General features: G+C 39.2%; 55 protein-coding genes and 2 tRNA genes (1 of these 57 running past the window's edge). 27 read left to right on the top strand and 30 right to left on the bottom strand.

Features of this window, described 5'->3' with window-relative positions; genetic code table 11:
* The 4 genes in view from ACXJIN_RS00670 to ACXJIN_RS00655 are tightly spaced (at most 10 nt apart) and all read left to right on the top strand, a layout consistent with a single transcriptional unit that may run on beyond the window.
* Positions 1-83 carry the 3' end of a bifunctional enoyl-CoA hydratase/phosphate acetyltransferase gene (locus tag ACXJIN_RS00670; RefSeq protein ID WP_456398630.1) on the top strand. It extends 820 nt beyond the left edge of the window, so 83 of the gene's 903 nt are visible here — the last part of the coding sequence; its start codon lies beyond the left edge, outside the window; its stop codon occupies positions 81-83.
* Positions 84-85: 2 nt separating this feature from the next.
* The gene (gene arcC, locus ACXJIN_RS00665) at positions 86-1,024 is read left to right on the top strand and encodes a carbamate kinase (RefSeq protein ID WP_456398628.1); all 939 of its coding nucleotides are present in this window, start codon (positions 86-88) and stop codon (positions 1,022-1,024) included.
* A gap of 10 nt (positions 1,025-1,034) precedes the next feature.
* Positions 1,035-2,177 (top strand): helix-turn-helix domain-containing protein, encoded by a 1,143-nt coding sequence (locus ACXJIN_RS00660; RefSeq protein ID WP_456398626.1) that lies wholly within the window; start codon positions 1,035-1,037, stop codon positions 2,175-2,177.
* 2 nt (positions 2,178-2,179) lie between these two features.
* Positions 2,180-3,784, top strand: coding sequence for a tetratricopeptide repeat protein (locus tag ACXJIN_RS00655; RefSeq protein ID WP_456398624.1), 1,605 nt, complete (start codon positions 2,180-2,182; stop codon positions 3,782-3,784).
* Here the strand turns inward: ACXJIN_RS00655 and ACXJIN_RS00650 are convergent.
* The 6 genes from ACXJIN_RS00650 to ACXJIN_RS00625 all read right to left on the bottom strand — a co-directional run bounded on the left by ACXJIN_RS00650 (position 3,774) and on the right by ACXJIN_RS00625 (position 8,101).
* Positions 3,774-4,478 (bottom strand): hypothetical protein, encoded by a 705-nt coding sequence (locus tag ACXJIN_RS00650; protein ID WP_456398623.1) that lies wholly within the window; start codon positions 4,476-4,478, stop codon positions 3,774-3,776. The genes ACXJIN_RS00655 and ACXJIN_RS00650 overlap by 11 nt on opposite strands.
* Before the next feature lie 86 nt (positions 4,479-4,564).
* Positions 4,565-5,872, bottom strand: a complete 1,308-nt coding sequence (locus tag ACXJIN_RS00645; protein WP_456398622.1) for a DUF3887 domain-containing protein — start codon at positions 5,870-5,872, stop codon at positions 4,565-4,567.
* 48 nt (positions 5,873-5,920) lie between these two features.
* Positions 5,921-6,241 (bottom strand): YbjQ family protein, encoded by a 321-nt coding sequence (locus tag ACXJIN_RS00640; RefSeq protein ID WP_456398620.1) that lies wholly within the window; start codon positions 6,239-6,241, stop codon positions 5,921-5,923.
* A gap of 33 nt (positions 6,242-6,274) precedes the next feature.
* Complete coding sequence (locus ACXJIN_RS00635) at positions 6,275-7,030, bottom strand: ABC-2 transporter permease family protein (RefSeq protein WP_456398619.1); 756 nt, start codon at positions 7,028-7,030, stop codon at positions 6,275-6,277.
* Positions 7,027-7,734, bottom strand: coding sequence for an ABC transporter ATP-binding protein (locus ACXJIN_RS00630; protein ID WP_456398617.1), 708 nt, complete (start codon positions 7,732-7,734; stop codon positions 7,027-7,029). The genes ACXJIN_RS00635 and ACXJIN_RS00630 overlap by 4 nt, the downstream gene beginning before the upstream one ends.
* Positions 7,715-8,101 carry a GntR family transcriptional regulator gene (locus ACXJIN_RS00625; RefSeq protein WP_456398615.1) on the bottom strand — a complete coding sequence of 129 codons (387 nt, stop codon included), beginning with the start codon at positions 8,099-8,101 and terminating at the stop codon, positions 7,715-7,717. Before ACXJIN_RS00625 ends, ACXJIN_RS00630 begins: the two co-directional genes overlap by 20 nt.
* A gap of 201 nt (positions 8,102-8,302) precedes the next feature.
* On the opposite strand from ACXJIN_RS00625, the gene ACXJIN_RS00620 reads away from it, so the two are divergent.
* Entirely contained in the window at positions 8,303-8,701 is a 399-nt protein-coding gene (locus ACXJIN_RS00620) for a hypothetical protein (protein ID WP_456398614.1), read from the top strand.
* Positions 8,682-10,022: a S8 family peptidase gene (locus ACXJIN_RS00615; protein WP_456398613.1), complete on the top strand. Its 1,341-nt coding sequence runs from the start codon at positions 8,682-8,684 to the stop codon at positions 10,020-10,022. The genes ACXJIN_RS00620 and ACXJIN_RS00615 overlap by 20 nt, the downstream gene beginning before the upstream one ends.
* A gap of 54 nt (positions 10,023-10,076) precedes the next feature.
* On the opposite strand, the gene hpf is transcribed toward ACXJIN_RS00615, so the two are convergent.
* Positions 10,077-10,595 (bottom strand): ribosome hibernation-promoting factor, HPF/YfiA family, encoded by a 519-nt coding sequence (hpf, locus tag ACXJIN_RS00610; protein ID WP_456398612.1) that lies wholly within the window; start codon positions 10,593-10,595, stop codon positions 10,077-10,079.
* 71 nt (positions 10,596-10,666) lie between these two features.
* Between hpf and ACXJIN_RS00605 the strand changes: the two genes are divergently transcribed.
* A tRNA-Ala gene (locus ACXJIN_RS00605) sits at positions 10,667-10,742 on the top strand.
* 26 nt (positions 10,743-10,768) lie between these two features.
* On the opposite strand, the gene fusA is transcribed toward ACXJIN_RS00605, so the two are convergent.
* The 11 genes from fusA to ACXJIN_RS00550 form a co-directional block, all read right to left on the bottom strand.
* The gene (gene fusA, locus ACXJIN_RS00600; RefSeq protein ID WP_456398611.1) at positions 10,769-12,844 is read right to left on the bottom strand and encodes an elongation factor G; all 2,076 of its coding nucleotides are present in this window, start codon (positions 12,842-12,844) and stop codon (positions 10,769-10,771) included.
* Positions 12,841-14,466 carry a hypothetical protein gene (locus tag ACXJIN_RS00595; RefSeq protein WP_456398609.1) on the bottom strand — a complete coding sequence of 542 codons (1,626 nt, stop codon included), beginning with the start codon at positions 14,464-14,466 and terminating at the stop codon, positions 12,841-12,843. The genes fusA and ACXJIN_RS00595 overlap by 4 nt, the downstream gene beginning before the upstream one ends.
* On the bottom strand, positions 14,463-15,767 hold the full coding sequence (locus ACXJIN_RS00590; RefSeq protein WP_456398607.1) for a pyrimidine-nucleoside phosphorylase: 1,305 nt from the start codon (positions 15,765-15,767) through the stop codon (positions 14,463-14,465). Before ACXJIN_RS00590 ends, ACXJIN_RS00595 begins: the two co-directional genes overlap by 4 nt.
* A gap of 12 nt (positions 15,768-15,779) precedes the next feature.
* Positions 15,780-16,583, bottom strand: coding sequence for a purine-nucleoside phosphorylase (locus ACXJIN_RS00585; protein WP_456398605.1), 804 nt, complete (start codon positions 16,581-16,583; stop codon positions 15,780-15,782).
* A gap of 8 nt (positions 16,584-16,591) precedes the next feature.
* Positions 16,592-17,416, bottom strand: a complete 825-nt coding sequence (locus ACXJIN_RS00580) for a purine-nucleoside phosphorylase (RefSeq protein WP_456398603.1) — start codon at positions 17,414-17,416, stop codon at positions 16,592-16,594.
* A gap of 15 nt (positions 17,417-17,431) precedes the next feature.
* Complete coding sequence (mnmL, locus tag ACXJIN_RS00575; protein ID WP_456398601.1) at positions 17,432-18,373, bottom strand: tRNA modification radical SAM protein MnmL/YtqA; 942 nt, start codon at positions 18,371-18,373, stop codon at positions 17,432-17,434.
* Positions 18,374-18,393: 20 nt separating this feature from the next.
* Positions 18,394-19,641, bottom strand: a complete 1,248-nt coding sequence (locus ACXJIN_RS00570; protein WP_456398600.1) for an amidohydrolase family protein — start codon at positions 19,639-19,641, stop codon at positions 18,394-18,396.
* Positions 19,638-20,291: a class II aldolase/adducin family protein gene (locus ACXJIN_RS00565; protein WP_456398598.1), complete on the bottom strand. Its 654-nt coding sequence runs from the start codon at positions 20,289-20,291 to the stop codon at positions 19,638-19,640. The genes ACXJIN_RS00570 and ACXJIN_RS00565 overlap by 4 nt, the downstream gene beginning before the upstream one ends.
* A 5-nt stretch (positions 20,292-20,296) precedes the next feature.
* Positions 20,297-20,629, bottom strand: coding sequence for a hypothetical protein (locus ACXJIN_RS00560; protein ID WP_456398596.1), 333 nt, complete (start codon positions 20,627-20,629; stop codon positions 20,297-20,299).
* A gap of 92 nt (positions 20,630-20,721) precedes the next feature.
* The gene (locus tag ACXJIN_RS00555; RefSeq protein ID WP_456398594.1) at positions 20,722-21,171 is read right to left on the bottom strand and encodes a PAS domain-containing protein; all 450 of its coding nucleotides are present in this window, start codon (positions 21,169-21,171) and stop codon (positions 20,722-20,724) included.
* The gene (locus tag ACXJIN_RS00550) at positions 21,164-22,189 is read right to left on the bottom strand and encodes a DUF438 domain-containing protein (protein ID WP_456398592.1); all 1,026 of its coding nucleotides are present in this window, start codon (positions 22,187-22,189) and stop codon (positions 21,164-21,166) included. Before ACXJIN_RS00550 ends, ACXJIN_RS00555 begins: the two co-directional genes overlap by 8 nt.
* 195 nt (positions 22,190-22,384) lie before the next feature.
* Here ACXJIN_RS00550 and ACXJIN_RS00545 point away from each other — a divergent pair, with 195 nt between their 5' ends.
* The 5 genes from ACXJIN_RS00545 to ACXJIN_RS00525 all read left to right on the top strand — a co-directional run bounded on the left by ACXJIN_RS00545 (position 22,385) and on the right by ACXJIN_RS00525 (position 27,040).
* Positions 22,385-23,725, top strand: a complete 1,341-nt coding sequence (locus ACXJIN_RS00545; RefSeq protein ID WP_456398590.1) for a transglutaminase-like domain-containing protein — start codon at positions 22,385-22,387, stop codon at positions 23,723-23,725.
* A 111-nt stretch (positions 23,726-23,836) separates the two neighbouring features.
* On the top strand, positions 23,837-24,667 hold the full coding sequence (locus tag ACXJIN_RS00540; RefSeq protein WP_456398588.1) for a Rossmann-like and DUF2520 domain-containing protein: 831 nt from the start codon (positions 23,837-23,839) through the stop codon (positions 24,665-24,667).
* The gene (gene panB / locus ACXJIN_RS00535; RefSeq protein ID WP_456398586.1) at positions 24,633-25,427 is read left to right on the top strand and encodes a 3-methyl-2-oxobutanoate hydroxymethyltransferase; all 795 of its coding nucleotides are present in this window, start codon (positions 24,633-24,635) and stop codon (positions 25,425-25,427) included. Before ACXJIN_RS00540 ends, panB begins: the two co-directional genes overlap by 35 nt.
* Positions 25,424-26,332 (top strand): mechanosensitive ion channel family protein, encoded by a 909-nt coding sequence (locus ACXJIN_RS00530; protein WP_456398584.1) that lies wholly within the window; start codon positions 25,424-25,426, stop codon positions 26,330-26,332. Before panB ends, ACXJIN_RS00530 begins: the two co-directional genes overlap by 4 nt.
* A complete protein-coding gene (locus ACXJIN_RS00525; RefSeq protein WP_456398582.1) occupies positions 26,333-27,040 on the top strand; it encodes a biotin--[acetyl-CoA-carboxylase] ligase in 708 nt (235 codons plus the stop codon).
* 9 nt (positions 27,041-27,049) lie between these two features.
* On the opposite strand, the gene rpe is transcribed toward ACXJIN_RS00525, so the two are convergent.
* The 5 genes from rpe to ACXJIN_RS00500 are packed head-to-tail and all read right to left on the bottom strand — an operon-like array spanning position 27,050 to position 31,511.
* The gene (gene rpe, locus ACXJIN_RS00520; RefSeq protein WP_456398661.1) at positions 27,050-27,691 is read right to left on the bottom strand and encodes a ribulose-phosphate 3-epimerase; all 642 of its coding nucleotides are present in this window, start codon (positions 27,689-27,691) and stop codon (positions 27,050-27,052) included.
* A gap of 5 nt (positions 27,692-27,696) precedes the next feature.
* Complete coding sequence (gene rsgA, locus ACXJIN_RS00515; RefSeq protein WP_456398580.1) at positions 27,697-28,563, bottom strand: ribosome small subunit-dependent GTPase A; 867 nt, start codon at positions 28,561-28,563, stop codon at positions 27,697-27,699.
* The gene (gene rlmN, locus ACXJIN_RS00510) at positions 28,560-29,576 is read right to left on the bottom strand and encodes a dual-specificity RNA methyltransferase RlmN (protein ID WP_456398578.1); all 1,017 of its coding nucleotides are present in this window, start codon (positions 29,574-29,576) and stop codon (positions 28,560-28,562) included. The genes rsgA and rlmN overlap by 4 nt, the downstream gene beginning before the upstream one ends.
* 7 nt (positions 29,577-29,583) lie before the next feature.
* Entirely contained in the window at positions 29,584-30,816 is a 1,233-nt protein-coding gene (locus ACXJIN_RS00505; protein WP_456398576.1) for a transcription antitermination factor NusB, read from the bottom strand.
* Positions 30,813-31,511, bottom strand: a complete 699-nt coding sequence (locus ACXJIN_RS00500; RefSeq protein WP_456398574.1) for a zinc metallopeptidase — start codon at positions 31,509-31,511, stop codon at positions 30,813-30,815. The genes ACXJIN_RS00505 and ACXJIN_RS00500 overlap by 4 nt, the downstream gene beginning before the upstream one ends.
* 363 nt (positions 31,512-31,874) lie before the next feature.
* Between ACXJIN_RS00500 and ACXJIN_RS00495 the strand changes: the two genes are divergently transcribed.
* From ACXJIN_RS00495 to ACXJIN_RS00455, 9 genes are all read left to right on the top strand, one after another.
* Positions 31,875-32,144 carry a TM1266 family iron-only hydrogenase system putative regulator gene (locus ACXJIN_RS00495; RefSeq protein ID WP_456398573.1) on the top strand — a complete coding sequence of 90 codons (270 nt, stop codon included), beginning with the start codon at positions 31,875-31,877 and terminating at the stop codon, positions 32,142-32,144.
* A gap of 17 nt (positions 32,145-32,161) precedes the next feature.
* Entirely contained in the window at positions 32,162-33,664 is a 1,503-nt protein-coding gene (gene hydG, locus ACXJIN_RS00490; RefSeq protein WP_456398571.1) for a [FeFe] hydrogenase H-cluster radical SAM maturase HydG, read from the top strand.
* The gene (locus ACXJIN_RS00485; protein WP_456398569.1) at positions 33,639-33,896 is read left to right on the top strand and encodes a hypothetical protein; all 258 of its coding nucleotides are present in this window, start codon (positions 33,639-33,641) and stop codon (positions 33,894-33,896) included. The genes hydG and ACXJIN_RS00485 overlap by 26 nt, the downstream gene beginning before the upstream one ends.
* Complete coding sequence (gene hydE, locus ACXJIN_RS00480) at positions 33,847-34,977, top strand: [FeFe] hydrogenase H-cluster radical SAM maturase HydE (RefSeq protein ID WP_456398567.1); 1,131 nt, start codon at positions 33,847-33,849, stop codon at positions 34,975-34,977. The genes ACXJIN_RS00485 and hydE overlap by 50 nt, the downstream gene beginning before the upstream one ends.
* Positions 34,955-36,196 (top strand): [FeFe] hydrogenase H-cluster maturation GTPase HydF, encoded by a 1,242-nt coding sequence (gene hydF, locus ACXJIN_RS00475; protein ID WP_456398566.1) that lies wholly within the window; start codon positions 34,955-34,957, stop codon positions 36,194-36,196. Before hydE ends, hydF begins: the two co-directional genes overlap by 23 nt.
* Positions 36,171-37,583 carry an aspartate ammonia-lyase gene (locus ACXJIN_RS00470; protein ID WP_456398564.1) on the top strand — a complete coding sequence of 471 codons (1,413 nt, stop codon included), beginning with the start codon at positions 36,171-36,173 and terminating at the stop codon, positions 37,581-37,583. The genes hydF and ACXJIN_RS00470 overlap by 26 nt, the downstream gene beginning before the upstream one ends.
* A 128-nt stretch (positions 37,584-37,711) precedes the next feature.
* Positions 37,712-39,121: an NAD(P)/FAD-dependent oxidoreductase gene (locus ACXJIN_RS00465; RefSeq protein WP_456398562.1), complete on the top strand. Its 1,410-nt coding sequence runs from the start codon at positions 37,712-37,714 to the stop codon at positions 39,119-39,121.
* Complete coding sequence (locus tag ACXJIN_RS00460) at positions 39,118-40,341, top strand: NAD(P)/FAD-dependent oxidoreductase (protein ID WP_456398560.1); 1,224 nt, start codon at positions 39,118-39,120, stop codon at positions 40,339-40,341. The genes ACXJIN_RS00465 and ACXJIN_RS00460 overlap by 4 nt, the downstream gene beginning before the upstream one ends.
* Positions 40,338-40,748, top strand: coding sequence for a DUF1667 domain-containing protein (locus ACXJIN_RS00455; protein WP_456398559.1), 411 nt, complete (start codon positions 40,338-40,340; stop codon positions 40,746-40,748). Before ACXJIN_RS00460 ends, ACXJIN_RS00455 begins: the two co-directional genes overlap by 4 nt.
* Positions 40,749-41,117: 369 nt before the next feature.
* On the opposite strand, the gene ACXJIN_RS00450 is transcribed toward ACXJIN_RS00455, so the two are convergent.
* A tRNA-Arg gene (locus ACXJIN_RS00450) sits at positions 41,118-41,189 on the bottom strand.
* 121 nt (positions 41,190-41,310) lie between these two features.
* Between ACXJIN_RS00450 and argS the strand changes: the two genes are divergently transcribed.
* From argS to lptB, 6 genes are read left to right on the top strand one after another with little or no spacing between them, the layout of a single operon-like run.
* The gene (gene argS / locus ACXJIN_RS00445) at positions 41,311-42,942 is read left to right on the top strand and encodes an arginine--tRNA ligase (protein ID WP_456398558.1); all 1,632 of its coding nucleotides are present in this window, start codon (positions 41,311-41,313) and stop codon (positions 42,940-42,942) included.
* 18 nt (positions 42,943-42,960) lie between these two features.
* Positions 42,961-45,234 (top strand): BamA/OMP85 family outer membrane protein, encoded by a 2,274-nt coding sequence (locus ACXJIN_RS00440; protein ID WP_456398556.1) that lies wholly within the window; start codon positions 42,961-42,963, stop codon positions 45,232-45,234.
* A gap of 18 nt (positions 45,235-45,252) precedes the next feature.
* Positions 45,253-46,119 carry a 16S rRNA (cytosine(1402)-N(4))-methyltransferase RsmH gene (gene rsmH / locus ACXJIN_RS00435; RefSeq protein WP_456398555.1) on the top strand — a complete coding sequence of 289 codons (867 nt, stop codon included), beginning with the start codon at positions 45,253-45,255 and terminating at the stop codon, positions 46,117-46,119.
* A 1-nt stretch (position 46,120) separates the two neighbouring features.
* The gene (locus tag ACXJIN_RS00430; RefSeq protein ID WP_456398553.1) at positions 46,121-46,453 is read left to right on the top strand and encodes a hypothetical protein; all 333 of its coding nucleotides are present in this window, start codon (positions 46,121-46,123) and stop codon (positions 46,451-46,453) included.
* A complete protein-coding gene (locus tag ACXJIN_RS00425) occupies positions 46,450-48,273 on the top strand; it encodes a penicillin-binding transpeptidase domain-containing protein (protein ID WP_456398551.1) in 1,824 nt (607 codons plus the stop codon). Before ACXJIN_RS00430 ends, ACXJIN_RS00425 begins: the two co-directional genes overlap by 4 nt.
* A gap of 13 nt (positions 48,274-48,286) precedes the next feature.
* Entirely contained in the window at positions 48,287-48,997 is a 711-nt protein-coding gene (lptB, locus tag ACXJIN_RS00420; RefSeq protein ID WP_456398549.1) for an LPS export ABC transporter ATP-binding protein, read from the top strand.
* On the opposite strand, the gene uvrC is transcribed toward lptB, so the two are convergent.
* The 6 genes from uvrC to ACXJIN_RS00390 form a co-directional block, all read right to left on the bottom strand.
* Positions 48,982-50,697: an excinuclease ABC subunit UvrC gene (uvrC, locus tag ACXJIN_RS00415; RefSeq protein ID WP_456398659.1), complete on the bottom strand. Its 1,716-nt coding sequence runs from the start codon at positions 50,695-50,697 to the stop codon at positions 48,982-48,984. The two genes, lptB and uvrC, sit on opposite strands and share 16 nt — an antisense overlap.
* Positions 50,687-53,620, bottom strand: coding sequence for an ABC transporter permease (locus ACXJIN_RS00410; protein ID WP_456398547.1), 2,934 nt, complete (start codon positions 53,618-53,620; stop codon positions 50,687-50,689). The genes uvrC and ACXJIN_RS00410 overlap by 11 nt, the downstream gene beginning before the upstream one ends.
* Positions 53,621-53,645: 25 nt before the next feature.
* Positions 53,646-54,527 (bottom strand): L-serine ammonia-lyase, iron-sulfur-dependent, subunit alpha, encoded by an 882-nt coding sequence (gene sdaAA, locus ACXJIN_RS00405; protein WP_456398545.1) that lies wholly within the window; start codon positions 54,525-54,527, stop codon positions 53,646-53,648.
* A gap of 5 nt (positions 54,528-54,532) precedes the next feature.
* Positions 54,533-55,204, bottom strand: coding sequence for an L-serine ammonia-lyase, iron-sulfur-dependent subunit beta (gene sdaAB / locus ACXJIN_RS00400; RefSeq protein ID WP_456398543.1), 672 nt, complete (start codon positions 55,202-55,204; stop codon positions 54,533-54,535).
* Positions 55,205-55,425: 221 nt separating this feature from the next.
* A complete protein-coding gene (gene lysA, locus ACXJIN_RS00395; RefSeq protein ID WP_456398541.1) occupies positions 55,426-56,595 on the bottom strand; it encodes a diaminopimelate decarboxylase in 1,170 nt (389 codons plus the stop codon).
* Between the two features lie 83 nt (positions 56,596-56,678).
* Positions 56,679-57,671 (bottom strand): FAD-binding oxidoreductase (locus ACXJIN_RS00390; RefSeq protein WP_456398540.1); only part of this gene is annotated, 993 nt, incomplete at its 5' end.

Here is a 57,671-nt window from a genome sequence, read left to right as displayed (position 1 = left end):
TGATCGTCTCGAGAGCAGATGAAGCAAAAGCCAAGCTTGCTTCAATCGCATTTGGAGCACTATCTGCGAAAAAGGAGGGATAAACATGAAAAGTGCCGTAATAGCAATAGGAGGAAATGCCATTCAAGGCCCAAAGGAAAAACCAACTGCAGAGGTTATGAGGAAAAATCTGGAAACGACGGCTTCATATCTTGTAGAGGCGTTGGATGGTATGAACGTCGTTATCACTCATGGAAATGGTCCACAGGTTGGAAACCTACTTGTTCAACAGGATCTGGCAAAAGAAAAGCTTCCACCTCTCCCACTTGATTTAAATGACGCTTACACGCAGGGAATGCTTGGATATTTAATAGTTCAAGCTCTTGAAAATCAGCTGGCAAAGAAAAAAATTGAAAGAAAATCCGTGGCTTTGGTAACACAGGTTGTTGTGGATAAAGAAGATCCTGCTTTCAAAAATCCCACAAAGCCAGTTGGTCCTTTTTATTCTGCCGAAGAGGCCGAAAAATTGGCTCGAGAAAAAGGATGGAAGATAAAAGAAGACGCCGGTAGAGGGTACAGAAGAGTTGTTCCATCTCCTCAGCCATTGGATGTTGTGGAAAAAGATCTCGTAAAACAGCTCATCGAACAAGGTGTCATAACGGTTACCGTTGGTGGTGGAGGAATACCCGTTGTAAGAAAAGAAGATGGTACAATTGAAGGAGTGGAAGCCGTCATTGACAAAGATAGAGCTTCATCTTTGTTAGCGAGAATATTGGATGTTGATATCTTCGTGATATTAACCGGTGTTGAAAAGGTTTACGTCAATTTCGGTAAACCAAATCAAAAGGCACTTGACAGAGTAACAATTTCGGAGGCATCTAAATTGATGGAAGAAGGCCATTTTCCAGCTGGTTCTATGGGACCAAAGATAGAGTCTGCCATAGCTTTCGTTAAGGCTACCAATCGTCAGTGCGTGATAACTTCTCTCGAGAAGGTAAGTGAAGCCTTAGAGGGTAAGAGTGGAACGTTTATAATACCTGATTAATGGAGGTTACATGATCAACGTGTTGGCTCCTGTTGAGGTTGGTCTGAAGCTTAAAAGATTCAGACCAACCCTTTACAGAAGAATTGAAAATGTTATGTATGCCACATTTTGGGACGTCATCATACTCGACAAGAAAGATGATTTTGACAAAGTCAAGGATTTTTCCAATTTAGGGACTATTTTTATCAATATCGGAAGCGAGCACGTACAAGGAGCGTTTAACGTTCATTCAGACGAAGTAATCAAAGCGTTAGAGTTGATGGAAAAGGTGGTTAAAGAGCGCCAATCGATGAACAAAATAAAGAGGGCCAAAGAGCTCATGCTTGAGCCTGTCATGTTGGATAGGAGAATGGCAAAAGCTTACCGAAAGCTGTCTTTTAATTCACTTTCAAGAATTTCCATAGTCATAGCTGAAGATGGTTTGTTGGAAGAATGGATAGTATGGCCGCTTCTACAAAACGCTGAAATAATGGACTTTTCAATATCTTCTGAAGAAGAAATGATGTTGAGACTATTCGGGAGCAAAAATCATCCATCTCTTTTATCTCGAGATGGTGTCGTATTGTTGATGAACTGTGACTCTTGTTCGGAACATGCCATTTCAAAGATGGCACGTTCATCGGCTCAAGGATTTTTTTCACCCTACCTTTCCGATTCAAGAGAAAATTGCTTGGCACGTATGATATTTCACTTCAAAGACGAAAAGAAAATTCCACCGTTTCTTAAACAACTTGTCGGAGTCTCGATTTCAAGGATACCTTCTTTGCATGAGATAAGCGAATCGTTACCCATGATTTTAAGGGTATTCGTGACAATGTTGGCTCAAGAAACGAAAAGGGTAAACTTTGAAATATCTTACGATCTTGAAGAAAGAATAAAAAGATCAAAGTGGAACGAAAATTGGAAGGATTTTTTGAATTTTTGTAAATCTTTCCTCGCGGGAGAAGAAAAAGTACATACTGACATTGATTCCCTGGAATCGCTTCCTAAGTTAAAAGACTACCTTAAAAATGTGCATGCCGAGGCTGAAAAGGAACTCATAAAGAGAGCCATCAAGATCTATGGTCTGAACAAAGCAAAATTAAGTAAGGTACTCGGCGTGAATCCAAAAACTTTGACCAAAAAATTGAATTTGTACGGATTGGAGAAGTGAATTTGAAAAGAACTGTATTGGTGTACTTACCTTTAGATCCAAAGAAGGCAAAGATTGAAAATTTGCCCGTTAAACTTCCCTTATTAGCTGAAGATTTTGAAAAAGCCGTAAAGGAAAACAAATTAACAACCGAAATAATACTCAGGGGACTAAAGGCACAGGTGGAAACGGGAAAGGATTTAGATTACTATCTTTCTTATTACGTGTATTTGCTGTACGATAGGGCAAGGGACGCGATAAATTCAAGGGATTTTAAAAAGGCCCGTAAATACATTGAGGAAGCTGCTAAGTACAAAAAAGATTACAGATATCCTTTTCATCTCGGAATAATTGAAAGGGAAGAAGGAAACCTTGAGAGGTCTGAGTTACTTTTAAGAAAAGCCATAAGCTTAAACGATGACTTCGTACCGGCACGTTTGGAGTTGGCCAGAACTCTGCTTCAAAAAGAAGAAGTAGACGACGCAATAGAAACTTGTAAAGATATAATTCAAATAGATCCAAAGTTTCCCCTTGCGTACATAGTTATGGGGGATTCTTATTTGAAATTAAACGATCCAAAATCCGCTATGCTGCTTTATCAACAAGCACTTGCCATAGATAAAGACTTACCAGCTGTCCATTGGAGAATTGGAGTGGCTGCCAACTTGCTTCAAAAATTTTCCCTGGCGGAAGAAGAGTTTAGAAAATCAATATCCAAAGGAGAGGGAGGATGGCAAGCAAAATACAATCTTTCTTACACACTTTACAGATTGGGTAAAGTTTTTGAAGCTTTGAAAATTTTAAAAACGCTTTGGGATGAAGGCATCGAAAATTCAGAGGTGTTGACTGAACTCGTGATAATACAAAAACTCCTAGGCCTTTACGAAGAAGCGCTAGATTTCGTTGAAAAAGGCCAAGAAATGGAAATAAAAGAGGAAGGCTTTCTTCTAGCTTCTGTTGATATCTATGCCTTTAACCGTATTTTTGACAACGCCATTGAAATATGTGAAGAGCACAAAGAACTATCATTTGAATCGAGGAAAGAACTCATTTATTTGGAAAAAAAGTGTATGAAAGGAATCCCAAATATCGTGGAATTTCTTGACCAATTCGATTTCAGCAATAGAAAGTTAAAAGAGAGATCTAAAAGCTTACACGAAGGTTCTCTTCCGGCGGAAAAAATATTCACCGAAGAAATTCTCAAAATTTTTCCACTTACGGTGAAAGAATACGGTGAGTGCCCATACTTAAGCGAAAGGATTCTAACACAGAGTGCTCTTTTGCTCACGAATTCAGTAGATGTGATAGCCCTTTTCTTGTTTTTGTACAGAGTTTACCTTTTGAAGAATGTTTTAAAACAAGATGCCAGACACGCTTTGGAAAGTGCGGTCCAATACACGGTGGACATTTCATGGGAAGTTGGAAAAGCGCTTTCGCAGGTGTTAGAAGAAGAACGATATGATCTGGAAGAAGAGGCACCTAAAAAGATAAAAAGCCCATCCGAGGCGGCCGTCTTCTTTGCAATGGCGCTTAACCTCTTAGATGGGCATCCAGATCCAAAAAGTTTTCTTCTTTCTTTGGGGACAACTAAATCTAAGATGGAAATTTTAGAACTCCTTATTTCGTGATCGCGGCTTTCATTTGAAGTGTTTTCACAAGCACATCGTAAAGATTCGAATTAACCAGAAAATAAAGTACATCCTCTCTTTTATAAGCTTCCCGTATCAAAGAAGTGCCTCTTTGTGGTTTGCTAAAAACCTTTTTTTCAGATTTATTGTCCGTTTTAGTTTTACGCTGCGCAAGTATTTGTGGAATATTTTTCCTTCCAAAAATGTTGACGGGTTTCCCAATGAAATTTCTTAAAAAGTCTTGCAGCGGTCCAGATTCTTCAATCGCAGATTTTACCCATCTGTCAATTGAAAGAGCCTGCTTCAACGTAATTACCGATTCAACGGAATCTTCAAAGTTTTTTAACGTTTCAAGGTAAGATTGAGAAATGTCTTTTAATTTTTCTTGAGCATTCGCAATCGCTTCCTTGTTTGAAGAGAGCAAGGCATCGCGTAAAGATGTTAAGGCTTTTAATCGTTCTTCTTGCAAAGAATTCACATTATTCTTTAGCTCTGTCATGCTCTTTGCCAGCGCAGAAGCCTGAGATGTTGTTATTTGCAAGTGATTCATAATCGTTAGTATTCTTATTTGAGTTTCGACTTTAACAGCTGATGACATTCGAATAGATCCTAAAATTCCTTCTTTAGCATTTCCAGCCGCAAATATAGAACCTACCAAAGAAACGGCAATAAGCAAAAACAACAATTTTTTCACCTTAAACCACCTCCATTTTTTGTTGCAAAAATTAGACGCCTCTTCTGTAGAGATGGTTCACTTTCCGTACTTTACACAAAATTTCATTATTGTTCTACCTTTTTAATCCATCGAGAAATATCCTCAACGACTTTTTGTGAAACGTTCTCTGCCTTCTGATAATTCAAAGGTGAAGGAGTCCCGGTAACAAGCGTGAATATATGGCTCAAATTCGGATACAATTTAAAGGTAAAAAGCGGATCTTTGCCAAATGTCTCTTTGAACATCTCAAAATCTTTCATCGATACTTGATAATCTTTTCCGCCTTTGCATATGAGAACCGGTTTGTTAAGGGTTTTTAAAATTTCTATTGGATCGTACTTTTCGAGTTCATAGTAATAACTTGCGGGAGCTCCCATGACAAACTCATCTTGAGGTATTTTATGTTCTTGAAGAAGTTTCATTTTTTCAATTAAACCATTGATTTCCTTTGCACTGCTTGGAGAAAGTTTTGAAATGTACTTCAACTGGTCTTCCATAACTTTTGCCAAAGGCCGTGCTGGCGCTGCGAGCATTATCAGACCTGCAACCGATGTATTTTCTTTTGCTATTTCTGGGAGGAGATACGCACCAAGGCTGTGTCCGAGTAAAAATATCTTGTTCACAAAAGATTTACCCTTTAAGTAATTCACAGCGTAAGAGGCATCTTGAAGGTAAATGTTTTGAACGGTGATATCTTTAGCCTTCATTTCTTTTCCATACACGTAAGATCGTTTATCGTATCTTAAAACCACAAATCCCATAGTTGAAAGAGCATAAGCGATATCTTTAAAAGGCTCATTTTTTCCAATTGTTTCATTCATATTTGATGGCCCTGAGCCACCAATCATGACAATAGCGGTGAAAGGTCCTTTTCTTTTAGGAATCGTGAGTTCTGCGGGCAATTTCCACTTTTTACCTATTTCAACTTTTTCAACTGTGAATTTTGAAGTGTCCACGTAAGGCGGAAGCTTGTATTTTTGAACATTTGCCTTTAAAAACCACAAGCCAGCCATTTTAAAATTGTCATCGAAAACCATTTTCACGTTCAAATATTCGTTTTGAAATTCAGTAGTGGCAATGACTATTACATAACCTTCGCTTTTTTGAGCGTTAATATTCTCTATCTTGACGAATTTTCCGAATTGCATTTCTATGCTATTCCAAATGGCTTCCAACTTCTGAGGAGGTAAAACATCTTTTACCTGTGAGTTGAACATCTTTTGGGCTTCCGAAAAATTTCCAGACGAAAGGTATTCTATAAAAGTCCTTGCTTTTGTAAAGTAAGCATCTGGATAGCTTTGCGCCATTGCTGTAAGAGAAGTAAAGCAAAAGATGATGAAAGTAAACAGTAAAACAAAAAACGCCTTTTTCATAAAAAATCCCTCCTTTACCGCTCCATGAAAGAATTTGTTCTTTTCAAATCAAACTTTTTCAATCCTTACCGCTGTACCGTACGCGACTATTTCGGCCGCGCCTGACATTATCTGGCTGGTTGCAAGTCTTACCATAATTACGGCATCGGCGTTTAAATTTTCCGCTTCATCTGTCATTCTTTCTATTGCAAGCTCTCTCGAACGCGTAAGCAATTCTCTGTATCCCTTGATTTCTCCACCAACTATGGTCTTCAATCCCGCCGCTATGTCTACGCCGACATTTCTTGAAAGCACGGCATTTCCCCTTACCAGTCCAACGTACTCTTTAACCTTGTAACCTGGTATGTTCTCGGTAGTTGAGATTATCATTTTTTCTCATCTCCCTCTCTTCAATTTTTAAAATTAAAGATCTTTGAACTTGAATTGAAAATACCCACAAACAAATATCGCAGTGAATATTCCAAGTACGACAAATGTTGAAAAAATATTCACCCCTTTGCCAAATAACACCTCGTCCTGAGCCATGTAAGAAAATACGTTTAAGAACTTTATCTCCCTTATAAAACTTGTGATGTACAAACCTATGTAAATTGCAATTCCGACAACAAGAGGCTTCATCTGATCTTTAAAGAGCAAAGAAAGATACATTCCTATTTGGTAAAGCAAGAGACCACCTATTATACTGGTGAAAGTCCATGATAGCACTTGAGATAGTTGAAGATGATACCCTGCAAGTTGGGCGGCGACAAAATAGCCAATCCCACCAGAAATAACGATGATGGAAAAGGCGATCCATCCAACTGAATTCTTTGAGATGTATATTTGCCATCTCGTCATTCTTGAGGCAATAAGGTAAATGGTTTTTTTGGAAAATTCCTTGCTAAATGAAGAAAAACTTAAAAGGATCGCGAAGATGGCCACAAGCTGAATGTAACTCTTTCCAAACCATTGGCTAAAGGAATAATAAGTGAAATTCGTTGAAATTTTACCAATGATACTCGCTATTTTGGAAGAGTTTTTTATGTACTGTTGAATTTCCGGAGAATTCAAAGCTCCAATCGCGAAATTTCTTGTAAGCACCACTACCACCGCAGAAGAAATCATTACGACGAGCAACACGATAAATCTTATCTGCAACATTTTCCACTCTTTTTTCATAGCGAATCACCCTTTACCAGACTTAAGAACGCATTGGAAAGTGTGGTTTTCTTCTTCTCCTTCAAATCGTCCAATGTACCGTTATACAAAAGTGCACCTTCTTTGAGAATTATTAAATCATCGCAAACCTCTTCAACCTCTGAGAGGATGTGAGATGAATACACAACAGTTTTGCCTTCTAATACGCTTTCCCTTACAAGGGAGAGAACTTCATAACGCACGATTGGATCAAGTCCCCAAGTTGGCTCATCTAAAACGTACAAATTCACATCTTGAGCAAATGCCAGGGAGACGTACAGCTTTGTTCTATTTCCTTGTGAGAGCTCCCCAACTTTGCCATCTAACTTCAACGAGAAACGTTTTGCCATACTTTCAAATCTTGAAAAAGAAAAATTCGGCGCAAATGAAGCGAAAATATCAATCATCTTTGAGATTTTCAACCATTCATAAAGGTTTTTTCCTTCCGGGACAAATGAAGCGTTCTTCACACCAGCTGGAAATGGAGTTTTACCAAAGACGCTTATACTTCCAGCGGTTGGTTTTATCATCCCCAGCATGCATTTGAGAAGTGTTGTCTTGCCAGCACCATTTGGACCCAATACCGCGAATATCCTTCCTTCTTTAACTTCGAAGTTAACGCCTTTCAAGGCTTTAACGCCATTATGGTAAACCTTCACAAGCGATTCAGCCTTGATTACCATCATCTATCACCTCTTTTACGAGCATAAGCAATCTCCTTTGCAGTTCCTCACCACTTATAGGAAATTTACTCATCTTTTTCAGGATTTTCCTCATTTCTTCTTCAAGCTCGTTTAAACGTTCTTGCGCGGATTCACGTGGAGGCTTGGCGACTTTGTATCCTACACCAGCAATGGAATAAATATATCCTTTTTCTTGAAGGATCATGTAGGCTTTTGCTATGGTATTTGGATTCACGTTTAAGTCTAACGCCATTTTTCTTATTGACGGTAACTCTTCTCCCTCTTTCAAAGCCCCGGATAATATAGAATCTACCATTTCGGTAATTATCTGCTTGTAAACTGGAACATCTGAGTGATAATCTATTTTCATTTGATGCATCACCGACCTATTGAACTAGTACAGTAATACTGTATCAAAAAGTGAAAATATTGTCAAGGATAACTTTGAACTTTTTAATCTTATTCTTTTCCTTTGTTATAATCCAACAGAGATCAAGAAATGCATTAAGGCCGTGAAAAATTTTAGCGAGTTTTTTGGTAACTGCAAGACAGAAATTCAAAGGAGAATAAGATGAAAAAAGAAAAATTCATATTGATGCTTTTCGCCATTTTAATGATGGTAATGATGCTTTCCGGATGCTTTTTGTTTAAAATGAGTAACGATCGTAAAGCTTCTATGGGAATTATTCAGGGAAGGGTGGATGTTTACACTGGAAAAAGTCATTTTATTTCATCACAAAAAGAAAAAACGTTAAAGTTCGCTGTGCCCTTAGAAAAATCAAATGATAGCAAAAACTGGATAAATGATGAGATTGTAGTTGGCCTTAAAGAACAAAAAAATCCATCTGCCGTTTTTGCGAAAAGTGCTATTCCATTTTCTTACGAGGTAAAAGATGAATTGAACACGCCAAATAGGGATATAAACGCGGTTCTTTTAAAAGTTTCAACTAATGTTTCCAAAGCCAGTTGAATTTTTTGAAAAAATGCCAAACGTCAAGTATGTCGAACCAAATTACGTAGTTCATACAATGGGCCCGGATGATCCATATTATTCTTCCCAATGGAATCTCCCGGATATAAGTGTGCCTCAAGCATGGAAAGTGACGAAAGGGGTCAACACTGTCATCGTCGCGGTGTTAGACACCGGCGTATCTTCCACACATCCGGATCTTCAAAACGTTTTGGTCCCTGGATACAATTTCGTTTCAAATAGTACAAACACTGACGACGATTACGGTCACGGAACACACGTGGCCGGCATAATAGATGCTGACACGGATAACGCTCGTGGCATCGCCGGAATAGACTGGGGTGAAAAAAATTCCGTGAAGATCATGCCAATAAAAATCCTCAATTCTTCGGGAATAGGTAACACTATGGACATTGCCAAGGGTATAGTTTACGCTGTTGAACATGGCGCAAAAGTTATAAATATGAGTTTTGGAGGAGAAGATTACTCACGTGTAGAAGAGGAAGCCTGCCAATACGCTCAGGATAATGGTGTAACATTGGTCGCGGCGGCTGGAAATGAAGACTTGAATTCGTTAGATTATCCGGCAGCGTTTCCCACTGTAATAGCCGTCTCCGCCGTTGGGCCAAACAACACGCGTGCGTATTATTCAAATTACGCAAATAACGTGATATGGGCTCCTGGCGGAGATACAGACTTTGGAAAAAGCGGCGAGATAATCAGTACTTATTACTCCACTTCAACGCACGAAAATACCTACGCTTACTTGCAAGGTACTTCAATGGCCGCTCCGCATGTGGCGGCTGTGACTGCATTGATGATTTCGAATGGAATAACGAATCCATCGAACATATTGAATATTTTGAAAAAAACGGCAAAGGCAGTTCCGGCTTCTTCAAATTACGGTGGTTATGGTTTGGTAAACGCTTACAATGCCGTTACTTACAATGGTGGGTGGGAACCCTTGATAATTTGGGCCGAAGATTCAAATGGTTCTGTCGCAACCACGACTTTTATGCAAAACGATGGAAGCTTTGCTTTAAAGCTTTCAGCTGGCACTTATAAAATCTACGCCTGGCAAGACTTCAACGGAGACGATTCCATAGACACGGGAGATTTTTATGGCTACCTTGGTTATCATGGGAACGCAAATGATTCAGTTGAAAGTATAAGCGTCGCAAATGGAAAAACCGTTAAAATTCATCTTTACGTGAGCCCAAAAATAAACGAATCGAGCATTCCATCGATTTCATCAAAACTCACCAATTACAGAAAGCAAATTGTAAAAAGACACTACACCTATCAGAGTAAATCAAAATAAAAAAGAGGGCGATCTTTTGCCCTCTTTTTTCAACTTTTTCGTTTTTTACAATTTTTATTGTGGAACTATTAAACCGTAATTACCATCTTTTCTTCTGTAAAGCACGTTTATTTGATCGCTTTCCGAATTCCTGAACATGAAAAATTCGTGATCAAGAAGATCTAGTTGCATCATGGCTTCTTCTAAACTCATAGGCCTGAGTTCAAATTTTTTAACCTTTACCACTTTTTCGGTTTCTTCTGGCGTATTTTCAGAACTCACTTCTTCCACATTTTTCTCGCGTTTTAATGTTCTAAAGCGCTCTTTGAACCTTTTGAGCCTTCTTTCAAGGTTGTTTATCGCGTTATCTACCGACGCGTAGAAATCTTTTGTGCTTTCTTCAGCCCTAACTATTATGGAACGCATTTTAAGCGTTACTTCAACAGTGTAAAGCTGCCTCATCTTTGAGAAGCGAACCTCAACTTCACCGTCATCATCATTAACCAATCTCTCTAACTTGGTCATTTTTTTTGAAAAGTATTCTTTCATTGCATCGCTGATCTCTAAGTTTCTGGATTTGTACTGTATTTTCAACTTAAATTCCTCCTTTCTTATCTTCTCCCCTTGACCACGCCCCTTTTTTTATGTTAAACTTCATCTTGTATGGGGTCGTGGCGCAGTTGGGAGCGCGCTTCCTTCGCAAGGAAGAGGTCGTGGGTTCGAATCCCATCGACTCCACCATAAAGACAGGCGCACGGCCTGTCTTTTTATTTATTGCTTTCTTCCTCCAATTCCGCTTTTCTTTCCTGAATTATCTTTTCTTGCAAATTTCGAGGAACTTCATCGTAGTGAGAAAATTTCATGGTGAAATATCCCTTTCCACTTGTTATCGAATTGAGTTGTGATGAGAATTCAAGCATCTCCGCCAACGGGACCTCCGCTCTTATGAGCTGGTAACCATTTCCCTGTGGCTCCATTCCTTGAATTCTACCACGCCTCGAATTCAAATCTCCCATAACGTCTCCTGTGTTATCATCCGGTACGAATATTTCAACGCTCATGACAGGTTCAAGCAATGTCGGATTGCCTGCTTGCATTCCAAGTTTGAACGCTTGAATTGCGGCAATCTGGAAGGCTATATCTGAAGAATCGACTTCATGATACGAACCATCGTACAGTATGACTTTTATATCGTCAACCGGATATCCAGCGAGCACTCCGCTTTTCATGGCCTCATGAAGACCCTTTTCAACAGATGGAATGTAATTTTTTGGTATGGCACCACCAAATATTTTATCTTCAAATTCAAAGCCTTTTCCTCTCGGAAGAGGTTCCAGATATATCTTCACGTGTCCGTATTGACCATGCCCTCCACTTTGTTTTTTGTGCTTGTATTCCGCCTGTGATTTTTTGGTTATGGTTTCTCTGTATGCGATCTTCGGTTTGCCTAATTCCACTTCCACGTTGAAGTTCTTCTTGAGTTTTTCTATGATAACGTCTATGTGCATAGTTCCAATACCGGATGCCACTATTTCACCAGTTTCAGGGTTAAAATCCATGTGGAAAGTTGGATCAGATTCGGCCAACCTTGAAAGGCCACTCGTAACTTTGTCTATTTCTCCTTTGTTTTTGGCTTTTACCGACTTCGATATCATTGGTTCTGGAAAATCAAAAACATTACCTTCAACGGTGAAAACATCAGATGGATCACAGAGAAATTCGCCTATTTTACTTTCTTTGAGTTTTGGAATTGAAGCGATATCTCCCACGCTTATTTCTTTGACTTCTTTTTGATTTTTGGCATTTGGAACGTAAAGATGGTTTATTCTTTCCGTTGCTTTAGACGCACCATTGTAAATGGTATCACCTGCTGAAATCTTCCCCCTTAAAACTTTTGCATAAGTAACCTTTCCTATGAAAGGATCGACGACGACCTTAAATACAAGAGCTAAAAATGGCGCATCTGTTTCCGGTTTTATTTCCTTTCCTCCAACTACATTCACAACATCCATTGGGGAAGCTCCAAACTCTTGCAAAGCATCTAAAAATTCGTTAACTCCTATTCCCATAGTGGCTGCCCCAGCAAAAACAGGCACTATATCACCTTGAGAATAACCCTTTGTTAAAGCTTCTTCCAACTCTTCAACGCTTACAGGTTCATCTGCAAAGTATTTTTCCATCAACTCGTCATCCATTTCAACGACGGCTTCCACAAATGAAGTTCTATACTTTTCTACTTCTTCTTTCATATCTTGTGGAATATCTTTCTCCACGGCCTTTCCATTTTCGTATATGTAAGCTTTTTGCTTGATCACGTTTACCACGCCTTTGAAAGACGCGCCACTACCAATTGGAATGGTTAAAGCCACCACAGATTTTCCAGATAAAGTTTTTAACTGTTCAATGGCTTTTGAAAAGTCCGCATGTTCTTTATCCATAGCGTTAATGAATGCGGACATAGGGCGTTTGTAGCCTTGCGCTATTCTCCATGTTTTCTCCGTTTGTACTTCTACACCACTTGAAGCGTCCAGAACGGCGCACACATTTTCTGAGACAAGTGTTGTAGATATAACTTCACCTATAAAATCGGAAAATCCAGGAGTGTCTATGAGTGTGAACGCGTAATCTCCTCTGTTAAATGTGAATACTGACGCATTCACACTGGACTTTTTTTCGATCTCGACGGGATCGAAGTCCATAGTGGTGTTTCCTTGTTCTACACTTCCCATCCTGTCTATGGCTTTATTCAAAAACAGAATGGATTCAGCCAGTGTCGTTTTTCCGCTTCCATTGTGACCTATGAATGCTACGACACGTTTCTTTCTAATATCGGCCACTTTCATGCACCTCCAGTTGTTTTGTCTATTTCAACCCCGAATCCTACCGGGTACAATCCCCTATTATCAAATTCTACGGCTTTTCCATTTACAATCATTGAAATTTCACTTGAGTTGCTTAAAAGCATGGCTTTTGAAAAACCCATATTCACCATCACATCCGCCATTTCGCTGGCACTCATGATTTTGGGACTTTCCATTTTCACCAAATATAGATTTCCATTCTTTAAAGCCATCACAAGTGCGTTTTTGCCTTCACATGACTTTATCTCGTTTGGCCAGAGTTCTTCTTTCTTCGCATCAGCAACTAGCAAACACTTTCCCTGTATGAATTCCTTCCACTTTTCGGTCGAGTTTAATCCTAAAGAAAAGAAAAGGTAAAAATCGTCTCCTAGGTGAACATTCTTCAAAAAGATGGCATAATCCTTTGTCAAAGACAAAATGTACGAATTTTTAGAAACGTGAGGAGCGTATTTCATACCAACAATTCTTCCATTTTCAACTTCAAAATAAATTCTATCTTTTGTATCCCTTGGTATTTGAAGTGCATAATCATCAGTGTAAAGGATGGCATTTCCACTTGAACCGTTTATCTCATCTACACTGAAAGGCACATTTCCAATGTTAACGCTTATAGTTGGGCTTGTTTCGATTATATCAAATTTTCGATCGTTCCAAACCAAAATTGGTCCATTTTGAAATGATGAATACGAAAAAATATTCTTTCCTTCTTTGATGAATTCGTTGTTTGAATTGGAAAAACCAATGGCAGCCAAAGCGGTAGCGCTGATCATGGAAGTTATCAATTCTTTCTTCCCGATGCCTTCTAATGGGTGTACAAGTTTTAGAATTCCAGAAGATGGTGGTATCTTAACAATTCCCATTTTGATGGCGTTCTTTCTAAAAGATGCGTACTCAAGGGACTGGTAAGTTATTCCATTTGGTAATTCCACGTTTTTAGATTTTTGAAGAGGTAAAGATGGATATCCCAATGCGTAAGAGATACTCAAATTTGAAGTGAAAGTTATTCTGAAAGAAACAGAATATTTTCCCCGTTCTTCCACCACCAAAGGGGAGTGGGATGGTACGTAATCTTTCGAAATCAAAACAGGAAAAATGGTCACAGTGGAAACCATTCCACTCCTTTCGATTTTCATGATGTCTCCGGTGGGCTTTTTTGTGAAAAAGACGGTAAAATTCTTTCCGTAAAGCAGCACACCATTTATCGTAAGCGAGGGAGCTTTTTTTACGAGAAAGTATCCTACGGGATCATCTTCAACTTTTAAATTTGTCAATTTCAGCATGGACTTCAAAGAAATATACGGTACATCTGTTCCCGTTGCAACATTTTGCAATTTGTAAAGCGCATCGTAAAGGCCATTATGTGTAGAAGTGTTAAAGGATATAAAGTCTTTTCCATTTGTCACTACGCCACTTCTTCCCTTGTAAGACCATTTCAAGTTGAGTGCGATACTTACATCTGAAAGTTTAACGTACGGTTGCGACCACAAAAAAACCTTTCCCAATCGCATTGCCTTGTTGCCATCAACAAGGTAAAGCGATTTGGAAAAGAAAATTGTAACGAAAAAGCCTGTCAAAAGCAGAAAAGAAAGGAATTTTTTACTCATTGAACAACTCCGTGGACAAGCTTTTCCTCCTTCGGTTTGGTATTTTTGATTTTGTAAGCGCTTAAAATCATATCAGCAGACGATAGAAGATTCTTTTCATCGTTGTAATAAAGCACACAAAGCGTTTCTCCTTTTTTCACTTCGTCGCCTGTTTTCTTTAAAAGCTCTACTCCAACGGAAAGGTCTATCTTGTCTTCTTTTTTCGTTCTTCCAGCACCTAACAGCATTGAGGCTATTCCAACCCTTTCGGCGTCCATGGAGTAAACGTATCCATCTTCTGGCGATTTAACTTCATAAGTCTTTGAAGATATGCCAAGAAGAGAAAGATCATCAACAACGTTTGAATTACCACCTTGAATTTCAACAAGTTCTTTGAACTTCTCGACCGCTTTTCCACTCTTTATAGAATCTCTCAACATTTTTCTGGCGTCGTTCAGAGTTTCGGCTATCTTTCCTATTTTCAACATTTGAGCTCCAAGTTCAACGCACAGCTCTTCGAGATCTTCTGGGCCATCTCCCTTCAGAGTTTCGATGGCTTCCTTAACTTCCAAAGCGTTTCCAACGGTTCTTCCAAGTGGCCTGTCCATATTTGTTAACAACGCCACTGTCTCCCTACCGTGTCTTTTACCTATGTCCACCATTGCCCGTGCGAGATCGGTCGCAGAAGCTATATCTTTCATAAAGGCTCCAGAACCGACTTTTACGTCTAACACTATTCCATCAGCTCCAGCGGCAAGTTTTTTGCTCATGATACTAGAAGCTATAAGAGAAATTTCGTCGATAGTGGCTGTGACATCCCTTAAGGCGTAAATTTTCTTGTCGGCAGGTGCAAGGTTGGCCGTTTGCCCAACCACTGCTATGCCGTGTTCTTTAACGTTTTTCATGAACTCTTCTTCACTCAAAGCCGTTCTAAAACCAGGTATTGCCTCAAGCTTGTCAATAGTACCTCCAGTATGTCCTAATCCCCTTCCAGACATTTTAGCGACCGGCAATCCACATGCTGAAACCATTGGGGCAAGCACAAGTGTCGTTTTATCACCAACGCCACCTGTTGAATGCTTATCCACTTTTATTCCGGGAATTGGTGAGAGGTCAATCGTATCCCCAGAACGAGCCATTATTTCCGTTAAATTGTACCTTTCCGTTTCACTCATGTGTCTAAAGTAAACAGCCATCAAAAAAGCGGCCATCTGGTAATCTGGAACTTCCCCATTTACGAAGCCCATTACCATGAACTCTATTTCTTCTTTTGAAAGCTCAATTCCATTTCTTTTTTTCAATATCACATCGTAAGGCCTCATTTTATCACCTTCTTAACAAGTTTTTTCAATGATGTGTTTTACAAGTGCAACAAAGTGCTTTGATACTTTTCTTCCCGCTTCAAGAACTTCTTCTTCTGAGAGTGGCTGATCCAGTACACCAGCTGCCATGTTCGTAACACAAGAAATCCCAAGCACTTTCATGCCTATGTGATTTGCCACTATTACTTCGTGAATGGTTGACATTCCGATCATGTCAGCGCCTAATTTTCTAAACATCCTTATTTCTGCCGGTGTTTCGTAGCTTGGACCCAAAACCGAAATGTACGTTCCGCTTTCTAAAGGCTCTCCGAATTTCTCTTCAACGGCTTTGTTCGCTTCTTCCAACCAGTCTTTTGAAAAAGCCTGCGACATATCTGGGAATCTCGGACCTTCTGTTTCATCATTTGGACCGCGCAAGGGGTTTCTAAACGAAAAATTTATTATATCCTTTATGAATACCAGTTCTCCTGGTTTGAAGGATGTCCTTATTCCACCAGCCGCATTTGTAACTATTAGCCTCTTTATACCAAGCTTTTTCATCACTTTAATTGGATAGGCAACGTCGGCTGGTTTATAGCCTTCATACGTGTGGAAACGTCCATTCATGAGCAAAACTTTTTTGTCATTCACATAACCGTATATCAGCTCTCCGGCATGTCCTGGGGCGGTGGAATTCAAAAATTCCGGTATTTCCTTGTAAGGAATCTTTACCGCTCCTTCAACTTCCTCGGCAAGTTTTGACAAACCGGAACCAAGTATTACAGCCACATCTGGAACGTCTTTTATCTTTTGTGATATGTATTCAACAGCTTTCATCTTAATCTTCACCTTTCAAGCTTATCTATCACTTTTTCAAAGATCATCGCTATTTTCTTTCCGGTTTTTTCCGCAATTTTTATAACTTCTTCTCCCGTAAGAGGCTCTAAACCTTCTGGAATTGCGCGATCTGTGATAGAAGAAATGCCCAATACTCTCAATCCGCCGTGATTTGCCACAATAACTTCTGGAACAGTTGACATTCCAACCGCATCCGCACCAAAATATCTTGCCATTTTTAATTCGGCTGGCGTTTCAAAATTTGGTCCGCTAAATGCGATGTAAACTCCCTTGTAGTACTCTATGGTTAGTTCTTTAGCCGCTTCTTCAGCAAGTTTTATCAATTCAGGATCGTAAGCATGAGACATATCCGGAAATCTTACTCCCCATTCGTCCACATTTTTTCCTACAAGTGGATTATCACCCATAAAATTTATATGATCGGTTATGATCATTGGATGGCCTGGTTCAAAGGAATGGTTAAGACCTCCTGCAGCGTTCGTGAGAAAAAGGTATTTTACACCGAGCAATTGAAATACCCTTATTGGCATTGTTATTTCTTTCATTGAATAGCCTTCATAATAATGAAAACGTCCATTCATCAGCACAACGTCAACACCATTCCACTTTCCAAATATCATTTCTCCAGCGTGGCCAGGTGCGGTGGAAATTGGAAAATGCGGTATATCAGAATACTTTACTTTAGAAGAAACTTCCACAGCATCTTTTATTCCTCCAAGTCCAGAACCCAAAACCACAGCCACTTTTGGAGTTCTTTCTATCTGTTTTTCCACGAAGTTAACGGCTTCTTTTACATCTTCTACGTAACCCATTGAAATCTCTCCCTTCTAACTTTTTGAAAATTTCTTTCTCCAGCTTGCGCCATTCAAATAATCGAAATCACTACCTTGAACTTTCCCGTTTTTTTTCAGTTCACTTTCAATCCTTTTTTTCGCGCTTGCTGCATCTAACCCAACCGACCATAACGCATTGGAAGGTGGAGTAGAGATCAATCTGTGAACAACTATTTTAGGATCTAAATAACTCAAAAATGTTGCTGCCCTGTGAACATACTCATTTACGGATAAAGGCTTGAGTTTTCCACCTTTGTAGTCAAGCCCCATTTGGGTTCCAGGTGATATGTACAAAGAGTGCATTTTTACACCATTTACTTCAACGGCAGACAGGAGTTTCGCGCATCCTATCACATCGTAAATGGTATCGTAAGGAAAATCTAGTATAACATGCGCTATAACTTCAAAGTCAAAACTTTTAGCGCATCTAACAGCATCCACAAACTCTGCTACTGAATGCCCCCTGTTCACGTTATGAAGGGTGTTCTCATTTACGGATTCCAATCCAAATTCGACGAATATGTCTATATCGTATTCATCTCTTATGTCTTTCAAAAGTTCGGCTATCTCGCATGGAAAAGTATCTGGCCTTGTGGAAATATCTAAAGCCACTACATTTTCTAAAATTGCCGAGCGGTAAACCCTGTTAAGTTCGTTCAAGGGCGCGTAAGTATTCGTAAAAGATTGAAAGTAGGCAATGAATTTTTTCGCTTTGTAACGTTTTTTGGCATGTTCAATTCCGTTTATCATTTGTTCTTCAACACTCATTGCCTTAAAACGATTGGCAAAACCGCTCCCACTTTCTTCACAAAAAGTACAGCCCCCTACGCCAACAGTTCCATCTCTATTCGGACAGGTTTTGAAATATGCTAAAGATATCCTCTGAGTTCGTGCTCCGTATTTTTCCTTTAGATATGGGGCTAGTTCTCTGTACACCAAAATTTACCTCCGAGGCTTTAAAGACGTTCATCAATAGATTCAACGGTCTTTTCAAAACGCTCCATAACGTCATGAAAATCAACGTTTAAAAAACCTTCATCGTACACCCACTCACCGTTTACCATAACTTTTTTTATGGCAGAGGTATCAAAAGAATACACAAGATGAGATTTCATGTACTTCGATGGAGAAAGAGAGATACTTTCTCCATTCACTACTAAAATGTCTGCCAGCATCCCACTTTCTATTTTTCCAACATCAAAGGGCAAAGCCTTCGCCGCGTTTTTTGTTGCCATGGCAAATATCTCTTCCATCTTCATAATCGTTGCATTCTCCGTTGTGGCCCTTTGAATTAAAGCTCCGAATTTCATTTCATCGAATAAATTCAAAGAGTTATTCGAAGCCGCAGAATCGGTTCCAAGGGTAACGTTCACATTTTTTGTAAATGCAATTGGAATCGGTGCAACGCCATTTCCAAGTTTGGCGTTTGAAATTGGATTGTACGAAAGGGTAACTCCTCTCTTTGCAAAGACTTCCAATTCTTTTTCATTTAAGTGCGTGCCGTGAGCAACGATGGTATTTTCATTGAAAGCGCCTATTGAATCGAGAAAGTCTACCGATTCCATTCCAGTGCGTTTTTTGTAGTCTTCTCTTTCCAATGGACTTTCGAGCAAATGATAGGTTAAAAGGGAATTCGTACTACGAGCAAGCTGAACGGCTTCTTTGAAATACTCATTTGAGCACGTGTAAAGTGCGTGTGGTCCAACCCCACCGCGTATCAGTGGATCGTTTGCGTGGGCATTTATGAAATCCTCACATTCTTTTAATTTTTGATCGCCATTGCCATCTACATCTGCTAGGCCGCGTGTTATGACTCCTCGAATTCCCAGATCTTTTGCGGCTTGCTCAACTGCATCTTGAAAAAAGTACATGTCTACGAAAGTCGTTATTCCATTTTTTATCATTTCCATAAAGCTTACCAGACTCCCAATGTAAACGTCATCAGCGGTAAGCTTTGCTTCTCTTGGAAATATGTAAGTTGAAAGCCACTCATACAATTCAACGTCTTCCGCTATGCCTCTGAAAAGGCTCATCGCGGCGTGAGCATGCGTGTTGACCAGTCCGGGAAGTACAAAAGCCCCTTTGAGGTCCTCCTCTTCGCCTTCAACAAAATCAACGAATTTTCCGTTTTCTACGTACAAATCTCTTTTTTCAAAGGTTAAATCTTCTTTTAGTACCCAGCAATTTCTCAACACTTTATTCATTCTTTAAAATCCCTCAACCTTCTGTAATGATTGACATAAGTTTCACTGAGCTTTCTCACATCTTCATCCTTTAAAACTTTTGGAGAATCGGTTATTTCCAATGCTTTTACGTAAAGTTGGGAAGCCTTTTCACACATTACCGATGCGAGAATTGCATCGTCTAAAGTCACTCCAACACCAACCTGTCCGTGGTTTGCCATTATCACGGCGTTTTTCTTTCCAAGATGTTTAACTACTTCCATGGCCAACTCTTGAGTTCCAGGATTTTGATAAGAAGTTACCTCAATCGAGCCCCCCAAAACCATGGCCACATCTTCAACCAGCAAAGGCACCTCCTTCAAAGATGCGGAGGCCACAGAAGCATAAAGACTGTGAGTGTGAACTATTGCTTTTACGTCTTTGCGTGCTTTGTAAATCTCCACGTGCATTTTCAACTCGCTGGAAGGTTCTTGTTTTCCACCAACAACGTTGCCATTCATATCACATATAACTAGATCTTCTTCTCTTAACTCATCGTATGGAATACCGCTTGGCGTGATGAGTATCGTACCATCTTCGAGCAGAACCGAAAGATTACCCCATGTTCCGAAAATCAAACCGGCATCTTGAACGTCTTCACACGCTTGCAAAATTTGTATACTTTCTTTCAAGAGAATCATCGCCTTTCGTTAATGTGAAAATCCTTTTTGGACACCGAATATCCCCTTATCAACTCCACATTTTTGGAAATTTCTTCTATTTTTTCTTTAGTTTTTTTCATGGCTAATTTCATCTCATTTTGAAGAAGCTGGCTGTCATTTTGAAACTTTGAAAGTTCAGCTTCTGGAAAGTGAGCGTTTTCTTTCAACTTGTTTTTGAGCTCGTCAAAAAGTCTGCCTCTTACTTCGTAGAGTTTCTCTAGTTTCTTAAAATCATTCATTTTCAACGCATTCAACATTTCAAGAGTTACATTGTCTAACGATACGATGAGCTCTCTCGGTTCTTGCACAAAAAATCACCTCATATGATTATACCATTTGAAAAATATCACCCCATAACGAAGAACAATAAAAATTGGTTCACCTCTTGGTGAACCAATTTTCAACCATTTTCTCTTTCATGTTCTTCGTCTAACAACATTCTTTCACCTTTTATTTTTTGAATATCTGAAATGTCTTGAACAACTTCCAAAACTCCAAAGTACTCACCTTTTTTATCGTACACCGGGAAGTACCTAATGTACAGGTATTTGTCGTGATAATGAATCCAAAAATCCGCCGATTTTCTTCTTTTGGCTCTAAAATCGTCCAATATCTTTTGAACTACATGGACACTCTTAGGGGGATGACAATTTTGAACTTTTCTTCCCAAGTCCAGTTCCACTCTTGGAAATGCATGTTGTTTTCCCATTGGCATGTTGAAATACGTTACCACATCATTTTTGTCCACAAAAGTTATGTCCAATGGGATATTGTCCAATATGTAAAGTAACGTTTCGGTATCGAGATCCTCAAAAAGTTCTTGAGTGTCTATCTGATTTGGTTCATTCATCTTCTAAAACCTCCTTTGGCAATTCAAAATATCCTAATCTATCTGATTCACGTTGAATGTCTTCCCAATCTTTTTCACTCAAAATGTCGAGTGCAACATTGTAAAGGATTTCTTGTTCTTTTTGCGTGTGTTTAACAAACACCTCAACAAGATAAGTAAATGCTCCTTGAAGCTTATCTACAAATTCATTGTACGGAATGTTTGAAATATCGCTGAGCAATTTTTCAATGTACTTTCTTCTTTCTTTCATCTTTGAATGCTCATCCCACATAATTGCTGGTGGCTCTTCAACACCATACTTTTCAAGAACTGGAAAGAGCGTGTTTTCCTGGCGTACGTCATGATTTTCAGATTCACTTAGGTGTTTCATTATACCATTCAATTTTTCTATGAGATCTTTGGCATCTTCGTAACCATTTCTTTCTTTCAACTCTCTCGATATCCTTAAACCATCCTCAAACCAAAACATCATGGCATCGTGATCTTTTATGAATCTCCACAGCGGATGCGTTTTTTCTATTTTTCTTCTGGAATTCATTAACTGATCTTTGAAAAGTTCTAAATGCACGTCGCAAGCTTTCATGAGATCTTGAATTGAATAACCCTCTCTTGTCAATTCAGATTCCGCTATGGCAATTACAACTGGATTAGCCTGGCTGACAATTTCTTTAAATTTTTCTTTTATCTCATCAACATTTTCACCCTCTTCAAAGAGTGCTTTCATCAAAGCTTTGATCTGTTCTTTAACATTGTTGGCTTCGCTGATTCTTTCTTTAAATCCTTCTCCATTTCCCATTTCGCCGCTTTTAACCCCATTTTCAAGCACAGAGATCAACTCTTCAAAAGTCATACCGTGTTTCTTTGCCATCTTTGCAAGCGTTATCTTTGGTGCCATTAACTGGACTACGATAGCGTTTTTTAAAGATTTAAATTTTGGATTTTTTGCCAAATATTCTGGTGCGCCTGGATAATCAGCCAGGACCTCAGAAAATTTGGTGCTCTTTTTATAAGGTAACATTTTTCTTTCCTCCTAAACTATACTATTTTTGTCTACTTTTATTTTAACATTTAAAAATTCCCATGTCAATGATTTTTGGAAAATATGCGAATTCTCTATCTGAAAATTTAGAAGTATAATTAGAACTGGTAGTGCAAAGCAAATAGATTGCGCATTTTGAAAGACTCCACAAAAAATCCAAGAAGGAGGCAAAATATGGAATTTCTAAACGTTCCACTTCCTCAAAGTGTTTTAAAGCAAGAAGGCAATGGAAATTTTGAAGAAGCTTTGCAAATCGTGAATTCGCTTTTGAAAAAAGACCTTCCAGCAATGCTTAGGAAAAGGCTTGAATACGAACCTGAAAGAATACGAAGGCTTATCGAAGATTATCCTTACAACGAAGAAGAGGCAAAGGAGAAGTTATCTTCCATGGGAATTTCAGAAGATGAGTTTGAAAATCTTTTGAAAACAGGAGATATCGATTACATAATTGTTGAAGGAAAAAAGAAATTTGAAAGGAGATTCTTGGAAAACTTCGCTTTCAAATTCCCCAAATACAAAAAACATGACGACGAACGTGAGGAAATAACCAAGTTGGTGAATGAAAGAATAGACGAATTGCTAAACGGAGATAAACCCAAAAGGTACAGGGTAGGCGCCGAAATAGCCGTAACCCTCACAAAAGATTATAAGGGTGAGAAGTTAAGATGCTGGCTTCCGATTCCCAAAGTGGAAAATCCTTTAGAAAGTTTGGATTTTGTGAAATGTGAAGGCGATGAAGGCAACTGTAAGATCTCTCCCGAAAACTTTCCAAGCAGGACGGTGTACATGGAAGGTTCTGCAAAGGCTGGTACAACTTTCAAGGTGAAATTTGAATACGTCTTGCACGAACAGATCAATCATGTGGATCCTGACAAGGTGAAAGAATCTCACAAACAAGTCGAATTTTTGAAGGAAAAGCCTCCACACATCATCTTCAGCAAATACCTTGTGAATTTAACGAAAGAAATTGTGGGGAATGAAAAGAATCCCTATCTCAAGGCCAGTTCAATTTACGATTGGATGACGAGAAACATAGCGTATTCGTACATGAATCCGTACTCGATCTACGATGGATCACTTGCCGAGTTCGCGGCGGTTAATTTGCGTGGAGATTGTGGCGTGAAAGCATTGCTTTTCATCACGATGTGTAGAATAGCGAATATTCCGGCAAAATGGCAATCTGGATGGTTTATTTCTCAAAAAGGGGCAAGTCCACACGATTGGGCGTATTTTTACGTTGAACCTTACGGATGGCTACCGGCAGATCTTTCTTTTGGCGGTGCAAGAAAGGACAACGAAGAGAGAAGAAAATTTTACTTTGGTAATATGGACGCTTTCAGAATGGTGGCAAATTCGGAGTTCATGGCTCCTTTTTATCCACCAAAAAAGCATGTTCGATCTGATCCCTACGACAACCAAGTGGGAGAATTGGAAACGAAAAGTCAGAACATCTATTACGATGGGTTTAGTTATGAGATAAAAGTTTCTCGATTTGAAAAGCTTGAAGACATATAAATTCGTTTGGACGAATAAAAGCATTTGTACTATTTGTGTACAATTTGAGATTCTAAGCAATATGGTGTATATGTTGAAAAAATGTTATAATTTTGAAACAAGGAGGGATTTATGCGTTTTGACATCGTTGGAGCTGGAAGAGTGGGAAAAAATTTCGCCAAATTTTTGGTAAGTCATGGCCACGAAATTGGTCATGTGGTGAATTCTTCTCTGGAATCTTCAAAAAAAGCTGTGAAGTTTATAGGAGAAGGAGTTCCAGCTTCCATAGAAGAAGTTGGAAAGTGCGATGTTATCTTAATTGGAACGCCAGATGATAAGATAAGAGAAACGTTTTTGAGATTTTACAAGAGGATAAGAGATGTAAAGGCAGTTGGTCACTTCAGTGGAGCCTACTCTTCCTATCTTCTACGTGAGTGCGATTCCCTTGAAATAGGAAGGTTTTCCATTCATCCAAACGCTTCTTTCGCCGAATCGAATTTTTGGAAGAATTTCTCAGATATTTATTTCGTGGTTGAGGGTAATCAAAGTGGAAAGGAACTTGTAACTTCTCTCTTTTCCTCTTTGAATTTAAAGTACGGCGAAATAGATAAAGATAAAAAATTGTTTTATCATTCCGCAGCTGTTTTTGCTTCAAATTTTGTTGTCGCTCTCATGGCAATTTCTAGGGATCTCTATTCCCTTTCCGGTCTTGACGAGAATTTGGCGAATGGAATTTCAACTTATTTGGCCAAGCAAGCGGTAAAAAACGTTGAAAAATTGGGAATAAAAAATGCTATAACGGGTCCGGTGGCAAGGGGAGATACGCGTCTTGTGCACGCAGAAGAAATGGTTTTGCAGGATACTTTACCGGATGTGGGAGCGATTTACAATAAATTTGTGAGGGTACTAAAAGAAAGGGTGATCGAAGATGAACGTGAAAAAATTGATGGCAATGAAGAATAAAGTCCCGATCACCATGGTAACAGCCTACGATTACTTCAGTGCAAAAGCCTGTGAAGAAGTGGGAATGGATATCATACTTGTTGGAGATTCACTGGGAAACGTTGTCCTTGGTTACAATTCCACTTTAAACGTGAAGATGGAAGATATAATTCGTCACCTTTCAGCGGTAAGACGTGGTGCTCCAAATTCTTTCATAGTGGCAGATATGCCATTCATGTCATATCAAGTGTCCGAAGAAGAAGGAATGAGAAACGCCGGTAGGCTCATTCAAGAAGGCGCCAACGCCGTGAAACTTGAAGGTGGAAGGAGAATAGCGCCTCTGGTAAAAAAACTCGTTGATATGGGAATACCGGTGATGGGTCATATTGGACTAACTCCACAATCCGTTAACCAAATAGGGGGCTACTTTGTTCAAGGAAAAGGCAGAAATTACGAGCAGGTAATCGAAGATGCAAGGATTCTGGAAGAAGCGGGGACGTTCTCAATCGTGTTGGAACTTACCACCGAAGAAATGGCCAGAGCTATAAGTGAAAGTATTTCAATTCCAACTATTGGAATAGGAGCTGGACGCTACTGCGATGGTCAGGTGCTCGTTTGGCACGATTTACTGGGAATAAACGATGAAAAGAGGATGAAATTCGTCAAGAGATATGCGAATCTTTCTTCTCAAATAAAAGACGCCCTTAAGCTTTACATAAAGGACGTAAAGGAAAAAAGATTTCCAAGTGAGGAACACGTTTTTAAGGATGATGAAAGATGACAAACTCAGCAACTCCAATTGTGAATAACTTTAGCACTTTCTTCTTTTCGTACGGTGTGAAAATAATAATTTCCATAGCCGTTTTTATCATCACGTACTACTTTGCACACTACACTTTTAAAATATGGCAAGTAACGGCGAAGAAGATGAAAAGGCCTCTAAGATATCCCAATACGACTTACACATTGTTAAAAGTCGCATTTTTTTCCATTGCTGGTCTGATAGTACTTGGGATCTTCAACATAAACCTGTGGCCAATACTGGCAAGTTTAGGAGTTGTAGGTTTGATAGTAGGTCTTGCTTTGCAACAACCGTTGGGTAATTTTTTTAGTGGCGTTATGATATTCATAACGGATGCCGTGAACGAAGGAGAAGCATTGGACATTGGAGGAATAAGTGGCGTAGTTTATGCCATTAAACTGAACCACACAGTTGTGGATACATGGGATGGTAAAAGAATATACATACCGAATACCACTGTTTGGTCTTCGAAAGTCACAAAGTTCTGGCCGAAAATCGCGAGAAGGATTGACATGCAGATAGGTATACCTTACACCGTTACTTCTCAACAACTTGGAGAAGTTTCATCCATTTTGGAAAAGGTCATGGAAGACGAACCGTTAGTTTACAAAGGGAATAATTACTCAAAGGATAAGAATTATGGACCCGTAAGCAACTTTGTTACTTTTAACGAGTTTGGTTCATCTTCCATAAATTTCACGATGCATTTTTGGGTTTTACGTAATGACTATTTTGCAGCTATAGAAAAGGTGGCAATAGACGTTTATCAAGCCTTAAATGAAGCTGGAATAAGTATGCCCTACGATCAATTGGACGTTCACGTAGATGGAAAGCTTGAAGCTGTGAACTTTAAAATGGATGAGAAAGGGGAAGAAAAAAACTAAATGGAGATATACTCCTACGATGAGGTGAGTTCGACAAACGACGTGGCAAAAAAGATGATAAATATTTTGAAGAACGGAGATATCGTGTGGGCGCTTTCACAAACAGCTGGAAGAGGAAAAGGAGAAAGAAAGTGGTATTCGCCCAAAGGCGGATTGTGGTTTTCCGTTGTTTACAAACCACAAAAATTGTGTGAGGATCCAAATATATACACGAAAATGGCATCGGTAGCGGTCGTGAAAATCCTCAAGAGGATGAAAATAAAGAATGTGGGCGTGAAATGGCCTAATGATATTTACCATAACAGAGATAAACTTGGTGGAATTTTAACCGAAATATTCACGAAGTCACATGAAAACGTAGTTATTATAGGGATTGGATTAAACGTCAACAACATGCCTCCAGAAAATGTGGAAAACGCAACTTCGCTTTTTAAAATAACGGGAGTCAATCTGAGCCTTTCTCAGCTTTTGAAAATGATCTCGGCAGAAATGCAAAGATTGTACAATTTCATTACCCTGCGCAAGAGAAATGTCATAACAAATCTCTGGCGAAACAACATGATCGTAAAAAAGGGGCATACCATAAAGGTATCCGACTTTTCAGGAAAAACTTACGAAGCAAAGGTTGTAAAAGTGCTTTCCGATTCTTTAATTGTTGAAAGAAACGGCATCAAGGAAAGAATTCATCCTTCCGAGATCTCCATATGATACATGATATCAAGAAAAAGTTTTCAGGGTTCTCACAGCCTCAGAGGGATTCTCAGAACCAAAAATATAACTTCCCGCGACCAAAATATCTGCTCCGGCTTTTATGATTGGAATGTAAGTTTCAGAGTTAACTCCCCCATCCACTTCTATTTGAAAAGTGAGCCCTCTTTTCTTTCTGTATTCGTCCAATTCCCTTATTTTGTTCAAAGCGTTGGGAATGAATTTTTGCCCTCCGAAGCCGGGATTTACACTCATAATGAGTACCCCGTCGATATCCATAATTATTTCTTTCAAACATTCAACTGGTGTATGTGGATTGAGGGCCACAAAAGCTTTTGTATCCTTTTCTTTTATTCTTTGGATTAACCTGTGAAGATGATAAGTTGCTTCGTAATGAACGGTAACCACGTCTGAGAATTCGCAAAAATCATCCACAAAATCTTCAGGTCTTTCGACCATTAAGTGAGAATCCAAAGGAAGTGATGTTACCTTTTTCAACGCACGCCCGACACCCATTCCGAAGGTCAAATTTGGAACAAAATGTCCATCCATTATGTCAAGGTGAAGGTAATCCGCCACTTCTTCCACTTTTTTCACGTCGGATTCAAAATTCGCAAAGTTTGCGGAAAGTATGGATGGAGATACCATTATGTTTTTCATTGGCGTTCTTCCCCCTCGCTTTCATGCAATATGTTTATATAACTTTCATATCGGCTTTGCGCTATTTCTCCTTTTTTGACCAGTTCTTTTACATGACAACCAGGTTCCGCATCGTGGACACAATCGTCAAAGAGACACCCTAACGAAGCCGCTTTTATCTCTGGAAAGAGTTCTTGAACTTTCAAAGGATCAAGATTTTGGAAATTCATGGTTACAAATCCAGGCGTATCCACAACAAATCCTCCATTTTTCAATTCCATGAGCGAAGCGGATGTCGTTGTGTGCTTTCCCATGTTGGTCGCTTGAGAAACGCTACCGGTTTTCAAATTAGACTTCAATATGGAATTCAGCAAAGAAGATTTTCCCACACCTGAAGGCCCGGCAAAAACAGAGATGTGGTCTTTCAAGTGCTCTTCAAGTTCTTCCACGCCTTTCATGGTGTATGCGCTTGTCAATACGACATCGTAATGTGCGTAAATAGACTCGAATTCCTTTATTTCTTCTTTCGGAGTGATATCTATTTTGTTCAGCGCTAAAACTACGTTGACATCTGAAAGCTCAACACCGGCAATTATTCTATCAATCGTCGACCACGGAACATTTGGCTGTGATCTCGTTAGCACGACAACTACCGTATCAACATTTGAAACACGTGGCCTTTTCAACGTGATAGTTCTTGGAAGAATCGACTCTATACGACCTCTATCGTGGGAGAGTATGTATTCCACTCTGTCTCCCACCATGGGTTTTATGTTGGAAAGCTTAAACCTCCCTCGTAAGGTACACAAGGTGGTTAAGTCCTCATCTTCATCTCTCACAACGGCAAAATTAGAATAAAACCTCGTTATTATTCCCCTTCTCAAAGCGTTCTCCTTCTCAGCTGTCCACAAGCGGCATCTATATCCGACCCTTTTTCCGCCCTTATAACCGCTTCCAGGCCATGCAATTTCAAAAATTCTTCAAATTCTTTGGCTTTACGTGGAGGTGTTCTCTTGAATTCACTTTGAGTATCGTTGTAAGGAATAAGGTTGACGTTACATTTTATATCTTTCACAAGTTCTATAAGCTTTTTGGCATCTTCAATGGAGTCATTGAAACCATCGAAGAGAATATACTCAAAGGTTACCCTTTTCCCCTTTACGGCTTGATAACTCTTAATTGCATTCATCAAAACGCTTAAAGGATATTTTTGGTTTATTGGCATTATCTTAGAACGTTTTTCATCGGTAGGAGCGTGCAAAGAAACCGACAGCACCACATCCAGAGGCTCGTTGGCGAGTTTCTCTATTCCGTCCACAACGCCTGCCGTGGAAATGGAAATCCTTCTTTGGCTTATTTTCAAAGCTTTTGGATCGACCATGACACGTATGGCTCTCATGACTTCATCGTAGTTCAACATTGGCTCTCCCATTCCCATGAAAACCACATTTCCTATTCTCTCTTTTTCGCTTCTTTCCATTCCAAGTATCTGGGCCAATATTTCTCCCGATGTGAGATTCCTTACGAATCCAGATCTACCTGTGGCACAAAATTTGCAACCCAAATTGCAACCCACTTGTGAAGATATGCAAGCGCTTATCCTGTCAGGATATCTCAGCAAAACGGATTCCACCGTGCTTCCGTCCTCATACTTCCATAGAAATTTTACCGTTCCATCTTTCGAGGTAACCTTCGTAACCAATTCCGGAAAGGTTAGCTTGAATTTTCTTGAAAGCTCTTCTCTTAATTTCTTGGACAAGTTCGTCATGACCGCGAAACTTGTGGCTTTCTTTTTATATATCCAGTCAAAAATCTGCGTTGCCCTGTATTTTTCCAATCGTTCATGCTCAAGCTTTGCCTGTAACTCTTTATAATCGTAATCTAAAATATTCTCCATCCTTCGATCACACCTTCACGATTTTGGATATGTAAAACCCTTCCATGTATTCAAGAAGCTGAACGCCAAATCCGTTAAATTCGAAATTGTATTTTCCTTCAAATGGATCGACGATTTTCGCATCATCATGGGAATTTGCAAAAACACTGACAACATCATCCGTTTCCAACCTCGTAACGGTACACACGGAGTATATAAGTGTACCACCTTTTTTGAGTAAATTCCACATCTTTTCCATCATTCGAAGCTGGATGGCTGCCTTTTTCCTCACATCTTCTTCTTTTAGACGAAGAAGTACGTCAGGATGCTTTCCAACCGTTCCAAGCGCGCTGCAAGGCGCATCCAACAGTATTTTGTCGAACGAACTTTTCAGGCGCGAAAGCTCACCTTTTAAAATGTCAACAGACCACAATTCGTTCGGCATCAGATTCATTCGTCTGAAATTGGAGAGCGCTATTTTACGCTTTTCCTCACTTATATCGTTGTAAATAACGTTCGAATTCGGAGAAATCTGGATGATATGCGAAGTCTTGGTTCCAACTCCACCACAGGCATCTAGAATCTTTTCACCTTTCCGGGGCGAAAGTGCCACTGCCACCATTTGGGAAGATTCATCTTGAAAGGTGAACATTCCTTCTTCAAACAACTTACCTTTGAGATCTCTTCCCTTTAAGCACTTCAAACCCCACGGCGAATACTTCATTTCTTCGCATTCTACAATAGATGACAAATTCCTTTTCAAATTTTCTCTGGATACTTTCACGCTTCTCAGAGAAAGTGGATGGGAAAGCGTATTTGCCAGAAAATATTCAAAACCTTCCCCCAGATCTCTTTTCAGCATTTCGTACAGCCAATCGGGAAGAGAAGTTCTCTTTTCCACATTGCCTTTTCTTGCGGCGTTCCTCAAAACGGCGTTCACCAACCCTTTGAATTTCACAGGAGCAAGGTTGGTATACTCGTTGACGGTTGCGTAAGCCGGGATTCGGAGAAATTCTATTTCGTACAATCCCAGCCTGAGTATGTCTTTAACCCTTTTTGGAGTTTTAGACGGCTTCTTAAGAAACTTTTCAAGAGATTTATCTATAGAGGGAAGAAAACGTATCGTTCCATACACGAGTTTACGAACGAGATCTCTGTCCTTTTCGTTCAAACCATCGGTCGTTTTCCACATCTCTTTAGGAAGAAAAGCGCTCTCCACTCCGTTTTCAAAGATCTTAAGGGCTATTCTTCTCGCCTTCACCTGTTATCCACGAACCCTGCTATTAGTAACATTCTAAGGAGCTGTAACGCGGACATTGCAACGGCTGCAACGTAGGTCAGAGCGGCTGCGCTGAGAACTCTCTTTGCCATCGTAACTTCGCTTTCATTCATGACGACAACGTTTTTGAGCATCTTCAACGCCCTGTGCGAAGCATCGAGCTCAACTGGTAAAGTTATAAGGGTAAAAAGCACGAAAAAGCTGAAAAGGATTATTCCAACTTTCAACAAAAATCCGTTGGAAAGTATCAAACCTAAAAAGAAGACAATCCAGGACAAACTTGATCCTATATTTGCCGTTGGAACGACGGCATCCCTTACCACGAGTGGAACGTAATGGTGAGAATGCTGCACGGCGTGTCCCACTTCATGGGCAACAACTCCTAATGATGCGACTGACCTGCTTCTGTAAGTTGCATCGGAAAGTCTTACCACGCGACTCCTGGGATCGTAATGATCTGTGAGTTTACCCGGCACCGATTCAACATTAACGTCAAACAAGCCGTTAGCATCTAACAACATGCGTGCCAACTGGGCACCCGTAAGATTTGTAGAAGATCTTACCATTGAATATTTTCTAAAGGTGGATGAAACTTTTGCTTGTGCCCAGACCGCAAGGATGATGGCTGGTATGAGTAATATCATGGTTGGATCGAAGAAAAAATAAGGAAAAAACATCAATCAAACACCTCCACCATAAAATTCTAACACAGATTTTATTGAAAATATCCTCATATTGTACGTGAATGTTACAAAAATCAATTTTTTCGAGGTCCTGCCAGAACGGATTCGCTTTGACAAGTACTCCAAGTATGAGATTCAATCGCTTATTAACATCGACGCACAAGTCGAAAATATCCTTCGTTTTTGAGACTTGAAAATAAAGAAAGAGTTCAAATCGTTGATTTTCTGTGAAAAAAGGTGTATAATGATTATGAGAAAAAAATCACATATTTAAAATATAAATTTGAGAATAAAATCATTATAATTTTCACACGCTCTGGGATGGAGGGAAAAACCTAACATCGAGGAGGATAAAAAGTGGGGAAACAATTGGGAGAAAAAAGACGTTTGGGCGTTGTTGCGATCATGGTTGGAGATCGTAACAGCGCCTATTTTCATGTGAATCAAATTCTTCATGAGTTTGGTGAAATTGTGGTTGGAAGACTTGGAGTACCTTATCGTGAAAGAAATATCTCCATTATGGCACTTTTAGTAGACGGAAATACAGATGAAATTGGGGCTCTAACAGGTAAACTTGGTCGAATTAAAAGCGTGAATGTTAAAAGCGCTTTTATCAAAATTCAATGAAATTTGAGGTGATTCCCATGATTACGGAAAGTTCCTGGATAAAAAAAGTCGTAAAGGAAGAAGAGTACAAAAAGTACATGAATGGTGAAAAAGATTTCATAAATGACGATGAAATAATGCAAAAGATAGAAGAAAACAAAAATGCAGAACCTTCGAAGATAAGGGATATTATGAAGAAATCTTTGGAGATTCAAACTCTTTCTCCAGATGAAACGGCTGCGCTTTTAAATGTGACAAGTCCACTTTTGTGGGAAGAGATATACGACACGGCTGCAAAGATTAAAAGAAAGGTGTACGATAATCGTGTTGTAACATTTGCTCCGCTTTATTGTAGCAACTACTGTGTGAACAATTGCCTTTACTGTGGCTTCAGGCGCGACAACAAAGAAGAGGTTAGAAGAAGACTTACTTTGGAAGAAGTAAAAAAAGAAGCGGAAGTATTGGCAGGAAAGATAGGACATAAGAGACTTATCGTGGTTTATGGAGAACATCCCCTGTCTGATGCCAGATACATAGCGGATACAATTCAAGCAATTTACAGTGTAAAAGTTAAAACAAAGAATGGTTATGGAAGCATAAGAAGGGTTAACGTCAACGCCGCTCCAATGTCAATAAAGGATCTTTCTACGCTAAAGGAAATTGGCATAGGCACTTATCAGGTTTTTCAGGAAACTTATCATCATGAAACTTACAAAAGGGTTCATCCCTTTGGAACTTTGAAGTCCAACTACCAATGGAGACTTTATTCGATGCATAGAGCCTTTGAAGCCGATGTGGACGACGTGGCAATAGGGGCACTTTTCGGTTTATACGATTGGAAATTTGAAGTGATGGGACTGCTTTACCACGCTATAGAGCTTGAAAAACGTTTCGGTGTAGGGCCACACACTGTTTCCTTTCCTCGTTTGACACCCGCAAAAAATGCCCCTTACATCCAAGAAACGAAGTACAAAGTCTCAGACGAGGATTTTAAAAAATTAATAGCGGTTATACGCCTTTCAATACCTTACACGGGCTTGATCGTAACAGCGAGGGAGCCTGCAAAAATAAGAAACGAAGTGATTCCAATGTGTACTCAAACCGACGCTTCGACGAGAATAGGAATAGGAGCGTATTCCTTATTGGAAAAGGAAAGAGATCAGCGGCTTGATAGGCAACAATTCATGATTGGGGATGATAGAGAACTCGATACGGTTGTAAAAGAGCTTGCTGAAATGGGATACATTACTTCTTTTTGCACAGCTGGTTACAGATGTGGACGCACGGGAAAGAACATAATGGAACTCTTAAAAAGCGGAAAAGAGGGAAGTTTTTGCAAGTTAAACGCCATTCTCACGTTTCAGGAATGGTTGGATGATTTTGCAAGCGAAGAAACAAAAAGAGCAGGCGAAAAAATTATAAAAAGGGAGATGGAAGAAGTTAAAAAGAGTGCAACGCGTGCTTATTCTTCTCAGGTTGTTGAAGAATTGGAAAATTATTATGAGAGGATCAAAAATGGAGAAAGAGATTTGTATTTCTGAATTGAAAAGGCTTTCTCACCTTTACGATATTGAAATTACCGTGGCCAAGAGAGCTGGGCGAAGATGGTCATACGTTGTGAGTGCAGGGGAAGAAAAGCTTCTTCCAAGTCAAATAATAGATCGATTTAAAGGGTATGCTCTTTTTGTGGAAGGAAAAGATTTTAATAATGAGGCGGTGGTGAATGCGTTTAGGAAAATCATTGAAAAGATTAACGCACAGAAAGGTGGCTGAGATTTTAAATGGTAACTTCTCTGAGAAATTGAAAGATATCGCAAAAAAGGCTGTCAATGAAAAGCCATTTTCTAAAAGCGAAATCGTTTACCTCTTGAATCTGGAAAAGGAAACGAATGAAAGGAAAGCAATGTTTGAGCTGGCAGATGCGATTAGAAGGGACACAGTTGGCAGAATAATATCCATAAAGGGAATCATAGAATTTTCCAACTATTGCACGAGAAATTGTGCTTACTGTGGAATAAGGGTAAAGAGTAATGTGAAACGTTACAGAATGGATGTTGAGGAGATAATTGAAACCGCTGTAAGAATTTCAAAATTTGGTGTTGACACCATAGTGCTTCAGTCTGGCGAGGATCCTTATTACACCGCTGACAGGATAGTGAGAGTTGTAAAAGAAATAAAGAAGTTTACTGCTTTACCAATTTCACTTTCAATAGGTGAAAGAAGCGTTGAAGAATTGAAAATGTTTAAAAAGGCAGGAGCTTCTAAGTACCTTTTAAAGCAAGAAAGTGTAAACCGGCGTGTATTCGAGAAGGTTCATGGCTTTGATTACGATGAACGGATAAATCTTTTAAAAGCTCTGGTTTCGTTGGGGTACATAACTGGTGGAGGGAATATAATCGGTTTGCCCGGGCAAAGCATTGAAGATGTAGCCGACGATATTCTATTCATGAAAAAAATAGGTGTTAAAATGGCCGGCATAGGCCCTTTTATTCCGACAAAAGGGACTCCATTGGAAAAGCATCCTTTCGGAAGCGTAGATTTGACTTTAAATACCTATGCATGCACACGCTTGGTTATACCCGATGTGTTCTTACCTTCCACGACTGCCATTGGAAGCGTGAGTGCCGAATTGCAATACAAAGGTTTGGATGTTGGATGCAACGTTATAATGGTTAATTTTACTCCTACAAAGTATCTTGAAAATTACGCCATATACGATAACAAGAGAAACGTGGAGTTCTATCAAACGGTGAAAGATCTTCTAAATTCGGGAAAGAGACTTTCACCAAGAGTATTGAGAGCTTTTAACAAGATAAAAAAGGAGAGAGAAAATGAAAACGCCAGAATCTTATAGAAAACACGTGATATTTCTTGGAAAAAGAAATGCCGGGAAATCTTCGCTTTTCAACGCTTTCATAGGATCTGAAATAGCCATTGTTTCTGACTATGCAGGTACGACAACGGACCCGGTTTACAAATCCATGGAGCTCTCACCAATTGGCCCTGTGGTTTTGATCGATACCGCCGGTCTTGACGATGAAGGATACATCGGAATGCTAAGGGCTTCTAAAACAAAAAACGTTCTTTACAAAGCGGATGTAGTTTGTATAGTTGTCGATTCAAATTGGAGTGCTTTTGAAGATAAAATCGTTGAAGAATTGAAAAAGCGAGAGATACCTTTCGTGGTTGCTTTCACAAAATCAGATTTAAGCTCCAAAGATAAAGTGATGGAATTTGTAAGATCAAAGGGTTACGATTGTTGCGCCGTTTCCAAGTTTGATAAATCATCTATTGACAGATTAAGAGTGCACATAGCGTCGAAAATCAAAAATGACTACGAACCTCCCTTGATCGAAGATCTTGTTGATGGAGGGGATATAGCAGTACTTGTAGTGCCAATAGATCTTGGAGCTCCAAAAGGAAGACTTATAACACCTCAGGTGGAAGCAATAAGAGAATGCCTTGACGCCGAAGCAATTCCAATGATAGTCAAAGAGAGAGAACTTCGTTGGGCATTGGAAAATCTTAAGCGGAAACCCAAAATGGTTGTAACCGATTCTCAAGCAGTGATGAAAGTTGTAGCAGACGTACCTGAAAATGTGCTTATGACGACTTTTTCAATTCTTGAAGCAAGACACAAAGGAGATCTTTTTGAACTTGTGAAAGGGGTGGACGCCGTTTTAGAGCTCAACGATGGAGACAAAGTGCTTATGGAAGAGGCTTGCAATCATAGGAGTTTAGCGGATGATATAGCACGCGTTAAGATACCACGCTGGATGACGAATTTTACCGGAAAGAAATTAAAGTTTTCATTTCACTCGGGTAGAGAATATCCAGACGATGTGAGAAAATACAAGTTGATAGTTCATTGTGGAGGATGCTTAATTACTCGCAATATGATGTTACGAAGAATAGAAGAAGCAAAAAAATTTGGTGTTCCAATAACCAATTACGGTGTTATAATTTCCTACTTACATGGGGTTTTAAAACGCGTTTTGCAACCTTTTCCGAGGGTGCTTAATTTATATGAGGAGATTGAGAAAAAGCATGCAAGAAATGCGCAAAGAATTTGATAGTTTAGGATGTGTTTACGTTCCTCAAAATGTATACTACGGTGCATTTACAGTTCGGGACACTCAAAATTTTCCGCCCTTGAAAAAAGTGCATCCCTATTTAAGAGATGCCATGGCGGATGTGAAATGGGCGTGTGCTGAGACAAATCGTGAACTTGGATTGCTGAAAGAGAAAATGGCTAACGCTATAAAAACGGCGTGCGATGAAATAAAAATGGGAAAATTCGATGAGTATTTCATTGTAGATCCGTTAAGTGGTGGAGCAGGAACGGCTATAAACATGAATTTTAATGAAGTTATAGCGAATCGTGCCACTGAATTAATGGGTGGAAAATTGGGTGAATACGTTGTTCGTCCCTTAGATCATGTAAATCGTTCGCAGTCTACCAACGATGTTTATCCGACCGCCATAAAGGTTGGAGCCATAAGATTACTCAGGGAACTGGTAGAAAAAATAGTAAAGTTGCAGGAAAGCTTACAAGAAAAAGAGCGGGAATTTGCAGATGTCGTTAAAATAGGAAGAACAGAGCTCCAAGAAGCCGTTCCGATGACACTTGGGCAGGAGTTTGGAGCGTGGGCGGAGGCCATATCGAGAGATAGATGGCGTTTGTACAAGGTGGAAGAAAGAATACGTTTTGTAAATCTTGGAGGAACTGCAATTGGAACTGGTATAAATGCCCCAAAGGAATATTCTTTCGAGGTCGTGAGAAATTTATCGCGGCGTGTGGGACTTGGATTGGTGAGGGCTGAAAATCTAATCGAAGCAACTCAAAACATGGATGTCTTTTCTGAAGTGCACGGCCTTTTAAAAACGTTGGCAACTAATATCGTAAAAATATCAAATGACTTAAGGTGGCTTTCAAGTGGTCCAAAGAGCGGTATAGGTGAAGTAAAACTGAAAGCCGTCCAGCCTGGAAGCTCCATAATGCCCGGAAAGGTGAATCCTGTTCTCTTAGAATACGCTGCGCAACTGTCAATGAAGGTGATCTCAAATGATGTGGGAATAAACCTTGCCGTTTCGTCTGGAAACCTTGAGCTTAACGCTTTTGTTCCTCTAATTGGAGATTTGCTTTACGACTCTTTCGATTTGCTCAAGAGAGCCGTTGAAGGTTTGAAAAAATGCGTAGATGATATTCAAGCGGCAAAAAAAAGATGTCTTGAAGAGGTTACCCAAAGTCCCATTCTTGCCACCTCTTTAGTTCCAATCCTTGGGTATGAAAAAGTTTCTCAACTGGTAAAAAAATCTTATGAAAGTGATATTCCTATTAAAGAACTATTGTTGAAAGAAGGAATTTCCACGGAAATCATCGATGAAATTTTGGATCCAATGAAAATGGTAGAGCTTGGTTACTTCGTAGATGAAAATATTTCTAAGAAGGAGAAATGAAGATTTCGATCAACGATAAATTTGAAAAAAGATGAAATATATGGTATACTCATTCTAAAAGTGGATAGAGAATAAGAGAAAGCCACGCACTCTTTTGTGTGGCTTTTTTGTTTTTGGAGGTGGAAAAATTGAAAATAGCCGTGATAGGCAGTGGGATAGTTGGTTCACTCATTGCGAGAGAATTTTCCAAATACGATGTGGAAGTTGAACTTTTTGAAAAATTACCGGATGTTGGATGGGGAGTAACCAAAGCGAATTCTGGCATACTTCACGCCGGTTACGACGATGAACCTGGCACAATGCGTGCAAAATACTGTGCACACGGAAATGAAATGTACGATAAACTTGCCGAAGAATTGCACTTTGAGCTCAAAAGAATTGGTTCATTGGTTGTGGCTTTTAACGACGACGATGTAAGGATATTGGAAGATCTTCTTGAAAGGGGAAAGAAAAATGGTGTTAAGAATTTAAAGATTTTATCAAGAATAGAAGCGCTGGAAGTGGAGCCTAACCTTTCGAGAGAAATAAAAGCCGCGCTTTATGCCCCCTCAGCCGGTATAATCGCACCGTGGGAAGTTGCTCAGGCGGCGGTTGAAAACGCCGTTAAAAATGGAGCCAAACTTCACCTTTCAACAGAAGTACTTAATATATTGGAAAGTGGAAGGCAGTACGTTGTCAAAACATCGAAAGGTGACTTTGTCTTTGATATCGTTGTAAATGCCGCTGGACTATGGGCTGATGAACTCGCAGAAAAAGCTGGAGTAAAGGTAACTCCCCTTCATCCTAGGCGGGGAGAATACATTCTTTTGGATCAACCCTTTTTGGTGAAAACGGTTGTCTTTCCAACACCTTCAAAAGCTGGAAAAGGAATACTTGTTCTTCCAACTGTACACAATACTTTTTTGTTAGGACCAACTTCCGAAGATCTACCTCCAAGTGAAAAGGAAAACACTTCTACAACTTCAGAAGGAATTTCTAAAATAATAGAAAGCGTAAAAAAACTTGTTCCCAGTGTAAACATCTCGAAAACGATAAGAACTTTTGCAGGTTTAAGACCTGAAAATGACATAAAAGATTTTGTTTTGAAAAGAGAAGGAAATGTTATGCACGTAGTCGCGACGCGCTCGCCAGGTTTGACATCTGCTCCAGCAATAGCTGAAGATGTGGTAAAAACCATGTTTGAGGGATTTAAGATAAGAAAAAAGGATAATTTTGATCCTTATCGTGAACCCATAAAAAAAGTTGCCGAGATGAGCGATGAGGAAAGAGAGAGACTTATAGAGATGGATCCAGCTTATGGCCGCGTTGTGTGTAGATGTAACAAAGTAACGGAAGGGGAAATAGTGGAAGCAATAAAGCATGGTGCTAGAACACTTGATGGAATAAAATTTAGAACGACGGCCATGTTTGGTCGCTGTCAGGGATCTTTTTGTACCGTTAAGATCATGAATATCATGAAAAAAGAGCTGGGCACCGATTTTGATGAAATACGTAAAAATTTGCCGAATTCAAAAGTGGTGGACGGTGATGTCAGATGAAAAAAGTCAGGTACGACGTTGTGGTGCTTGGTGGTGGGGCAGCTGGAATGGGAGCAATAAAGGGTGCCTTGTCGCAAAATGTAAAAGTGCTGCTCATTGAAAGGGAAGCTTCAACTGGTGGTGTATTGAATCAATGCATTCATAACGGATTTGGAATTCACGTTTTCAATCAAGAATTGAGTGGCCCAGAATACCATGAAATGTACCTGGAAAAATTAGGGACATTCGATGCCATGTATGAAACAACAGTCCTTAAAGTAGACGAAAAACATAACCTCTTGCACGCTATAAGTAAAAGTGGAGTTTATGAAATAGAGTATGGGGCGTTGGTACTCGCAACAGGGGCGCGTGAAAGACCGTTTGAAGCTTTGAGAATTTCCGGTACCAGGCCCGCCGGAATATTCACAGCCGGATTGGCGCAACATTTTGTGAATTTAGAGAATAAGTTACCAGGCCACAAGGCTGTTATTTTGGGATCGGGTGATATAGGCTTGATAATGGCACGCCGGCTTACGCTTGAAGGTGTGAAAGTTGAAGGCGTGTATGAAATAATGCCTTATCAGGGTGGATTAACGAGAAATATAGTTCAATGTTTGGATGATTTTAACATTCCACTTCATCTTTCAACGAGCGTGGTAAAAGTTCATGGAAGAGAAAGACTGGAAGGAGTTACAGTTGCAAAATTTGAAAATGGTCATCCTGTAGAAGGAAGCGAGAGGTTTATAGAATGTGACACGCTCGTTGCTTCCGTAGGATTGATACCGGAAAACGATCTCGTGAAAGAAATCGTCGAAATAGATTTCAGTGAAGGCGCCGTGGTAGATGATCTTATGAGAACTAATGTGCCAAATATATTTGCTGCTGGAAACAACGTTTGCATTCATGATTTAGTGGATTTCGTAACTATGGAAGGCGAAATGGCTGGAAAAAATGCGGCTCTTGTTTCAAAGGGAGAAAAGCTTCCTGAAAGGAAGGCGATTATAAAAGAGGGAAATAATGTGAGAGTTTTGAGCACCAAATACACAACAGCTAGCCAGGCTTTTAAGTTGTATTTAAGGGTTTCGAAACCGATGGGAACTACCGCACTCTACCTTAATGACGAGAGAATCAAGGTTGTTCCAGTGGCAAAGCCAAGTGAAATGATAGAGCTAACACTTGATCCTTTAAAGTACAAAATGAGAGGAAAAGTTATCCTTTCGGCGCTGGAGGTGGGAAAATGAGTGACTCCAAATTGAGCAAAAACGGAAAAAAAGATTCCAAGATTATTGAAATGACCTGCATAGTCTGTCCAATAGGATGTCACTTGAAAGTGAAAGTTGATAAAGATGGTAAGTTTTTATCCGTCACCGGTAATAGATGTCCAAGGGGTGCTGAGTACGCGAAACAAGAAGTTACAAATCCTCGTAGAGTATTACCAACGAGCGTGAAGGTAAAGAATGGGGAACTTCCTCTCGTTTCAGTAAGAACGGAAAATGCCATTCCAAAACGCTTGATATTTGAGGCTATGAAAGTTATAAAATCAATTGAAGTGGAAGCCCCTGTTAAAAGAGGACAGGTGATAGTTGAAAATCTTCTCGATACCGGTGTGAATTTAATAGCCACGAGAACGGTGAAAAAATTGACATAGCTGAATTAAAGTTTAAAATAGCCAAAAAGAATTCCAAGGTGTGTATAATAGATGATTTTTTTTAAAAATTCGTTTAAAAATATAAACTCCATGATGATGCGCTGGAAGGCACCTGGTTGTTGCCCTCCACGCGGTTGTTTGGTGTAATAAAAAGGGTAAAAGCTTAACCAGGTGTCCTTGAGAATCAAGGACACCTGGTTTTTTATACTAAATCCAATTCAAAGAAGTTCCTTACAGCTTCTTTAAATTGGGTTGAGTATACTTTGAAATATTGACGCACGTGTTGAATAAAAAACTCCCTTTTTCATAAGGGAGTTTTTGTTAGGATTGATAGGGACTCAAACCTGCGAAAACGGTTTTAACGGATACTGCCCCTAGCAGGAATCGAACCTACATTTGCGGATTAGGAATCCGCCGTTCTATCCGTTGAACTATAGGGGCGGTCTGGTAGAATTCTATCACGAAGTGGACAAAATTGTCAACATAACTCTTTATTTATATTTACAAAAACAAGTATTGTTGTATAATAGCGTGAACGATTATTTGAAAGGAGTGGCAATTGTTGTCTCTAAGATCCGAAATTTTAGATAAGCTATCAAAATCGTTTGTAAAGGTGTTCCATACGAAGCCAAACACTTTCACCGTTGAGATTCCGCCAAAAGGATTTGGTGATTATTCATCGAATATTGCGATGGTGAACGCAAAGTTGTTGAAAAAATCTCCAAGAGCCATCGCCCAAGAGCTAATAGATGATTTGAAAAACGATGAATGGTTCGAAAATATTGAAATTGCCGGACCAGGATTTGTGAATTTGAACATTTCATTTAAGATCTTCGCTAACGTTTTAAAAGAAACCGTCAATGGTTTACCTTATCCAAAGATCAGTTCAGACAGCGTACAACTTGAGTATGTGAGCGCTAATCCCACAGGGCCGTTAACCGTTGGACATGGTAGGCAGGCCATAATTGGTGATGTACTTTCACGCGTTTACAAAGCATCAGGTTACAAAGTTACAAGAGAATACTATTTTAATGATGCCGGAAAGCAGATGAAGATGCTTGGCCACTCTTTGTGGATAAGATATAGAGAACTTTACGGAAAGAAAACGGACTTTACTGAAGACGATTACAGGGGAACGTACTTAATAGAAGTTGCGAAGGAGTTCAAAGAAAAATACGGCGATGCCTACGTTGAAGAGTGGAATGAAAAAAATCAAAAGTTCTTCATAGATTTCGCCAGAGACAGGATGTTCGAATGGATAAAGAAAACCTTAAAAGAATTGGGCGTGGATTTTGACGTTTACTTTAGAGAATCCTCACTTTATGAAGATGGCACAACAGACGAAGCAATGAAAATGCTAAAGGATAAAGGCTACGTTTACGAAAAAGACGGAACAACTTGGTTTGCCGTTTCAAAGCTAATTCCCGAAGAAGACGACCGTGTGATCATACGGAAAAATGGAGAACCCACTTACTTTTTTTCAGATATTGCGTACATGCTTAACAAGTACAAGAGAGGCTTTAAGAAGGTTTACTACATTTGGGGCGCGGATCATCATGGTTACGTACCGCGTATGCGAGCTGCCTCTAAAGCTCTTGGTTTTCCAGAGGACTTTTTCAACGTTATAATTCATCAATTTGTAACTCTTAAAAGCGGCGAAGAAGTTGTGAGAATGTCAAAACGCCAGGGGGAATTCACAACTCTTGAAGATTTGACGAAAAAAGTTGGTAGGGATGTAACACGGTACTTTTTTGCCATGTTAGACCCGAATACCCATCTCGTCTTTGATATAAAATTAGCGGAATCAAAAAAAATGGACAATCCTGTTTATTACGTTCAATATGCGCACGCGAGAATATTCAGCCTAATTGAAAAGGCAAAGGAAAAAGGTATTAAGTGGGATAACGCTGCCTTTGAGAAGTTAGGTAACCCGCAAGAAAAAGAGATCGCAAGGGAGATTGCGGAATTTCCAGAAGTTATCACTTCGGTTGTGATCGAAAACAAACCTCAAAAACTTTGCAACTATGCTTACTCGCTGGCTGAAAAATTTCATTCTTACTACAATGCGAATAAAATCGTGGATGAAAATGACAAGGAATTATCGGCCAATAGGATAAAACTTTGTATGGCAGTTGGGAAAACAATAAAAGAAGTCCTTTCTTTATTGGGAATAAACGCTCCCACTTCTATGTGAGGGAAGGAGGAATCCAAATTGAAAAAGTACGTTGTATTTTTTGCTATTTTTACCGCCTTTTTTTCAATAGCCATTGCTGAATCTTTTGCTTTTATAAAGGTAGAAGGAAATTCTCATATTTCAACCGCATTTATCATGTCGAAGCTTGCTAACATAAAAGCCGGAGAGACAGTTGAAAGAGACGAATTGTACAAGGATCTTCAAAACTTGTACAATACTGGCTTTTTCTCGTATATAGAGCCAAAAGTGGTGCCCTCACCTTTAGGTGTTGGACTTGTTGTAAAAGTTGTTGAAAACCCATTTGTTAAAGGCGTGAAATTAAAATTAGACGGCCCAAAATTGGTATCCATAGAAAAGATAAAAAATGCCATAGCTGTGAAGCAAAATGAAGTTTTGAATTTGAATGATTTGAAAAAAACCTTTCAGTCGATCCTTAAACTTTACACCGACAAAGGTTATATTCCAAATATGGTAGGCGTAACCACTAACATCGTTCAAAATCAAAATTCACTCTCACTTCCAAAAAACATCTTGATCATAACCGTTAAAGAGTACGCCATTTGGAATGTGAAGCTTGAAGGGGAGTACGGAAGTTTAACTTCAGACGAAATAGTGAAGAAAACTGGCTTGTTCACAATTAAAGGCTTTGAAAGTCTTAATCCTTTGCTGAAATTTCTAAATGATTTCAAAAAAGCCTATCCAAAGGTATCTGACATTCAGTCTTTTCAAGCGAAATTAGAGGAAATGGGCTACTTTTCCGATCAAACTTCTTTGAATTTTTCACCAACAAAGGTTTCAACTTCTGTTTTCAAGTACCCAGTCATGGATCTGGTCATTCATTCGGTTTTGAAAAAGACGGTGGAATCAGGTCTTCCATATCAAAGTTATTTCATATCAGGTGTAAGCGAAGTTAACCCATTTTCTCTTGCAAAGTATGCGAATCTTTCCGCACCGGGCACAACGGATAATTTTACACAGCTTTCTCAGCTCGCAAAGATACGAGCTTTTTATAAGGAAAAAGGTTACCTTTTCACATCAGCCTATTTAACTTATCACAAATATTTCACCATTGCAAAAGGTGGAGTGCTCGAATACAGAATTCTTCAAAAACGTATAGGAAATGTGAAAATCGTTGGAAATACGAAAACGAAAACTTATCTTATAAAACGGGAAATTCAGTTGAAAAAAGGAGAACCTTTAACAAGCCAGGCTTTGATTCAAACGTACGATAATCTTAAAAATACCGGTTTTTTCAGCGATGTTTTCATTTATCCAAAGATAATATCTGAGAATGCCTCTTCTGTGAATATCGTGATAAAAGTTGTGGAAAGTGGCAAGCCGAGAAAATTCAACATAGCCCTTACCATGAAACAGGCAAAAGAAGGACAGCCTTGGTACACTGGCTTGATGGCAAGTGGGAAATTGAGCCTTTCCAATTGGGCAGGCTTGGGGCAAAGTGTGGATGTTGGATTGAATCTTGGACAAGAAACGAATGCACATTTGAATTACGGCGTCATCTTTCCATTTGATTTACCGATGAACGCAAATGCGAGTTTGTATTATAAAACTTTAAAACCCTTTAAAACGGTAAACGGAAAAAATTTGTATTACAACGAAACGAGGTACGGTATTTCAGCAAGTGTCGGTTACCAACCAAACGTTCACACTTCTTTCAACGTGGGGGGGCATTTAGAGCATTTCAGTAGAACGAAAGGGGCCACACCGGTTGATTTTGGAGCGGCATCAGGAACCAGTAGAGAACTCAGCTTTTCTTTTAACTACGCGAATGTGAACAACGTGCTTTTCCCAATGAGAGGGCTTAAGATGTCTTTAAGTACGAAAATCGCTGGTTTTGGTGGAACGGAAAAGTATCAAACGTACACGGCTATGGTAGCCGGTTACCTTCCACTTTTTAACAATTTTTCAGTTGCGGGACGTATGCTGATAGGCACTTCAAACGGAAATGATTTTCAAGTTGGAGGCCCTATGACCGTTAGGGGATGGCAACCAACAAGTGGTTCACAAGAATTGGTTACAAATCTTTCTTTCAGATACTACATTCCATCATCTAAATTGCCAATCTCTTTGAATGCTTTTTACGATTGGGGAGGCGCAAAGGACAATCTCCTTTACAACGGGAACTTAGATAGCGACTTTATGAATTCCATAGGTGTTGGCGTAGCGGTAGAAGTACCGTTTTTAGGAGTTTTAAGGGTTGATTTTCCAATGAAGGTTGAAAATGGGAAATTCGAATACAGCGGTACATCATTTGGCATTGGAGAAATGTTCTAAAAGGAAACGTGATATAATTTGTTTACAGAACACGTAAGCGTTTTGGCAAAGGAAGTGGCTGAATGGCTCGATAACCTTCAAGAGGGGGGAATATGTGTTGACTGCACTCTTGGAGGGGGTGGCCATAGCTTAGAAATTTTGAAGAGGTATCCAAAAGTTGAGATCATAGGCTTCGATCGAGACGAAATAGCTTTGGAAATCGCGAAAGAAAAGCTTAGAAATTTTAAAGATAGGGTAAGTTTTTTTCATGAAAACTTTTCGGATTTTGCTGAAATACTGTCTCATAAAGGTATATCAAAAGTTGAAGCTGTGATCGCAGATGTTGGGATGTCATCCTTCCAGCTGGATAACAAAGAGCGTGGTTTTTCCTTTGAAAAAAATGGTCCTTTGGATATGAGAATGGGACTAAACGAAAAAAGCGCTTATGAAGTGATAAACAATTACCCTGTTGAAAAGTTGGCAAACATCATATACGTGTACGGAGAAGAGAGGTTTTCAAGAAGGATAGCGAGAGTTATAGGTGAAAGACGTCCTTTAAAAACGACTTTTGAATTGAGAGATGCAATTATTTCCGCGATACCCGTGAAATTAAGAAACAAGTGGAAAAAGAACGTAATGAGGGTATTCCAAGCGATTAGAATAGAAGTCAATGGTGAACTCGATAATTTGAACAAAATGTTAGATTCTTCCAAGAAAAGGTTGAGAAGTGGTGGGAGAATAGCCGTTATTTCTTTTCACTCACTGGAAGATAGAATAGTTAAAAGGAAATTCAAAGAAGAAGAATTCATCGCACTTACAAAAAAACCAGTTCTTCCCTCTGAGGAAGAAAAGAGAATAAATCCTCGAGCAAAAAGTGCAAAATTAAGAGTGGCAGAGAGGGCCTAAAATGTCTTTAAAAGAAGCCAGCATATCAACGAAAAAAACAAGCGCGCGCCAATTGGAAAGCGTGCGAACGCGCACTCTTATCGAGAGTGTAGGATTACTGCGGGCGGTAGTAATTGGGGGAGCCCTCTTTATTTCTTTGAGTTTGCCATTGATGTTTAACATCCAAACGCGAAAGGAAACTTCTGAGATTACGAATATGCGGCTTAAGATGAATGTCGTTAAAACCAAGATCAGAACGGTAAAAGATTCAATATCTCTTTTGATGGAAACACATTTTCCAAATTCAAACCTTATTGAAATCAATGGAAAGAAATTTTACATAAGAAGCAAATGAATGAAAGAATAAAGCTTGTTCTCTTTCTTTTTCTTGTGAGCCTTTCTTTTTACGTGATTCGTGCTGTGATTATTTCTTACACTTTCAAGCCCATTCCAATTTCTCCAGCGGTAAGTTATTTTCCAGCCCCGTATGGAAAGATCGTATCTTGTGATGGAAATCCTTTGCTCTTTAGCAAATTGTCTTACGATGTGTACATGGATATCAAATATGCCAAGGTACTCTCAACCTTAAAAGGGTTGAATTATTCAGATTTAATTCAAGGAGCTTTGAATTTCTTTGGAATAAAACCGGATAAAAGGATTTTAAAGAAGGTAAAAGAAGGTATAGGTGGAATCGAAATTGGCGTGATTTCAAAGAAAAAAATGTTAGAAATTCCTCAAAAATACCGGGACTTTCTTAACATAAAAAGTGTTTACAAAGTGTCTTCACCTCCAACATCAACGAAGATACTTGTAAGAGACCTAACAAAAAAGTTCAGTTCTTTTATCGAACCAAAAAAATCTGGAAAGGTAATTTATGGAAAACTTGGACCGTATAAGCTGTATTCAAAGATTAAAAAGATAGTACCCCCGGTTGGGGGAGATACACTTTTAACCGGTATCGACGCGAGAATTCAGTTCTTTGCATACGAAGAAGCCGAGAAGGCGAAAGAAAGTGATAAGGCAAGTGGCGTTCAGATTTTGATTTCTAATCCCCAAAATGGTGAAATAATAGCCATAGCCTCTACATGGCCATGGGATGCGCCGGTTATGAACGTATTTGAACCTGGCTCAACCGTGAAACCTCTTGTTTTTTCCTATGCCCTTCAAAAAGGGATTGTAAGCACCACAACAACGTTTTCTACTCCTTTTTTCATTCCTTCACCCAAACTTCCGTTGGTGATAAAAGATGCGGAAAATCATCCCTGGCCGATAAATTTAAGGCAAGCGCTGATTTATTCATCAGACGTTGCGGAAATGAACATAGCACGCAGATACATCTCAAAGTACGGTAAAAATGCTTTCTACAATGTTTTTTTAAAATTCGGGTTCGGTTCTAAAACCGGAATCGACCTGCCAAATGAGGTAAAAGGTCTTCTTATGCCGCCAGATAAGTGGTATTCGATAGGCGGCGTGGAAATGTCAATAGGACAGGGAATAGCTGTAACGGCAATACAGCTTATGACAGCACTGAATTCGATTGTGAACGGTGGGTATCTTATAAAACCCCACGTGGTAAACGAAATTCTTTCTCCTTCTGGAACAATCGTGTACAGGTATTCCCCGGATAAAAAGAGGATTTTAGATGAAAATGTTGCGAACGTGATAAAGGATTTTATGGTAGACGTTGTGAGACAAGGAACCGGAAAACTTGCAAAAATAAATGGCGTTGTGGTAGGTGGAAAAACAGGAACGGCTCAGAAACCATTAAATGGCAAAGTTTCACTTGGAGGGCCGTATTTCTCTCTTTTCTATGGATTTTTCCCGGCTTCTCATCCGATTTACTCGATCTTGGTTGTTGTAGATCAACCATCAAATGGAAAGTATTACGGTGGTGATGTTGCCGCACCTATTTTTCATGATATAGGAAAGTACATCATCAGTTTAAGAGGATTTCCGAACCATCTTAGCTCTAAAAGAACTTTCCTTCCGACGGTTTTTCCGGATTTGAAAGGGTTGACTTTAAATGAAAGTCTTCAGCTTCTCAAAGAACTTTCCGTACCGGCAAGTGAAATAACTTTTTACGGAAATGGCATCGTAAAGGGACAATTTCCACAACCTTACACTCCACTTTTGAACGTTAAAAATGTTAAAATTTATCTAGGGCCTTCATTTTAAGTGAGGTGATTTCGTGAGCAGACTTGTATGCTACAAATTAAGAAAAAAATTTGGCAGAAGATTGGCAGTCGATGATATCTCTTTATCAATAGAAAGTGGGGAAATAATAGGCATATTGGGGCCTAACGGTGCCGGAAAAACAACTTTTTTTAACATGATATTGGGACTCGTAATTCCAGATAGCGGAAACATTTTCAAAGATTCCACAGAAATAACGCATCTTCCAGTTTACAAAAGAGCCCTTAGCGGTATAACCTATCTCGCTCAAGAGCCTTCCATATTCGCCGGTTTATCCGTTGAAGACAATTTAAAAGTGGTTCTTGAAAATTCAAGCCATTCCAAAGTTTTCATAAAAAGGAGAATAGATGAACTCCTCTCGAAATTCGGTCTTAAAGATTTGGCAAAGCAAAGAGCCGATTTGCTTTCGGGTGGAGAAAAAAGGCGTTTGGAATTGGCAAGAATGATGACGCTTTCACCAGATTTTCTCTTGTTGGATGAACCGTTTGGCGGAGTTGATCCAATAACGGTTAAAGAAATACAAAACTTCGCACGAACTTTAAAGAACAATGGTCTGGGTGTGATCATAACCGATCATTCTGTGGAAAGAATCGCTGAAGTCGTAGACGAACTTTACGTCATTCACAAAGGGAAATTGTTGGCAAAAGGAGATCCGATAGCTGTTTTAAACGATCCAGAAGTTAAGAAACATTACCTTGGTGATTGAAAATATTCTTTAATCTTCAGAGCGCTTTTTTCTCCTACGATTGATTTCAACTCATCTAACGAAGCGTTTTTTACTCTTTTAACGCTTTTAAAAGCCTTTAGAAGGGCTTTTTTCTTTTTTGGTCCAATTCCTTTTATTGAATCCAACGATGATTGTACCATCTTTTTGTCTCGTAAAAGATAATGGTAGGAAGTTGCAAAACGGTGTGATTCATCTCTGACGGCTATTAATATTTTAAGCCCTTCATCATCTAAGGCAAGGTGCAGATCTTCTCTTTCATCTGGAAAAACTATCCTTTCATCTTCTTTTGCAAGACCTACAACGTTTTTAGTAGCTTTACCGAATGTTTTCAGCGCCTGTACAACCGCGTTTACCTGCCCTTTCCCACCGTCTATGAGCAAGAGATCCGGCAGGGGATGCTTGATGTAGCGTCTTTTTACAACTTGTCGCATGGCTTCAAAATCATCTGGATAAGAAAAATTTGAGAGCCTATACTTCCTGTAAGAATTCTTTTTAGGAAGCCCATTTAAAAAACTCACTACGGATGCCACGGTCAAAGAACCAGCAGTGTGAGAAATATCTATACCTTCTATCAAAAGTGGAATTTTGTCCAAATTTAGAAGTTCTTTTAATCTTTTAAGAGCTGCAATTTTTTTGGATTTTGAATTGAGAATTTCCTTTAAGTTTTTTTCCAGAGTTGATAGAATTGCGTATTCGTACGCTTTTCTTGGCGTTCTTATTTCAGTGTTCAGCGTTTTGGACCAGCTTTTCATTCCTTTGAATTCTTGAAAAACAAGTATGGTTTTGGGAATGTTCTGTCCATTTCCCAAATAATAGTTTTCCAGAAAATCCGTGTAATTTCCTTCAAACTCATATTCCAACTTTGCGAGTAACATTCCCTTTCTAACTTTTAACAAAAGTGCCGTGCCATTTTTCACTTCAAAAGCATCAACGTCTACAGATGATGGCAAATCAACGCTTTGATTTGCGAGAAAATCATTTAACCTCTCGTAAACGCTTTTTAACGCCTGGGCAGATTCAAACAATTGCTTTTGAGCATACGATTCTATCTTTAATTTGAGCCACTTTTTTAAGAATTTAACATCACCTTTAAAAAATTTTTTGGCCATTTTTACACGCTCAGCGTATTCTTCTTTTGTAATTAAACCGGCACAAGGGGCAGAACACCTCTTTATATGATATTCAAAACACGGTTTTTTTATTCTTGAAAGATCAGCTTGACAGGTTCTGAGTTGCACTACAGGTTGTATGATATTCATGAGTTCTCTTAAAAAACTCACGCTTGTAAATGGACCAATGCTATCCTTTGATTTTTTGTGTGTGATTTTCATGTACGGAAAATCCTTGCCAGCGAATTCGATATAAGGGTACACACGTGCATCTTTCAAAAGCACGTTGTAACGGGGTTTAAAAGTGTATATCAAATTGGCTTCCGTTAAAAGTGCTTCTCTTTCGTTGTGAAGAGTTATATGCTCTATCTTATTGGCTTCTTGAACTATTCTTTTTTGTTTATCACTTGCCCTTTTGGAAAAATAGCTAAGTACACGTTTTTTTAGATTTTTTGCTTTTCCAATGTAAATCGGCGTTTCATCTTTTTTAAAGATGTAAACGCCGGGGGATTGTGAAAGCTCTCTTGCAACTTGTAAAAGTGCTGAATTGTCTTGCTTTTTATTCGTAATATCTTAGCACCTCCGCTGGTGGAAGTTTTGAAGCACGTTGAATGGGCAAAACGGTTGCAAAAATTGATATTGCGTAGAAAATCACTCCGAGCCCCAAAAGATGCATCCACGGTACAACCATATCACCCATTTTGAGAGAAGAATAAATCATAGATGAAGTTATCCATCCAGAGAAAAATCCGCTTAAAATTCCAAGAATGACGACGAAATTCGTTTCTATGAAGAAACTTGCAAACACCTTTGATCTTGTAAATCCTATGGCTTTGAGAATACCTATGGTTCTTTTTCTTTCATGTAAAGTCTTTAAAATCAATATGGCGAGTCCAACTATTCCCACGGAGAGCCCGAAATACAGGAATGAATTTATAATGTTTACAAAACTCATTATCATGTTTGCGAAAATGTCTAATATTTGTTTTGAAAAAAGCCCAATGGCAAAGCGAGTTTTTAAAAAGGCAAGGAATTTTTCAAAGTTGTTTTCCTTTTGAGTTTCTGTGTTTCCAGATAATTTCACCAATAAAAATTCGTTACCTTCAACATTCCCAAAAGCATGTTTGACGTTTTTTATACTCGTGTAAAAACCCATCGGAAAAGCCGTTAGACCTTTGTTTTCAAAATCCGCAATCACTCTGAATTTCTTTGGATTTTTTAAAGGTCCACTTAAGAGCAAATTCATTCCTTGACTTGGAGAATTTGAAAAGTTAAACGAAAAATTTCCTTCTTTGGAAATAAAGACATCTTTTCCCACAATGGCTCTCGACAATCCAAATGCCACAACGCTATCGGGATGCGTATTAAGATAATTCCAGAGAGATTTAAGATCTCTTATACCTTTAACGGCGCTCCTGATTTTAAAATGACTCCCCAAGAGCGCTTTTTCACTCAAAGCCACCATTTGGTAAAATTGCCTTTCCGCAACTTTGTTAACTTCATATCTGACCGAAAACATGGAAGCAGTAGCGTAATAACTTATGTATTTCATGTTTTTAAGCTGCTTGGGATTTATTTTTACACTTTTTCCAGAGAGGGGTAATCCCACAGCGTCGTAACCTTGAAAAATGGTTTCTCGCCCATTTTTTACTTGAACGACTTGAGAGTATGGAACTATTGTCATCAAAGATATCACGAATATAACTATCGCGTACATCGCTATGGTCATTCCGGTTTTTCTTTTGTTTTGAGCCGTTTCTGCCATTGCCAGTTTAAAAGATGCCCTTAGTTGTTTGGTGGAGAGCTTGGAAAACAATTTATCAAATATTTCTATATCGTAGGCAAGAATAAAGAGGGCAGCGATAAGAATCGAAAAGCTCTTCAAACCTAGAAACCACATTGAATTGGAACTTGCACTTTCAACGTAGGGAATGTTATTTGAAAAAAATGCAAAAATTACAACAAATAAGGCCGAAAAATTCCCGATGTATCTTTTAAGGCGCCCCTTTTTGAAGAAAGAAGGAAAGAACAATACCGCTGAGACCACACCTGTATAAAAGATAAAGGCATCGGCGGACATGTTGCCAAAAATGCCAAGAAGTACTGAAATTGAAAAAACCGTTATAAGTGCCCACAGATTTCTTTTTCTATTTCCAAACGTGTTATCTGGTATATTCCTAATGGCTTTCACAATGTTAAGTCTTCCTATCTTTACTGCCATGAAAAGCAAAACAAAAAGGGGTATCATTATGCCGAACGTAAAACCGTAAACAAGCGAGGAAAAGTTAAAATGCAAAACGAAGGGAGACGTTTGCATGCTGAAAAGATCGCTTAACTCTTTGCTTGTGCTGGAAAAGAAGCCTGAAAATTCGTTGATCATAAACCAAGCCACTAAAATTCCCACGACAGTTCCAACGGCGGAAGCTATTAAAGAGTATATAAACCCTTCGAAGTAGAGAATAAAGCCTATCTTTTTTCTAGAAAAGCCAATGGCCCTCAAAGTACCAAGACTGCTCTTTCTCTCATCCGCTAGCATAGTGTAAATATTAACGATCAAAAGCGTTCCAGCCGCTATGGCAAAGCTACTTAAAAGAATAAATAATTTTCCTATCTGTTGACTTTTGACACTCTTTATTTGCTGTTCTTTTACATTTTCTATCTTTACCCCGTTTCCAACCGCTTCTTTTATCGTTTTATCAACTTCTTCAGTGTACTTAACACCTTCGAGATAATTTCCTTTGTTTGAGATTAGGAGCTGATCGTAAGCACCAATGCCGAAGAAACGTTTCATTTGAGAAGGAGTTATGAAAATTGGTAACGTAAAACCATTTGTTCCTTGATATCCAAGGATACCGTCTTTTGGAACAATGGCTACAATTTTAAATGATGGTGGAACACCAAAAAGAAGTTGAATTGGATTTGAAAGTGCTTGAATGGTGTCTCCAACTTTGAGTTTCAAATAATCAGCCAATGCTTTTCCAATTACAATTTCATTGCCAGAAAGCTTTAGATTTGGAAATAATTTTCCGTTCCCGAATTTTTTGATCTGTGATGGTTCAACTGCTATAAAAGAAACGGTTGTTATCGCACGTGGATCGAGAGAACGCATCTTTCCATTTTTCGATGCGATCGTTTTTTTCACTGATATTGGCAAAACACCATCCACGTAAGGAGATGAATGAAGAGAATTTATCAACTTATTCAAGGTTTTGCCATCAAAATAAGCTGTTTTTGGTTTTACTATTTCATCAACACTTCCTAAAGTCTGCCTTATGTTAGAAAACATGAAGTATTGGAAAGAATCGTTTATCACAAAAGAACCCACTATAAAAGCTGTACCAGTCAAAGAGCCTGCAACGATGAGTAGCATCGACATTTTTCTACGAAAAGCGTTTCTCATGCTTATTTTAGATAAAGTTAAGTATTTGTAAGCGTAAATGAGAGTTAAAATTATTACAGCCAAAACAAAAAAGATCGATGCAATGTAAAACAAAACTCACACCTCCAACGAATTCTTGCTATGTTTTCATTTTGAATTTCTTTGAAAAAGCGTCTATTATACTTTTGGCCGTAGGCGTGGCGGCCACTCCACCCTTTCCGGTTTCGCGCAAAGATTCTGGTAACATCCTTCCAACTTTGTCCATGGCCTCAATTACTTCATCCAGCGGAACAACACTTTGAACGCCGGCCATTGCCATGTCGGCAAAGAGCAAAGCCAACGCGGACCCAGCCGCATTTCTCTTCACACAGGGAACTTCCACAAAACCTCCAACCGGATCGCAAACAAGCCCCATCAAAGATTTCAAAGAAAGGGCAGCCGCATCCGAAACCTGTTTTGGGCTTCCGCCCATAGCGTGAACCGCTGCTCCGGCGGCCATTGCGGTTCCACTTCCAATTTCAGCTTGACACCCATGTTGAGCCCCAGAGAGTGAAGCGTGAATTGAGATGATCTTTCCGATCGCTCCCGCTACGACAAGAGCAGAAATCAATTTTTCCTCCTCTACACCGTATTTTTTCAAAGTAAGCAAAACTCCTGGAACGACCCCGCTGGCGCCTCCAGTTGGGCACGCAACTATTTTTTTCATAGACGCGTTACTTTCTGCAATTGTTACGGCTATTGTCGCAGCTTGAAAAACTTTTTCGCCACTAAAAGCAAATGGAATGTATTCCATCATTTTTTTAGCGTTGTCTCCTGTTAAGCCCACAAGAGTTTTGAGTGTTTTTCCCTTGTTCTTCTCATAACTTTCTTCCATGACTTTAAAAAGAAATTTCGTTTTGCTCAGCACTTTTTCAGGAGAAAGTCCCGTGTCTAACATTTCCCAATGCAGTACAACTTTGTCAAGAGGTTCACCAGTTTTTTCACATATTTCTATCAGTTCTTTAAATCTGTTTACATTCATCTTTTTTATTCCTCCACAATTGCGTTAACGTATAGGGCAGAGTTAACAACGTCCATATTTCTTATCCTTTCCAAAATTTCTTTTGAAATGGTGTTGTCAAGTTCTATCATTGCACTGGCCTTATGAAGATATTTGCTTTCCCTTTTTAATTGCATGGTCGCTATATTCACACCGTAAAACGAAAGAACGTTTATTATTGACTCTAAAGCTCCCGGCACATCTTGATTTTCAACTATCAAAGTTGGATATTCACCGTCCAAATCACATTCTATGGAATCTATTGAGATTATCTTTATCCTCCCCGCGCCAATAGACGAACCTATTATTTCATGACGGATGCCACTTTTCTCAGTCACAATTTTGACGGTATTTGGATGAACGTTTCCCAGATCTACAGCTTTATATTCGTATTTCAAACCGATTTTTTTCGCCACTTCATTGGCTTGGGCAACTTGAGGATCATCCGTTTTCAAACCACAGATTCCTCCCAATAAAGCAAGCCACGTGCCATGTCCTATGTAAGTATCTTGAAATGAACCATGTAGATAAAATACAACTTCATTTGGAACACCATCATTTAGGTTGTAAGCAAATTTTGAAATTCTCATTGCTCCCAACGTGTGAGAACTTGACGGCCCTATCATAGCTGGACCTATTATTTCCAATATTGACGGCACTTTATCATCTCCAAAGTCTTGTTTTCATATTATACCTTTTTTGCTTTGAAAAATTGACAATTTAAATTAACGGTTTATGTTTATTAAGAGATTTTCACTGTAAGTCGAAGTAAACACTCATAGATGAATATATGAGCATACTTCCTATTTCAGATTGAAAGATTGAAAAAGGAGCAAATCCGTTTTAGCAGGATTTCAAGAAATACTTTCATTACTATTTTTCAAAAGAGACGGGTTAGATCTTCAAATGTTTCTCTCCTTCGTATAAGTCTGAACTTTTTGCCATCAAAAGCCACTTCCGCCGGCCTTAGAGCAAGATTGTAATTTGAAGACATAGAGTATCCATATGCCCCGACGTCATGTACGATACCTATATCCCCCACTTTTGGCTGGGAAACCTTCCTCTTCTTCGCAAGGGTATCGCCTGTTTCACACACACGCCCAACGATATCAGCCGTGATCTTTTCACCATTCGACAAAAATTCAACATGGTGATAGGCTTCATATAAAGATGGCCTTAAAAGATCCGCCATTGATGTGTCTAAAACTATGAAATTTTTGAAAGCGGTCTTTTTAACTTCCGTAACCTGCGCGATCAAAAATCCAGCCGGTGCTATGATATATCTTCCAAGTTCAAAGTAGATAGGCAAATCAAATGATTTTAAAAGTGGAACGACCTCCTGCTTGTATTTTCCCAGATCCATTTCGTTTCCGTTTTTAAGGTAATCTATTCCCCATCCTCCACCGATGTTGATGAAATCCAATTTCAAATTCTGTTCCGTCACGAATTTTTTCAAAGATTCTATCGCTTCAACGAAGGGAAAAACATCCGTGATTTGAGAACCTATATGGCAATGAAGGCCAACTAATCTTAAATTCGACGGGAAAGAGTGAACGACGTCCTTTGCATCTTCTAAACTGATACCAAATTTGTTTTCTTTAAGCCCAGTTGAAATGTGGGGGTGCGTTTTTGCGTCAACATTTGGATTTATTCTTAAAGCTACCCTCAGAGAAACATCCTTTGGAATCTTTTCAATTTCTTCCTTTGAGTCAACATTTACACACGCTACATCTTCTTTTGAATAGTAGATCAATTCTTCTGTTTTCTTTCCATTTCCATTAACTATTATTTCGTTGGGTTTGAAGCCGGCGTACTTTGCCATTTTGTATTCATTTAGCGAGACTATGTCAGCACCAAGGTGCATCTTTTTTATGAACTTGAGAATGTGAACATTTGAATTTGATTTAAGCGCAAAAAACACTTTATGATCCACGTCTTTCAAAGTATCTTCAATCTTATTGATCCTTTCCTCAACAACTCTCAAATCGTAAAGATAAAGAGGCGTACCGAATTTTTTAGCCGCCTTCAGGAACAATTCGTTATATTTCATTTATTTGCCTTCTTTCTTCATTAAAATTCGAGAAAAGAGCCCTCATTTTTTACACGGGGCTCTTGGTTAAGGTGATACGGCCTTTAAAATAGCTTTCCAGGATTCATGATCCCGTTTGGATCAAATAGGGATTTTAGCCCTTTCATTATTTCATACTGCTTTGTCTTCGTTTTTTTGAGAAGCTCCTTTTTCAAAAATCCTATTCCGTGTTCACCACTAACCGCTCCGCCGAGTTTTGCGGCTTCCATGGCGATCTTGGATAAGATCTCTTCTGAAAGCGCTTTCCATTCGTTCAGTTCCATTTCTTTTGGCTTCATGGGAGCGGGGTGAAGGTTTCCATCTGCCGCGTGACCGGCCACAGGTATTTGCACTTTGTATTCCTTGGATATTTTTGAAATGTAATCCATTATCTTTGGAATCTCAGAAGTCGGTAACACAACGTCTCCAGTTGGTGTGTGGGGCTCAAAGGCCTTTATTCCTTCAAGCCAATTCCTTCTCATTCTCCATATCTTTTCCGAATTTGTTCTGTTGTCTGCGATAAATACACCCATTGCCCCTCCTTCTATGAGAGCTTTTCCCGCCTTCTCGTAAACGCTTTCAAGTTCTTCCTTGTCGGGACCTTCGTATTGGATTATCAGATAAGAACCGGCTTTTTCTTGAAAAGGAAGCGTGATGTTGTTGTATTTTGAACCCAAAACCACCGACGTGTCATCTATGAATTCAACCGCACTTGGTAACATTCTGCTTTCTGTTATCAGAGGACCAACGTTTGAAATTGCTGTGTAAATGTCTTTAAAAGGGGCCAACAAGTCCACCGTTTTTCCTGGAAGCGGTATAAGATTGAGGAATATCTTGGTGAAGATGCCGAGAGTTCCTTCCGAACCAACAAGAAGCCTTGTTATGTCGTAACCACTTGAATCTTTTCTTCGTTTCCCACCAAATTGCACGATCTCTCCATTGGGCAGAACGGCCTCAATTCCAAGAACATGGCGTGCGGTGTTCCCGTACTTTATAACTTTGCTACCGCCCGCATTTGTGGCAACGTTTCCTCCAACAAAACTCGTTTCCACACTCAT

Source organism: Mesoaciditoga sp., from assembly GCF_054006115.1.
The sequence above is the reverse complement of the archived record's forward strand: the minus strand, read 5'-3'. Positions and strand labels throughout refer to the sequence as shown.

Coding starts and splice junctions, on each gene's coding strand:
- arcC (WP_456398628.1), top strand. CDS start 86: ATGAAAAGTGCCGTAATAGCAATAGGAGGAAATGCCATTCAAGGCCCA.
- ACXJIN_RS00660 (WP_456398626.1), top strand. CDS start 1,035: ATGATCAACGTGTTGGCTCCTGTTGAGGTTGGTCTGAAGCTTAAAAGA.
- ACXJIN_RS00645 (WP_456398622.1), bottom strand. CDS start 5,872: ATGAAAAAGGCGTTTTTTGTTTTACTGTTTACTTTCATCATCTTTTGC.
- ACXJIN_RS00640 (WP_456398620.1), bottom strand. CDS start 6,241: ATGATAATCTCAACTACCGAGAACATACCAGGTTACAAGGTTAAAGAG.
- ACXJIN_RS00635 (WP_456398619.1), bottom strand. CDS start 7,030: ATGAAAAAAGAGTGGAAAATGTTGCAGATAAGATTTATCGTGTTGCTC.
- ACXJIN_RS00630 (WP_456398617.1), bottom strand. CDS start 7,734: ATGATGGTAATCAAGGCTGAATCGCTTGTGAAGGTTTACCATAATGGC.
- ACXJIN_RS00625 (WP_456398615.1), bottom strand. CDS start 8,101: ATGAAAATAGATTATCACTCAGATGTTCCAGTTTACAAGCAGATAATT.
- ACXJIN_RS00620 (WP_456398614.1), top strand. CDS start 8,303: ATGAAAAAAGAAAAATTCATATTGATGCTTTTCGCCATTTTAATGATG.
- ACXJIN_RS00615 (WP_456398613.1), top strand. CDS start 8,682: ATGTTTCCAAAGCCAGTTGAATTTTTTGAAAAAATGCCAAACGTCAAG.
- fusA (WP_456398611.1), bottom strand. CDS start 12,844: ATGAAAGTGGCCGATATTAGAAAGAAACGTGTCGTAGCATTCATAGGT.
- ACXJIN_RS00595 (WP_456398609.1), bottom strand. CDS start 14,466: ATGAGTAAAAAATTCCTTTCTTTTCTGCTTTTGACAGGCTTTTTCGTT.
- ACXJIN_RS00590 (WP_456398607.1), bottom strand. CDS start 15,767: ATGAGGCCTTACGATGTGATATTGAAAAAAAGAAATGGAATTGAGCTT.
- ACXJIN_RS00585 (WP_456398605.1), bottom strand. CDS start 16,583: ATGAAAGCTGTTGAATACATATCACAAAAGATAAAAGACGTTCCAGAT.
- ACXJIN_RS00580 (WP_456398603.1), bottom strand. CDS start 17,416: ATGGGTTACGTAGAAGATGTAAAAGAAGCCGTTAACTTCGTGGAAAAA.
- ACXJIN_RS00570 (WP_456398600.1), bottom strand. CDS start 19,641: ATGAATAAAGTGTTGAGAAATTGCTGGGTACTAAAAGAAGATTTAACC.
- ACXJIN_RS00555 (WP_456398594.1), bottom strand. CDS start 21,171: ATGAATGAACCAAATCAGATAGACACTCAAGAACTTTTTGAGGATCTC.
- ACXJIN_RS00550 (WP_456398592.1), bottom strand. CDS start 22,189: ATGTTACCTTATAAAAAGAGCACCAAATTTTCTGAGGTCCTGGCTGAT.
- ACXJIN_RS00545 (WP_456398590.1), top strand. CDS start 22,385: ATGGAATTTCTAAACGTTCCACTTCCTCAAAGTGTTTTAAAGCAAGAA.
- ACXJIN_RS00540 (WP_456398588.1), top strand. CDS start 23,837: ATGCGTTTTGACATCGTTGGAGCTGGAAGAGTGGGAAAAAATTTCGCC.
- panB (WP_456398586.1), top strand. CDS start 24,633: ATGAACGTGAAAAAATTGATGGCAATGAAGAATAAAGTCCCGATCACC.
- ACXJIN_RS00530 (WP_456398584.1), top strand. CDS start 25,424: ATGACAAACTCAGCAACTCCAATTGTGAATAACTTTAGCACTTTCTTC.
- ACXJIN_RS00525 (WP_456398582.1), top strand. CDS start 26,333: ATGGAGATATACTCCTACGATGAGGTGAGTTCGACAAACGACGTGGCA.
- rlmN (WP_456398578.1), bottom strand. CDS start 29,576: ATGGAGAATATTTTAGATTACGATTATAAAGAGTTACAGGCAAAGCTT.
- ACXJIN_RS00500 (WP_456398574.1), bottom strand. CDS start 31,511: ATGTTTTTTCCTTATTTTTTCTTCGATCCAACCATGATATTACTCATA.
- hydG (WP_456398571.1), top strand. CDS start 32,162: ATGATTACGGAAAGTTCCTGGATAAAAAAAGTCGTAAAGGAAGAAGAG.
- ACXJIN_RS00485 (WP_456398569.1), top strand. CDS start 33,639: ATGGAGAAAGAGATTTGTATTTCTGAATTGAAAAGGCTTTCTCACCTT.
- hydE (WP_456398567.1), top strand. CDS start 33,847: ATGCGTTTAGGAAAATCATTGAAAAGATTAACGCACAGAAAGGTGGCT.
- hydF (WP_456398566.1), top strand. CDS start 34,955: ATGAAAACGCCAGAATCTTATAGAAAACACGTGATATTTCTTGGAAAA.
- ACXJIN_RS00470 (WP_456398564.1), top strand. CDS start 36,171: ATGCAAGAAATGCGCAAAGAATTTGATAGTTTAGGATGTGTTTACGTT.
- ACXJIN_RS00460 (WP_456398560.1), top strand. CDS start 39,118: ATGAAAAAAGTCAGGTACGACGTTGTGGTGCTTGGTGGTGGGGCAGCT.
- ACXJIN_RS00455 (WP_456398559.1), top strand. CDS start 40,338: ATGAGTGACTCCAAATTGAGCAAAAACGGAAAAAAAGATTCCAAGATT.
- ACXJIN_RS00430 (WP_456398553.1), top strand. CDS start 46,121: ATGTCTTTAAAAGAAGCCAGCATATCAACGAAAAAAACAAGCGCGCGC.
- ACXJIN_RS00425 (WP_456398551.1), top strand. CDS start 46,450: ATGAATGAAAGAATAAAGCTTGTTCTCTTTCTTTTTCTTGTGAGCCTT.
- sdaAA (WP_456398545.1), bottom strand. CDS start 54,527: ATGAATGTAAACAGATTTAAAGAACTGATAGAAATATGTGAAAAAACT.
- lysA (WP_456398541.1), bottom strand. CDS start 56,595: ATGAAATATAACGAATTGTTCCTGAAGGCGGCTAAAAAATTCGGTACG.